54 protein-coding genes, 1 tRNA gene and 4 pseudogenes (2 of these 59 running past the window's edge) are annotated in these 56,700 nt (G+C 62.8%); 24 read left to right on the top strand and 35 right to left on the bottom strand.

The annotated features are described in order from the left end of the window. From B4400_RS18585 to B4400_RS18565, 5 genes and pseudogenes are all read right to left on the bottom strand, one after another. A protein-coding gene (locus tag B4400_RS18585; RefSeq protein ID WP_078310502.1) for an MCE family protein crosses the window boundary here: on the bottom strand, positions 1-777 show its 5' portion. 270 nt of this gene lie to the left of the window's left edge; the window shows 777 of its 1,047 coding nt (coding positions 1-777); it begins with the start codon at positions 775-777; the stop codon falls past the left edge of the window. Beyond that, positions 770-1,828: an MlaD family protein gene (locus B4400_RS18580; RefSeq protein ID WP_078310500.1), complete on the bottom strand. Its 1,059-nt coding sequence runs from the start codon at positions 1,826-1,828 to the stop codon at positions 770-772. Before B4400_RS18580 ends, B4400_RS18585 begins: the two co-directional genes overlap by 8 nt. Next, positions 1,825-2,364, bottom strand: a pseudogene (locus B4400_RS18575) (mammalian cell entry protein); the annotation flags it as partial. The pseudogene B4400_RS18575 and the gene B4400_RS18580, both read right to left, overlap by 4 nt. Continuing rightward, positions 2,357-2,779: pseudogene (locus B4400_RS18570) on the bottom strand (ABC transporter permease); the annotation flags it as partial. The pseudogenes B4400_RS18570 and B4400_RS18575, both read right to left, overlap by 8 nt. Before the next feature lies 1 nt (position 2,780). Next, positions 2,781-3,638: an MlaE family ABC transporter permease gene (locus tag B4400_RS18565; protein ID WP_070951523.1), complete on the bottom strand. Its 858-nt coding sequence runs from the start codon at positions 3,636-3,638 to the stop codon at positions 2,781-2,783. 431 nt (positions 3,639-4,069) lie between these two features. On the opposite strand from B4400_RS18565, the gene B4400_RS18560 reads away from it, so the two are divergent. After that, positions 4,070-6,448: a hypothetical protein gene (locus B4400_RS18560; RefSeq protein ID WP_078310493.1), complete on the top strand. Its 2,379-nt coding sequence runs from the start codon at positions 4,070-4,072 to the stop codon at positions 6,446-6,448. Here B4400_RS18560 and B4400_RS18555 read toward each other — a convergent pair. Genes B4400_RS18555 through B4400_RS18530 form a run of 6 tightly spaced genes read right to left on the bottom strand, consistent with a single transcriptional unit; the run spans position 6,445 to position 12,743 of the window. Further along, positions 6,445-7,590: a glycosyltransferase gene (locus B4400_RS18555; protein WP_078310490.1), complete on the bottom strand. Its 1,146-nt coding sequence runs from the start codon at positions 7,588-7,590 to the stop codon at positions 6,445-6,447. The two genes, B4400_RS18560 and B4400_RS18555, sit on opposite strands and share 4 nt — an antisense overlap. An 11-nt stretch (positions 7,591-7,601) precedes the next feature. After that, positions 7,602-8,213 carry a YdcF family protein gene (locus B4400_RS18550; RefSeq protein ID WP_078310486.1) on the bottom strand — a complete coding sequence of 204 codons (612 nt, stop codon included), beginning with the start codon at positions 8,211-8,213 and terminating at the stop codon, positions 7,602-7,604. Next, entirely contained in the window at positions 8,200-9,204 is a 1,005-nt protein-coding gene (locus tag B4400_RS18545; RefSeq protein ID WP_078310479.1) for a CgeB family protein, read from the bottom strand. Before B4400_RS18545 ends, B4400_RS18550 begins: the two co-directional genes overlap by 14 nt. Beyond that, positions 9,201-10,499, bottom strand: a complete 1,299-nt coding sequence (locus B4400_RS18540) for a lipopolysaccharide biosynthesis protein (protein ID WP_078310474.1) — start codon at positions 10,497-10,499, stop codon at positions 9,201-9,203. The genes B4400_RS18545 and B4400_RS18540 overlap by 4 nt, the downstream gene beginning before the upstream one ends. Continuing rightward, positions 10,492-11,676 (bottom strand): glycosyltransferase family 4 protein, encoded by a 1,185-nt coding sequence (locus B4400_RS18535; protein WP_078310468.1) that lies wholly within the window; start codon positions 11,674-11,676, stop codon positions 10,492-10,494. Before B4400_RS18535 ends, B4400_RS18540 begins: the two co-directional genes overlap by 8 nt. Continuing rightward, positions 11,673-12,743, bottom strand: coding sequence for a glycosyltransferase family 4 protein (locus B4400_RS18530; protein ID WP_078310612.1), 1,071 nt, complete (start codon positions 12,741-12,743; stop codon positions 11,673-11,675). Before B4400_RS18530 ends, B4400_RS18535 begins: the two co-directional genes overlap by 4 nt. An 803-nt stretch (positions 12,744-13,546) precedes the next feature. On the opposite strand from B4400_RS18530, the gene B4400_RS18525 reads away from it, so the two are divergent. From B4400_RS18525 to B4400_RS24440, 4 genes are all read left to right on the top strand, one after another. After that, entirely contained in the window at positions 13,547-15,013 is a 1,467-nt protein-coding gene (locus B4400_RS18525) for a sugar transferase (protein ID WP_078310465.1), read from the top strand. Positions 15,014-15,338: 325 nt separating this feature from the next. Then, positions 15,339-16,304, top strand: coding sequence for a glycerophosphodiester phosphodiesterase family protein (locus tag B4400_RS18520; protein WP_286151224.1), 966 nt, complete (start codon positions 15,339-15,341; stop codon positions 16,302-16,304). Between the two features lie 111 nt (positions 16,305-16,415). Next, positions 16,416-16,739, top strand: a complete 324-nt coding sequence (locus tag B4400_RS18515) for a hypothetical protein (RefSeq protein ID WP_139361476.1) — start codon at positions 16,416-16,418, stop codon at positions 16,737-16,739. A gap of 334 nt (positions 16,740-17,073) precedes the next feature. Next, the gene (locus B4400_RS24440) at positions 17,074-17,733 is read left to right on the top strand and encodes an ABC transporter substrate-binding protein (RefSeq protein WP_139361786.1); all 660 of its coding nucleotides are present in this window, start codon (positions 17,074-17,076) and stop codon (positions 17,731-17,733) included. A 273-nt stretch (positions 17,734-18,006) separates the two neighbouring features. Here B4400_RS24440 and B4400_RS18505 read toward each other — a convergent pair whose 3' ends face one another. Continuing rightward, a complete protein-coding gene (locus B4400_RS18505) occupies positions 18,007-18,963 on the bottom strand; it encodes a GGDEF domain-containing protein (RefSeq protein WP_078310608.1) in 957 nt (318 codons plus the stop codon). A gap of 253 nt (positions 18,964-19,216) precedes the next feature. Then, positions 19,217-19,289, bottom strand: a tRNA-Arg gene (locus B4400_RS18500). A gap of 310 nt (positions 19,290-19,599) precedes the next feature. On the opposite strand from B4400_RS18500, the pseudogene B4400_RS25080 reads away from it, so the two are divergent. Further along, positions 19,600-19,907 (top strand): annotated as a pseudogene (locus B4400_RS25080) (hypothetical protein). 99 nt (positions 19,908-20,006) lie between these two features. Here B4400_RS25080 and B4400_RS25075 read toward each other — a convergent pair. After that, positions 20,007-20,534: a hypothetical protein gene (locus B4400_RS25075; protein ID WP_078310454.1), complete on the bottom strand. Its 528-nt coding sequence runs from the start codon at positions 20,532-20,534 to the stop codon at positions 20,007-20,009. A gap of 286 nt (positions 20,535-20,820) precedes the next feature. Next, entirely contained in the window at positions 20,821-21,921 is a 1,101-nt protein-coding gene (locus tag B4400_RS18490) for an oxygenase MpaB family protein (protein ID WP_078310451.1), read from the bottom strand. Positions 21,922-22,008: 87 nt separating this feature from the next. On the opposite strand from B4400_RS18490, the gene B4400_RS18485 reads away from it, so the two are divergent. Beyond that, on the top strand, positions 22,009-22,611 hold the full coding sequence (locus B4400_RS18485) for a TetR/AcrR family transcriptional regulator (protein WP_078310447.1): 603 nt from the start codon (positions 22,009-22,011) through the stop codon (positions 22,609-22,611). Between the two features lie 97 nt (positions 22,612-22,708). Continuing rightward, a complete protein-coding gene (locus B4400_RS18480; RefSeq protein WP_078310443.1) occupies positions 22,709-23,605 on the top strand; it encodes a hypothetical protein in 897 nt (298 codons plus the stop codon). A gap of 52 nt (positions 23,606-23,657) precedes the next feature. Here the strand turns inward: B4400_RS18480 and B4400_RS18475 are convergent, their stop codons facing one another. Then, the gene (locus B4400_RS18475) at positions 23,658-24,587 is read right to left on the bottom strand and encodes an MPT63 family protein (protein WP_078310438.1); all 930 of its coding nucleotides are present in this window, start codon (positions 24,585-24,587) and stop codon (positions 23,658-23,660) included. A gap of 117 nt (positions 24,588-24,704) precedes the next feature. Between B4400_RS18475 and B4400_RS18470 the strand changes: the two genes are divergently transcribed. Continuing rightward, positions 24,705-25,694 carry an immunity 63 family protein gene (locus tag B4400_RS18470; protein WP_078310435.1) on the top strand — a complete coding sequence of 330 codons (990 nt, stop codon included), beginning with the start codon at positions 24,705-24,707 and terminating at the stop codon, positions 25,692-25,694. Between the two features lie 4 nt (positions 25,695-25,698). On the opposite strand, the gene cynS is transcribed toward B4400_RS18470, so the two are convergent. The 3 genes from cynS to B4400_RS18460 form a co-directional block, all read right to left on the bottom strand. Then, positions 25,699-26,139, bottom strand: coding sequence for a cyanase (gene cynS, locus B4400_RS18465; protein WP_078310432.1), 441 nt, complete (start codon positions 26,137-26,139; stop codon positions 25,699-25,701). Positions 26,140-26,175: 36 nt separating this feature from the next. Next, positions 26,176-26,304 carry a hypothetical protein gene (locus B4400_RS24960; RefSeq protein WP_286151221.1) on the bottom strand — a complete coding sequence of 43 codons (129 nt, stop codon included), beginning with the start codon at positions 26,302-26,304 and terminating at the stop codon, positions 26,176-26,178. A gap of 101 nt (positions 26,305-26,405) precedes the next feature. Continuing rightward, the gene (locus B4400_RS18460) at positions 26,406-26,900 is read right to left on the bottom strand and encodes a MarR family winged helix-turn-helix transcriptional regulator (protein WP_078310429.1); all 495 of its coding nucleotides are present in this window, start codon (positions 26,898-26,900) and stop codon (positions 26,406-26,408) included. Positions 26,901-26,954: 54 nt separating this feature from the next. On the opposite strand from B4400_RS18460, the gene B4400_RS18455 reads away from it, so the two are divergent. Beyond that, complete coding sequence (locus B4400_RS18455) at positions 26,955-27,365, top strand: DUF5313 domain-containing protein (protein WP_078310425.1); 411 nt, start codon at positions 26,955-26,957, stop codon at positions 27,363-27,365. 54 nt (positions 27,366-27,419) lie between these two features. Here the strand turns inward: B4400_RS18455 and B4400_RS18450 are convergent, their stop codons facing one another. The 3 genes from B4400_RS18450 to ku all read right to left on the bottom strand — a co-directional run bounded on the left by B4400_RS18450 (position 27,420) and on the right by ku (position 29,842). Next, complete coding sequence (locus B4400_RS18450; protein WP_078310421.1) at positions 27,420-27,611, bottom strand: hypothetical protein; 192 nt, start codon at positions 27,609-27,611, stop codon at positions 27,420-27,422. 89 nt (positions 27,612-27,700) lie between these two features. After that, positions 27,701-28,930 carry an Nramp family divalent metal transporter gene (locus B4400_RS18445; RefSeq protein ID WP_078310417.1) on the bottom strand — a complete coding sequence of 410 codons (1,230 nt, stop codon included), beginning with the start codon at positions 28,928-28,930 and terminating at the stop codon, positions 27,701-27,703. 102 nt (positions 28,931-29,032) lie between these two features. After that, a complete protein-coding gene (gene ku / locus B4400_RS18440) occupies positions 29,033-29,842 on the bottom strand; it encodes a non-homologous end joining protein Ku (RefSeq protein WP_078310414.1) in 810 nt (269 codons plus the stop codon). On the opposite strand from ku, the gene B4400_RS18435 reads away from it, so the two are divergent. Then, positions 29,832-32,147 carry an ATP-dependent DNA ligase gene (locus B4400_RS18435; RefSeq protein ID WP_078310410.1) on the top strand — a complete coding sequence of 772 codons (2,316 nt, stop codon included), beginning with the start codon at positions 29,832-29,834 and terminating at the stop codon, positions 32,145-32,147. The genes ku and B4400_RS18435 overlap by 11 nt on opposite strands. On the opposite strand, the gene B4400_RS18430 is transcribed toward B4400_RS18435, so the two are convergent. Both B4400_RS18430 and B4400_RS18425 read right to left on the bottom strand, forming a co-directional pair. Then, positions 32,115-32,423: a DUF4873 domain-containing protein gene (locus B4400_RS18430; RefSeq protein WP_078310407.1), complete on the bottom strand. Its 309-nt coding sequence runs from the start codon at positions 32,421-32,423 to the stop codon at positions 32,115-32,117. The genes B4400_RS18435 and B4400_RS18430 overlap by 33 nt on opposite strands. Next, positions 32,420-33,322, bottom strand: coding sequence for an AurF N-oxygenase family protein (locus B4400_RS18425; RefSeq protein ID WP_078310404.1), 903 nt, complete (start codon positions 33,320-33,322; stop codon positions 32,420-32,422). Before B4400_RS18425 ends, B4400_RS18430 begins: the two co-directional genes overlap by 4 nt. 109 nt (positions 33,323-33,431) lie before the next feature. On the opposite strand from B4400_RS18425, the gene B4400_RS18420 reads away from it, so the two are divergent. The 7 genes and pseudogenes from B4400_RS18420 (at position 33,432) to B4400_RS18395 (ending at position 39,186) form a co-directional block, all read left to right on the top strand. Beyond that, the gene (locus tag B4400_RS18420; protein WP_078310402.1) at positions 33,432-34,082 is read left to right on the top strand and encodes a TetR/AcrR family transcriptional regulator; all 651 of its coding nucleotides are present in this window, start codon (positions 33,432-33,434) and stop codon (positions 34,080-34,082) included. A 6-nt stretch (positions 34,083-34,088) separates the two neighbouring features. After that, positions 34,089-34,838, top strand: coding sequence for a precorrin-6A synthase (deacetylating) (gene cobF / locus B4400_RS18415; protein WP_078310399.1), 750 nt, complete (start codon positions 34,089-34,091; stop codon positions 34,836-34,838). A 15-nt stretch (positions 34,839-34,853) separates the two neighbouring features. Then, positions 34,854-35,096, top strand: a pseudogene (locus tag B4400_RS24955) (DNA-formamidopyrimidine glycosylase family protein); the annotation flags it as partial. A 135-nt stretch (positions 35,097-35,231) separates the two neighbouring features. After that, positions 35,232-35,717, top strand: coding sequence for a zinc finger domain-containing protein (locus tag B4400_RS24950; RefSeq protein WP_502688415.1), 486 nt, complete (start codon positions 35,232-35,234; stop codon positions 35,715-35,717). Between the two features lie 9 nt (positions 35,718-35,726). After that, positions 35,727-36,476, top strand: a complete 750-nt coding sequence (locus tag B4400_RS18405) for an SDR family oxidoreductase (protein WP_078310393.1) — start codon at positions 35,727-35,729, stop codon at positions 36,474-36,476. 54 nt (positions 36,477-36,530) lie between these two features. Further along, a complete protein-coding gene (gene ppk2 / locus B4400_RS18400; RefSeq protein ID WP_078310391.1) occupies positions 36,531-37,439 on the top strand; it encodes a polyphosphate kinase 2 in 909 nt (302 codons plus the stop codon). A 199-nt stretch (positions 37,440-37,638) separates the two neighbouring features. Continuing rightward, on the top strand, positions 37,639-39,186 hold the full coding sequence (locus B4400_RS18395; protein WP_286151571.1) for a histidine phosphatase family protein: 1,548 nt from the start codon (positions 37,639-37,641) through the stop codon (positions 39,184-39,186). 23 nt (positions 39,187-39,209) lie between these two features. Here B4400_RS18395 and B4400_RS18390 read toward each other — a convergent pair whose 3' ends face one another. After that, entirely contained in the window at positions 39,210-40,262 is a 1,053-nt protein-coding gene (locus B4400_RS18390) for an NAD(P)H-dependent amine dehydrogenase family protein (RefSeq protein ID WP_078310385.1), read from the bottom strand. Between the two features lie 86 nt (positions 40,263-40,348). Here B4400_RS18390 and B4400_RS18385 point away from each other — a divergent pair, with 86 nt between their 5' ends. Both B4400_RS18385 and B4400_RS18380 read left to right on the top strand, forming a co-directional pair. Continuing rightward, positions 40,349-41,197 carry a TIGR03621 family F420-dependent LLM class oxidoreductase gene (locus tag B4400_RS18385; protein WP_286151220.1) on the top strand — a complete coding sequence of 283 codons (849 nt, stop codon included), beginning with the start codon at positions 40,349-40,351 and terminating at the stop codon, positions 41,195-41,197. Positions 41,198-41,246: 49 nt separating this feature from the next. Beyond that, positions 41,247-41,681 carry a pyridoxamine 5'-phosphate oxidase family protein gene (locus B4400_RS18380; protein ID WP_078310604.1) on the top strand — a complete coding sequence of 145 codons (435 nt, stop codon included), beginning with the start codon at positions 41,247-41,249 and terminating at the stop codon, positions 41,679-41,681. Here B4400_RS18380 and ctaD read toward each other — a convergent pair. The 3 genes from ctaD to B4400_RS18365 all read right to left on the bottom strand — a co-directional run bounded on the left by ctaD (position 41,678) and on the right by B4400_RS18365 (position 44,793). Continuing rightward, entirely contained in the window at positions 41,678-43,357 is a 1,680-nt protein-coding gene (gene ctaD, locus B4400_RS18375; RefSeq protein WP_078310381.1) for an aa3-type cytochrome oxidase subunit I, read from the bottom strand. The two genes, B4400_RS18380 and ctaD, sit on opposite strands and share 4 nt — an antisense overlap. Positions 43,358-43,429: 72 nt before the next feature. Beyond that, on the bottom strand, positions 43,430-44,302 hold the full coding sequence (locus B4400_RS18370; RefSeq protein WP_078310376.1) for an NAD(P)-dependent oxidoreductase: 873 nt from the start codon (positions 44,300-44,302) through the stop codon (positions 43,430-43,432). After that, positions 44,299-44,793 carry a VOC family protein gene (locus tag B4400_RS18365; protein ID WP_078310603.1) on the bottom strand — a complete coding sequence of 165 codons (495 nt, stop codon included), beginning with the start codon at positions 44,791-44,793 and terminating at the stop codon, positions 44,299-44,301. Before B4400_RS18365 ends, B4400_RS18370 begins: the two co-directional genes overlap by 4 nt. Before the next feature lie 71 nt (positions 44,794-44,864). Here B4400_RS18365 and B4400_RS18360 point away from each other — a divergent pair, with 71 nt between their 5' ends. Continuing rightward, positions 44,865-45,446, top strand: coding sequence for a CGNR zinc finger domain-containing protein (locus B4400_RS18360; protein WP_078310371.1), 582 nt, complete (start codon positions 44,865-44,867; stop codon positions 45,444-45,446). A gap of 51 nt (positions 45,447-45,497) precedes the next feature. On the opposite strand, the gene B4400_RS18355 is transcribed toward B4400_RS18360, so the two are convergent. From B4400_RS18355 to B4400_RS18345, 3 genes are read right to left on the bottom strand one after another with little or no spacing between them, the layout of a single operon-like run. Continuing rightward, complete coding sequence (locus B4400_RS18355; RefSeq protein ID WP_078310367.1) at positions 45,498-46,634, bottom strand: GTP-binding protein; 1,137 nt, start codon at positions 46,632-46,634, stop codon at positions 45,498-45,500. A gap of 22 nt (positions 46,635-46,656) precedes the next feature. Continuing rightward, positions 46,657-47,544: a dihydrodipicolinate synthase family protein gene (locus tag B4400_RS18350; protein ID WP_078310364.1), complete on the bottom strand. Its 888-nt coding sequence runs from the start codon at positions 47,542-47,544 to the stop codon at positions 46,657-46,659. Further along, positions 47,541-48,332, bottom strand: a complete 792-nt coding sequence (locus B4400_RS18345) for an aldolase (protein WP_078310359.1) — start codon at positions 48,330-48,332, stop codon at positions 47,541-47,543. The genes B4400_RS18350 and B4400_RS18345 overlap by 4 nt, the downstream gene beginning before the upstream one ends. 129 nt (positions 48,333-48,461) lie before the next feature. Here B4400_RS18345 and B4400_RS18340 point away from each other — a divergent pair, with 129 nt between their 5' ends. Continuing rightward, a complete protein-coding gene (locus tag B4400_RS18340) occupies positions 48,462-48,971 on the top strand; it encodes a helix-turn-helix domain-containing protein (protein WP_078296990.1) in 510 nt (169 codons plus the stop codon). Here B4400_RS18340 and pgi read toward each other — a convergent pair. Genes pgi through B4400_RS18325 form a run of 3 tightly spaced genes read right to left on the bottom strand, consistent with a single transcriptional unit; the run spans position 48,968 to position 51,843 of the window. Continuing rightward, positions 48,968-50,605, bottom strand: coding sequence for a glucose-6-phosphate isomerase (gene pgi / locus B4400_RS18335; protein ID WP_078310356.1), 1,638 nt, complete (start codon positions 50,603-50,605; stop codon positions 48,968-48,970). The genes B4400_RS18340 and pgi overlap by 4 nt on opposite strands. A gap of 42 nt (positions 50,606-50,647) precedes the next feature. Further along, complete coding sequence (locus tag B4400_RS18330) at positions 50,648-51,523, bottom strand: hypothetical protein (protein ID WP_353615247.1); 876 nt, start codon at positions 51,521-51,523, stop codon at positions 50,648-50,650. Between the two features lie 29 nt (positions 51,524-51,552). Beyond that, positions 51,553-51,843 (bottom strand): chorismate mutase, encoded by a 291-nt coding sequence (locus tag B4400_RS18325; protein ID WP_078310353.1) that lies wholly within the window; start codon positions 51,841-51,843, stop codon positions 51,553-51,555. 340 nt (positions 51,844-52,183) lie between these two features. Here B4400_RS18325 and pcrA point away from each other — a divergent pair, with 340 nt between their 5' ends. Then, a complete protein-coding gene (gene pcrA, locus B4400_RS18320; RefSeq protein ID WP_078310350.1) occupies positions 52,184-54,559 on the top strand; it encodes a DNA helicase PcrA in 2,376 nt (791 codons plus the stop codon). 55 nt (positions 54,560-54,614) lie between these two features. Here pcrA and B4400_RS18315 read toward each other — a convergent pair whose 3' ends face one another. Then, positions 54,615-55,661, bottom strand: coding sequence for a M23 family metallopeptidase (locus B4400_RS18315; protein ID WP_078310600.1), 1,047 nt, complete (start codon positions 55,659-55,661; stop codon positions 54,615-54,617). Positions 55,662-56,070: 409 nt separating this feature from the next. Between B4400_RS18315 and sucC the strand changes: the two genes are divergently transcribed. Further along, a protein-coding gene (gene sucC, locus B4400_RS18310; RefSeq protein ID WP_078290511.1) for an ADP-forming succinate--CoA ligase subunit beta crosses the window boundary here: on the top strand, positions 56,071-56,700 show its 5' portion. Its footprint extends 534 nt past the window's final position; the window shows 630 of its 1,164 coding nt (coding positions 1-630); its start codon is at positions 56,071-56,073; its stop codon lies off the right edge, out of view.

Genomic DNA, 56,700 nt, shown 5'->3' with positions numbered 1-56,700 from the left:
GCTGAGCTGTTCGACCAAGTTGGTGAGCGACTGCATCATCGCGTGGAATGTGCCACGGCGGACCACGAATTCACCGATCAGGCTCTGGCCCTGGTTGATCAGGGTGCCGATGCCCTGCTGCTGATGGTGCAGCGTGTTGGTGACCTTCTCGGTGCTCTTGAGTAGCGTGCCGAGTTGGTCGCGTCGTTCGGCGATGATGCCCGACAGGGTCTGGATGTTCTGCATGGCCTGGGGGACCACCTCGGGCAGCCCGTCGAGCTGCTTACCGAGAATGCTCAACGACTGTGCCACCTTGTCGAAATCGACCTGGTCAAAGGTGTTTGTCACGTCCTTGAGAGTCGCCTGCAAGTCGTAGGGGACCTCCGTGTGGGCGAGGTCAATCGTCTTGTTGGGCAACGACCCCGGTCCTTCAGGGCGCAGGTCCAGGTACCGCGAACCGAGGATGGTGGTCACCCGTATCGAGGCCTTGGTGTCCTTGCCCAGCTTCACGTCATCACTGACCGAGAGCTTGGCCTCGACGTGATCGCCGACCAGTTTCATGCCGGTAACCGTTCCGAGTGGGATGCCCGCCACGGTGATCGGCTGCCCCGTGCGCAACGACGCGGCCTGCGCGAACTCAGCGGTGTAGGTGGTGTAACCGAAGCCGATGGACTTGACGAGCAGCATTCCGCCGACAAGAGCGCCGATCACAGCGATAGCGATGAACCCGAGCCACGTCTTGTTATAGCTCTCGACCGGCCGGTTCTTGATCTTCTGCCATCTTGTTTGCTCAGCCATCGGCCAGGTTCCTGCATCGCGGGGTGTGTTGGGTGACGTTGCCCGGGGTCGCCGCATTGACGATGATCGGCACCACGTCGTTGAGGCCCGGGAAGAAGCCGGTGATGTTCAGGTCGCAGATGTAGGCGTTGCCGTACGCGCCGTCACCGGTGATGCGGGCCAGGCCTTTGAGCAGCAGTGGCAGGTTACCGCCGAGGAAGGCCAGCTTCGGCTCGATCTGGACCATGTGCTTGGCGAAACCGGGCTGACGAGTGATGAGCTCGTCGAGCGACGGGTAGACCTCGTCGGTGATCTTCGATACCCGTCGCAGGGTCTGCGCCAGTGAGCCCACCGAGTTGACCAGCTCTGGACGGCGAGAGTCGAAGTCCGCCACCACTTTTCTGGTGTTGGTGATGGCCTTGTCGAGACTGTCGTTCTGCTGCGCCAGGTTGCCCGTCACTGTGCTCAAACTGGTGATCACGTTGCCCAGCACCTGGTCACGGCCCGCGAATGTATTTGTCAACGTGGAGGTTTGGTCAACCAGCGAGGTGATCGAGGCCTGATCGCCCTGCAGCGATTGGATGACACCCTTGGTGAGGTTGTCGGCCTGCTCGGGTGAGAGTGTGCTGAACAGCGGCTCGTATCCATTGAGCAGAGTGGTCACGTCGAAGGATGGATCGGTGCGTTCCAGCGGAATCGTGGAACCGGCGGCGAGCACATTCGTGTCACCCGTCTTACCCAGCGACAGACCCAGATACCGCTGACCGACGATGTTCTGATAGGTCACCGAGGCAAGGGTGTTGCCATACAGCTTCTGGTCGTTCTGCACGACGAAGTTGACCTTGGCCTGGTTGTTGTTGACCAGCTCGATCTTCTCGACACGCCCCACGCGCACACCGGCCATGCGGACGTCGTCACCGTCGCGCAACCCGTACACATCGGTGAAGACCGCGGAATACGCCGTGGTCCCGCCCGCCACATCGCGGCGCAACGTGGCGTACACCAGCCACGTCAACACCATCGCGATCGCCATGAAGACGACGAGCGCGATCAACGGACCACGGAACTTCATGCGGTTCCCTCCTTCGCGAGCGAGACCGTGGTACCCCGCACGACCGGGCCGAGCAACAGCTGCGTGGAAGAGCTAGCAGGCTTGTCGGTGATGACACTGAGTTGAGCGCGTTCGACCATGCTGCCCACCGGGCCCACAGTTCCGCCGAACGATGCCGGGGCGATCGGTGCGCCGCCGCCGTCACGTGCGCCGGGCGCAACCGGTGCGGCGGGAAGCGGTGGTGGCGGTGGTGGCGGCGGTTCCACGTTGTCCGGATCCGCGGTCCCGGGGACACGCGGCACCGGCACGGACTGCCATGGTGGCAGCGGCGGGTTCGGGTCAGTGAGGTTCGGACCACCGGGCGGCACCACATACGGCGGGCCGACCGCGATCAGATTTCCATTGGGGCCCACCACGGTTCCGCGCGGTGGCTGCAGGTCCGGAGGCACCTTGTAGTTCTGTGGCAGTAGTTCTTCGGGTAAGTCAGGACGTACCACGAGCTCGGGCGCGGTGAAGCAGCTCGGACCCTTGAGCTCGCCGTACCGCGGGCATGGCGCCGAGCTGTGCGGTGAAGCGGCAGCCGGCCTGGGTGGCGAAGGCGATCGCGGCCATGATCGGAGCGAGTTCGCGGGTGTTGACCAATGACGAGATGATGCCGGTGGCCGGTCCCAGGCCCAGCAGATCCAGGAAGTTGTAGCCCTCGATGGCCACCAGTCCGCCGGCGATGATGCCGAGGACGATCATGACGCCGGCGGTACCGCCACCGACCACCAGAGAGCCATTGCCCCAGGCGATATCGGACAGGTGCCGCAGGAACTCCTTCCGGTAATGCCGGAACACGATGGGGACGCCGGCGATCGCGCGGAAGAAGAACGCGACCATGTGGCCCAGCCGGGTGATCGGCTTCTGTGCCTTGTTGTAGATCCCGACGAAGGGTCGCGCAATCGGGGGTACATAAGTTGACGCGGTCATGTCACAGCCCCGTCCGCGGGAACATCATGATGTACAGCTGGCTGATGGCGAGGTTCACCGTCATGAGCAGCAGGATCGATTCCACGACCGCCGCGTTGACGGAGTTGGCGACGCCGATCGGGCCGCCCTTGGTGGACAGACCCTTCTGGCAGGCCACCACTGCCACGATGGCGCCGTAGATGACGGCCTTGATGAGAGCCAGGATCATGTCTCCGGGGGTAGCGAAGGCGGAGAAGGTGGTGACGAAGCTGCCCGGGGCGCCGTTCTGCCAATAGACATTGAAGAGGTACGCGCCGAGGAAGCCGACGAAGCAGACGACGCCGGTGAGCGCGATACCGATCATGATGGCGGCGGCGAACCGGGGGACGACGAGCCTCCGGATCACCGAAACGCCCATGACCTCCATGGCGTCGGTCTCCTCGCGCATGGTGCGTGAGCCGAGGTCGGCGGTGATGGCCGAGCCCACGGCGGCGGACATCAAGAGGGCGGCTACCAGCGAGGCGGCCTGCCGGATGATCGCGATGCCACTGGCCGCGCCGGCCAGTGAGGTCGCACCGACCTGTCCGGCCAGCAGCGCGAACTGGATCGAGAGTGTGACACCGATCGGCAGGGTCACCAGGATGACGGGGACGACGGCGGTGCCGGCTTGGAAGGCGCCCTGTCTCACGAACTCCTGCCATTGGAACTGGCCCGTGAATAGGTCGATGAAGAACCACTGAATAGTGCGGACGCCGAGCATGAACTGCTCGCCGACGGTCTTGAGTGATTCAAGAGGGTGACGCTTGACGTATCCGGTGGTCCAATCCTGGATGGCCGCGACGCCATCAGTGGTGGCGTGGCGCTCGTCCTGTGTGGTCATCGCAGGCGGCCCACACAGACGCAGCTCAGAGTGGTTGCGGCTACGGCGATCAATACAGCTCCCTGTGTGACCTGGGACACAAATCCCAGCAATCTACGAGTACGTCTCGGCCATCATGGGCTATCCGGTTCCTGGATGCACACGAATCGCGAAAATGGATTCACGCGTGAACGTAAATTGACGGTCGTCTACTGGGCTTGTAGTACCCCGGCGGCCAGGTGATTGGAGTGTTTGCTTCGAGTGCCTAGTTGCTCGACGTAAACGCTTGTTGACGGATCTGGCAAACTTTCGTCAACCACTTTGCGTGAGTACGGCCCCTGCTCGCGGTGAGCGCAGCGACCGAGGCGAGTCTGGGCACGCAGTGTTACCAGAAAAATCGCAGGTAGACACGATTTTCAAATCCCGGCTATGAGGTGGGTCACACGTTTACAGTGCTGCTCACGTTTCAGGTTTCCTCAAAGGAGAGGGTTGCGGTCTTGTCTAAGCGACATCGGAAGTCATCCACAAAGGTCGTTGTCCAACGCACCGTGACCGCGGCGGGGGCCGTCGCCGCGACTGCCAGCTTGGCTTTCGTCGCGCCTACCGCGCAGGCCGCTGCGGCGGCACCGGACTACAAGGGTGCGGTCACCGACTATAAGAACGCACTCAATAACTACTTATCCGGGACTAATGCGATGGGGTCGGCGGTCGGGGGAGCGTGGAATCCCCTCGCGCAGGGATCCGGCGGATTGCTCCCGACGTTCGGCACGACCCTCACGCACTCGAATCTGACCAAGATCGCCGATCTGCCCGATGTGCTGCGGAACCTCGCGAGCACCCCGCTCCCGACGGCTGTTCCCGGGGTCATTCCGGCCATCAAGATTCCCGGACAGGGTTTCGTCGATCTTCCGCTGCCGACGACCATTCCGGGTGCGAACCTGGTCAATGGTCTGGCCAACGCGCTGGACACCGTGTTCAACAACCCGATCATTGGGCCGATCGTCGACCAGCTGCCGCCCCTGAGTGACATCGTCGACGGGCTGATTGCCGAGCAGGACAAGTTCACGGCGGGTTACAACTGGCCGCTGTTGCAGGCCGGTGGCCTGACGACCATCACGAACACCTTTGTGCAGACGCCGAGCGGGCTCAACATCAAGATTCCGGCCTCGCTGGACCCCTTGGGGATCTTGCCTGATTCGGTTCGGATCCTGCCCGACGGCACCTTGCCCAACGTGACGGCCTGGGTCCCGATGGGCGCCGGCAACTACACGTTCCCATTGGGAATGGAGACGGGGTGGTGGGCGACAGCACCCACCCTGGTCGTCGACGGCGGGGCGGTGAACGTTCCGCAGACCGTGCTGTCGATCCCGATGTGGGCCAACGGCATTAAGGCACCGCTTGGGCTGGGGCAAGCCGGTCAGTTCAACGCGCACGTTCTCATCCCGACGCAGAACGGTATCTACTCGCCGATCGGTACGACGCTGTCGAACTTCTCCATTCCGATGCTCGGGCTCGGCATGGCGAATCTCAACGTGACGACCGGAAACTACATTGGCACCAACGGATTCAACATCAACAACGGGCAGAACGTCATGGTGTTGCAGACGCCGTTCTCTGGGGCGTTGCCGATACCGATCGTCTACTCGTTGGGTGGGTTCAACATGGGGACCGAGGGGATGGGCTTTACTCTGCCATCGCTCTTCGGTGTTGGTCTCATGCCGACATTCCAGCTGGGAACGGCGCCCGGAGCCAATACATCTCTCGGAATCATCCCGCCAAACCTGATTCCGACGGGCGGCATTGTGCCCACCCAACTCATCACTGTGTCTGGCTTGATCAGCACGGCGCTCGGAATCCCTGATCCGACGGTCGAACTCGCGAAGGCGCTCACTCCGTTGTACAAGGGGTTGGTCACGCCCGCCCTGACACCGATCTCGGACCTGCTCACCCAGCAGTACGGGAACCTGTTCAACGGGGCGGCCTCAAATACCTTGCAGGCCTCCAAGTTCTACAAGGACGTGATGACGCAACTCGGCAGCCTGATCGGCACCGCCCCGGCGCCGCTGTCGTCTCCGGCGCCGAACGCCCTTGCGGCCGCGGATACACCGGCAGCCAAGCACATTGAGGCTTCAGCGCCGGCGGCCAAGGAACTGGGCGCCCCGACGGCCCCCGAGGTCAGACAGGTCGACGCTCCGAAGTTGGATCTCGCCTCGAACCTCGTCGCCGCCAAGGAGAAGGTCGTAGAGAAGGCCACGCCTGCGACACATTTCGCGCCCGCGCCCACACCCAGCGCGTCGGAGTCCAGTGCCTCCGCGGTCGGTGAGCCCGCGGCTCAACCGGCTGCTGATCCGGCGAAGGACATCGCGAAGGACGCCCCCAAGGTAGAGGCGAAGGACGACCCCAAAGATAAGGAGAAGCCCACCAAGCCGGTGGTGAAGGAGAAGCTGCAGGACAAGATCGACAAGGCGAAGCAGTCGCTCGCGGAATCGGCGAAGGGCACTATCAAGCAGACCAGGGGTGCGATTACCTCCACGGTCACCAACACCGTTGAATCCGTGACATCCGCGCAGGCCGAATCCAAGACCGCCGAGGCGAACAAGGATTCAGTCAACTCGTCCGTGGCCAAGAACGACTCCGACGGCGGAAAGCACCACGACGACTCCTCGGGTGCTTCGAACAAGGTCAAGGTCGCGGCGCCCAGCGACTCGGGCGGCAAGCACCGCACATCCGACGGCGGCTCCCATGGATCGAACGCCGCTGGTGGCTCGGACGGTTCGGGCTCCCACAGCGGATCCGGTTCGAGCGGAGGAAAGCACGCAGCGGGCGACTAGGCGTGCACGGCCCCCAGCACGGTGTTGGCGATCCGGGAACGGAAAGCCTCGGGTGAGAACCCGCACGCGTGCGCCCGGATGGCGTCGGTGTTGTAGTCGGCCGGGTTGAAGTCCCGCATCAGCGCGGCCAGCTGTGCTACGACGGCGTCATCCAGGCCGGGCTGCACGTGCTCACCGGTGACACCCGGATCCACCGTGTCCAGGGCTCCTCCCGCGCCCAAGGCTAAGACCGGTGTCCCGCAGGCCATTGCCTCCACCGGGACGATGCCGAAGTCCTCCACGCCGGGCATGAGCAGGGCGCGGCATCGCCGGTACATGTCGAGGAGGACCTCGTCGGATGCGGCGCCGAGGAAGGTGGTTTCGGGTCCGGCGATGGCCTCAAGGTGATCGCGGAATCGTCCCTCTCCCAACACCACCAGGCGGCAGTTGGCTCGTTGAGCCGCGCGGATGGCCAGGTCTGCGCGCTTGTACGGGACGAGTCTTCCTGCGCACAGGTAGAAATCCTCCCGGGGTATTGAAGGATCAGGAGAGAATCGGTCGATGCGCACGGGCGGGCTGATCACGGTGGACGGCAGCCCCCACCACTCGCGAATCCGCTCGGCCACGGCGTGTGAGTTGGCGATGACGTGCGACAGGCGAGGTGCTGCGCGCAACTCTCCTTGGCGTGCGAGCTTTCCTAACGCGGACAGGGCGATTCGTCCTGCGCGGCTTGCTATCTCGTGATCGCGAAATGTGCGATCCCATGCCCAGCGGGCCGGGCTGTGCACGTACGCGACAACGGGGGCCTCGGTGGCGAATGCTGCCTGGGTGGCAAACGAGTGATGGCTGATCAGCACCGCATCGACATCGTTGCCGATCGGCAGTCTGCCCAGGGCGCGGGGCACCAGCGGAAGTAGTGGTGCGTGCGACCTGCGCCCGGTGAGGGCGTAGGCATCGTCCAGCCAGGTCCCAAAGATCGGCTCGTGCGCTGTGCCGTCCAACCGGCCCGCGGCCTCCATCACCTGTCGTCGGCACTGGGGTTCGGTGATGGGCGCGAACACCTTGGCCTGCGGCCAGGTCTTCATGAATTCGGCGACGACCAGTTCCGAGCCGCCGAACTCGGTGAAGCGTTCGTGCACGATCGCGATACGCGATGAGTTCATGTGATGGCTCCTCAACATCCGGGGGTCAAAAAGGCCTTCACGTAACTGCCCGACTGGCGGACGAACATCCACGACCAGAAGGCAACTCCGGAAGGTGCGGGACTGGCGACCATGGTGAGCTCGCCATCGAAGCACTTTCCGACGATGTAGCGGGCACGCGAAACATGCGGCGTGAAGGTGATGACGATGATGTGATGCCAGCCGAATTCCTGTGCCTTCTCGCGTATTTCCTGGGCTTCGCCCTCGGTAGTCCAGGGATCGGGGATGAAGCAGCTGACCGTGAAAGTGAAATGACCCTTGCAGTATTTATCCATGTTGCGGTCATTCGCCCCGGTCGACTGCGCGATGAGCAGGTACGGCGCGTATCCACGCTGTGCGAGATCCAGCCCGACATCGAAGCGCTCGTAGGGTGTGCCACCCAGTACCACGATGGCATCGGCCGGCCGTAGCGGATCAGTCTGCGGATTCATGTACACCCGCCAACCAGCTGTCACGAACCCTGCGATGAGCACCGTGACGGTGATGCAGGCCAAGAGGATCCGCCTGCGCCACCATGGTCTGTGAGCCGTGGTGGGTGCTGAGGGCTTATCTATCGGTGCTTCCGTCGCGTCACTGAAGCTCATCGATGATCTCCCTGGCACGGTCGACATATCGGTGTGGTTCCTGTGTCACGCGAAGATGGCCCGCTTCAGCGATCTTGGCGGCCTGCGCGGGGTGGCACGCACACCAGTGCAGAATCTCGCGAAGTTCGGCCTCGTCGGAGAAGAGCAGGCATTCGGTTCCCTCGTTGAGCAGTTCACTGTGTTCGTCGGTACGTTCCCCGACGAACAGCCCTCCGCACGCCGGTATTTCGAAGGTTCGGCAGGTGTGAGTGTCACGGTTGTCGGAATTCAGCAAGACCAGGTTCGCGGTCACCGATGCCACGGTGGTCGCGAAGTGATCGCCGTAAACGGCACCGCCAATCGTGGCGCCGGTGGTCTGTAGCGAGGGCATCCGTCGCCAGCCCGGACCGCGAACCAACAGATCCTTCCCGTGCTCGCTGCCGAGTCGGGCGATCAGGCCGGATCGGTCCGGGCGTCTGGCGCCGATGAATCCCACAAGGTATTGCTGCGCAACCCGTTTAGCACAGGGGCGATGCCATGCGGGGTCGTAGGCGCTGCGTACGAATTTCACCCGACGCGCAGCCCGGGTCTGCAACTCCGGCAGGTTGTGGCGTTTGGTGGTGACCACCAGATCCCACCCGCTTTCGTGTGTCAGGTAATCGGCCGTCGTGTTGTAGGGGTTCCCGACGTCATCCGGGCTGTAGTGCACGTGGACGGCTGCCGGAACCTGAAGCAGCCGGGCCTGGTCCAGATGTATGGACTTGAACCCGAATAGCACGTCGGGGACGAAATCTCGTGCGATACGGTCGATGTGGTCATGTACAGAGTTCTGCAGCCAGGGAGCACGCCGGCGCATTCCCTTCGAGTACACCCACGCTGGCGACAGCCTGGTGGGCAAGGTGACCCGCGTAGTGTCGACGACGACCACCTCATGGCCAGCCTGACGGAATCCGTCTGCCATCGACCTGGCATTGCTGCCCACCCAGTCATCCCCGATAAACAGGATCTTCATCGAGGAACACCTTCTTGTGTCATGTCGGCCGCGACGTCCACGTTCCGCTCCTGTCCTGCCAGATGCCTCACCCGGACCAGATACCAGATGGCGACACAGAATTCGGCGCCAATGACACCGCCGATCAATGCCCACACGGAGTGGCTCCACGAGGCAATGATCAGGCCTGCGACCGAGGCGGCCGTCCCCACTATCGACGCGATGAGAACTCCATGGGTGTCCTGACGCACCGGTAGTAGCGCGGTGCTGATGTATGAACTGATCGTGCTCGCTGGAAGAATGAGAAGCTCGGCGCGCAACAAGCCCACGGCCCCAAGGAATTCACTTCCGAAGACGAGGTGAACGATCGGTGCGGCCAACACCCAGAGCAGGGCTGAGGCCACCACGGCCACCGCGACAGCGCCGCGCAATCCCTGAAAACCACTGCGCCAGAAGTGCTCATGCCCACTGCGCTTTGCCATCCGAGGCAGCAGGACCAACCCGATCATGTCCAGAAGCGATTGCATCGCCCGGACAAGACGGTCGCTCGCCGAGAACAGGCCCAGCGACACGGCGTCAAGCACGGCGGAGTAGATCGCCGGCGCTCCTTGCCCATACCCAGTGGTGAGAAGTCGCGAGGTCACGATCGGCCAACTTGTGCGGAGGATACGGCCGGGTGTGTACGGACGGCATAGGGCGCCGAAGGTCCGAAGGCTGTCCCACCAGGTGCCCACGACCGTCAAGATTGAGGAGCCCAGCAGGCACAGGATCGCGGTGGACGCGTGCGGGGAGTGTGGTAGCAGCACGATGAGGAGCACGAGATAGGCGATGCGCCCCGAACCCTGGTAGATCGCCGACGCGACGAAGCGGCCCTGTCCGATGAGCAGCCAGTCGTCGGAGGTGGCCCAGAGCCCACCGGCGAAGAGGCCCAACAGAATCATCTGGACGTACGGAGGCACTCCGGTAATCGACCCGGCGCCGAATGCGGCTCCGAGTATGGACAGGGTCATGAGCCTCAAGACCAGATAGTCGGTACGGACCTGTTGGAGTTCGGCAGGAGTGTCGCGCAGTGCGGGCAGCCGTGCGGCGAGAAATGGTGTCATGCCCAAGTCGACGAGAATGGAGCCGAAGAAGTACGCGGCCATCCCCACTGCCAACAGGCCCATTCCCGCAGGACCCAGGATTCGGGCCAGCAGCGGCACCGTCGCGAATGTCACCACGTACTGCCCGTACTTGCCGAAGACTACCGCCCCGAAATCCCTGGCCAGCCTCCATATCCGGGGGAGCGTTGCGCTACTTCGAGGTCCCTCAGACATGGCGCTCTTCCGTCGATGCCGCGGTGTGGCGGTTGAGGACCTCCGACAAGAACGACGCGACGGTCTGCGCCGAATCGGCGATATCGAACCTTCTGGCCCGGGATCGTCCGGCATGCGCCAACCGGATTCGAAGTTCACGGTCTTCGATAAGACGATCGAGGGCATCAGTCAGTTGATCGGTATCGCCTGCGTTGACCAGTAGCCCGTGAACCTCGGGTTCGATCGTTTCCGCTGGGCCGCCGGGCTGGCTGGCGATCACTGCGCAGCCCGCGCGTAAACCCTCGACGACAACCTGCCCGAATGGCTCGGCGATGACCGAGCAGTGCACCAGGATGTCGGCGATGGACAGGATGTCGGTGGGGTCGTCGACGTGGCCGGTGAATGTCACGGGCAGCTGTAGTTCGCTTGCCAGGTGCTCTAATTCGGTGCGAAAGGGCTCCTCGCCGAAGAAGGTGCCGCCGACGAGATATGCGCGGTGGGGCCGGATCTTGGTGTTGGCGAGTGCCCGTAGGAAGACGTCTTGTCCCTTCCACTGTGTCAGCCTGCCGACGACGGCGATTACGGTCTCGGAGGGAGGCCGCTGCGGCACGTGTTCGGTGTCGGGGGTCCGCAGAAAGTCCAGTCCGGGATACGCCACGACACCCGGACGGCGCCGTGGCCGCAAGGACTCTTCAGTGGACCGGCTGTTGGCGATATACCCGTCGGCAACGATCATGCCGAGTGTGCGGATAAGGAAAGCCAGTGTGGCGCCGAAGTATTCGGCAGATATCCTGTCGTGCACGTGCCATATCAAGGGTATTCGTGCCCGTTTGGCGGCAACCGCAGACATGATGAGCGCCTTCGTGCTTCCCGCGACCAGTACGTCGGCACCGCTTTCGCGTACGGCGGCACCCAAATTCCACCCGAGACGAATCAGTGCCACGGCCCCGATGGCCCGGCGGAACCATCCGGAACTGCGGATTGTCACGCTTCGGCTATCGAAAGTGTTGGTCAACAACGAAGTTGGTATGCCCCGCGACCTCATCGTGCCCACCATGGGACCGTCTTCGGTGTAGATCATCGACGGTTCGATCGGGTATTCGGTGGGTGCGTCGCGTAGCGCCGACAGCAGTCGCAAGGTCGCCAGCTCTGCGCCGGATGGAGCCGCGGTGTGGGCGACGAACATCGCATGGATCATGCGCTCAGCTCCGAATACACGGCGTGGTGACGCTGCGCGGCAGTGGACCAGGAGAAGGTCTCGGCGTGCTGGCGGCACTGCTGCGGGCTGGGGAGAACGCCCTCGAGCGCCGAGATAAGACGTGCTGCAAGTGCTTCGGCATTGTCGGAGGGCACGATCAATGAGGGGTCCAGGCCGCGCACCGCATCGGGAAGCCCGCCGCAGTCGGTGACCACCGCGGGCCGGCCGGTGGCCAGGGATTCGAGTGCGATCAATCCGAAACCCTCAAGAGCCACGGATGGCACGACGGTGAAATCGGCGAGCGTGTAGAGCTGCGTCAGGGTCGGGTCGTCGACGCGCCCGGTGAACTGGATGCTGTCGTCCAGACGCGCGGCCGCGACTTGCGCCCTCAGGTCGCTCTCGGCAGTGCCCGTGCCGACGATCATCAGGCAGGCATCCGGATGCGTGGATACGACCGCCTGCCACGCCTCGATAAGACGATGTATTCCCATACGGCGTTCGAGCCGTCGCACGCACAGCACCGTTCGCCGGCCGGTGGGTGCATCCAATCGTGGCAGCAGACCGAATCTGTCGAGGTCGACACCGGGTGCGATGACCTCGATGCGATGGGCGGGTATCCGATAGTCCTCGATCAGAACGTCGCGAAATCGATCGGACAGCACAATCAACCGCTCGGCGCCGGCGTACCGGAGACGCTCGACAACGTACTTGGCGTGTGACCGGAGGGCCCCCGCCCCCGCTAACCTGCTCTCGGCCGCCCATGGCCCGTGAAAGTGCACAACCAGTTGGCTGCGGGTGCGCCATCCGGTGGCCGATGGCCCGTAGAGACAGAAGTGGCGATCCAGAATGTCGGGTCGCCGCAGCCCGGATCGATCGTTGAATGCGGTGAGAACCCGGGAGCGGGTGGGCCCGCCAGTGGGGCCCCAAGACCGTCCGCCGTCGGACGGCTCCCCGAATGCGGTGGCCGACAGTTCGATGTTGTCGCGGTGGCGCAGCGCCGTGAACAGGTCGGTGAAGTAGCGATTCAGCCCGCCGGGCAGCGATGAGAACCACTCGGATCCGGTCATGTGCACTTTGATGGGCGGCATCTCAGACCTCGCCTCCACTGTTGCATTCTTTGCTCTCGACGATCGGCGCGGCACCGGGACGACGTCGCGCGTCACACACCGCCGCCCGTGCCTTCGCCACCGTGCGCATTCTCGGTCGGGAGCTCGGCCCCCGTGTCTCATGTTTGTTCAACACTCGACCCGCACGGCACGCGTGCACGTGATCGGCGGTCGGCTCATTATCCATCGATACTCGTATTGCCTGAGTAGGCCAAATAGCATTCGCAAGTATCGCGGTGCTATTCAAATCTGGAATTCTCGGGCGCACCGATGTTTAGATGCGCCCAGCGCTCATCGCCAGATGACCAACCCATCTCTAGCCTGCAACACATGGTGCATGGTCCGCAACCTGAGAACAGAGGCGCGCCCATTCGTGGCTGGATGTGGGCGTATCTTGATTTTGCCCGCAACGATCGAGACAGTGGTGGGTGAGATAGCGCTGTACTTGATGGAAGCTGGTGAGTTCCACGTTGCTAGGACTGCCTTGACCTGGTTATGTTATGAAAATGTTACTTGCCGGTGAGCGTTGTGTGATTGGCGTAAAAATTAGCAAAGAGCCGCCGCTGGAGATGTTTGTTAGATGATTCTTATTTCCCGGCAATAAAACCTTCATTTGTAGCCTCCAGTGTGTGAAGTAGCGTGACTGTCATCACGTGGCGTGTTTTCGGTTGTTATGGAAACCTCAACACGTAATTAGGTCGGGCTCAATTGCCGAAATCGTCCATATGAATCAGCCGATATGAACGAACGGGTCAAGTGCACTTATGGTCTTAAAGAGCGTCGTCAATGACGGAATTCAACGGAGGGTAGAAACGCGCCCTGGGGGACTGTTCTACCTGCACCGACGGTGGGCGCCGGCCGCCGACTTGGTGGCCATCGCGCTCACCTCCCTGGTGTCGTACCAGCTGGCGCATCATCTTTTGTCCGGGAGACAGGACCTGGGCGGCTGGTACGTGGCCACGGATATCGGCATCGCAGTCATCTGGTTTGCTGCGCTATCGCTGCACACGGTGGGGCCCGGTAAGGCGCTGCGGGCGGTGCTGCAGCAATGGCAGACGGTCGTCAGTGTCACGTTCCAGCTGTTCACCATCGTGCTGCTCACCTACCTCATCTCGCGTATCGAGCTGCTTGACATGCGGCATCTCATTATCGAAATACCGCTGGGGCTGCTCGGCATCTTCATGGCCCGATATGTGCTGCGACGTCTATGGGGTGCGGAGGGTAAGACCTCGGTGCTGTTGGCGGGTGACGACGACGCTGTCCGGGAGATGGTCGCTGTGTTCAGCCGTCACCGGGGCAGTGGTTTCGAGGTTGTCGGCGCGTGCACCCCGGGAGCTGACCGATTGCTCGGTGAATCGGCAATCGAGGTGGGCGATCACCGCGTGCCGGTCGTCGGCGACGACCGGCATGTGGTCGAGGCGGCGCAGCGGACATCTGCTCAGATCGTCGCCGTCGCGATGACGGATAGCCTGGGGCGTAAGGAGCTTTCCCGTCTGGCATCCGAACTTGGAGATCTGGGAATTGAGCTTGCGGTCTCACCGGGGGACGTGGACGAGGCCGCCGTGACGACAGCTGATCGGGGCCTTGAGCGGGTCCACATGTTGGAGATGCTGGCTCCGGGCTACCGCCGTGCGCGTTCGATGTCCAAGGAAGCATTCGACATGGCGTTCGCCGCTGCCGCCATCATGGCCACCGCGCCGGTGATGATCGCGATTGCCGTGGCCATCAAGCTCACCAGCACCGGACCAGTGTTCTACGTGTCCGAGCGAATTGGGTTGGACGGTATGCCATTTCGGATGATCAAGTTCCGCAGCATGTACACGGGTGCCGACCGTGATACCGCGGCGATGATCGACTCGGCGGGCAGCACACCCGTCTTCTTCAAAGCGAAGGAAGACCCGCGTGTCACCCCGGTGGGGGCGTTCATCCGGAAGTACAGCCTCGATGAGCTTCCCCAGTTCTTCAACGTGCTGTTCGGTGACATGAGCGTTGTCGGCCCGCGGCCTCAGGTGCAGCGAGAGGTCGACGCCTACGACGAGACCATGCGGCGGCGACTGCTCGTCAAGCCGGGTGTCACTGGGCAATGGCAGGTCAGCGGCCGTAACGACCTTTCGGTCGACGAGTCCATCCGCCATGACATCTCGTATGTCGACAACTGGTCCATGGGCCTCGACATCCGCATCATTTCTCGGACCGTCGGCGCGGTGGTGCGCAGCGAGGGCGCCTACTGACGTTCGGCGGGCCGCGGTGTGGCCGTTGATGGCCAGGCATTAGGCCACCTGTTGCAGATTGCACGTACGGTGCCGTAGCGGGCAGCAGATAGTCGCCCACCGGCCAATCAGCCGGATTTCTTTGCGGACCGGATGGTTTCAGCATTCAATCGGTCGATCCAAATTAGCGCGGCGTCAGTGGGTTAAGTACTGGCGAGCAGTAAGACACTTATGCGAAAAACACGGTGTTGACAGTATGACACCTAGTGTCTTAGTCTTTCTGTTAAGTGCATTCCCTACGTGTTGTTGGATGAACTGCGTTGCTTTCTGATGAGGTGAGTTGTAAGTGCTCGGTGCTTGGTCGTCAATTTCTGGCTTTGTGGTAGCGGCATTGGCAATGACGGGATGCGGGCACTACCCCGATCATGAAAATGGGCACGCGACATTTGCGGAGACTGTAGGGCCATCAACCGGCGATGAATTGGCCGCGGACGCAGGTTTGAAGCCAATGCTGATCGCACATCGCGGCGGCTCTGGCGATTATCCAGAAAACACGCTTCTGGCAATTACTAGCGCCGAAAAGTCAGGCGTAGGCGGAATGTGGATAACAGTGCAGGTTAGTAGTGATGGAATACCCGTACTGTATCGTCCCCTCGATCTGTCGGCATTGACAAATGGGAGTGGGCGGATAAATTCGAAAACGCTAAAGCAATTGAAAGAACTGAATGCTGGATGGAACTTCATCAAAGCCGATAGCAATCCTTATCGGCGGCAGGTTGTTCAGATACCGACTCTAGAAGAGGCAATTGCCGCGATCCCGCCGAGTATGCCGCTGTTTCTCGACCTGAAGCAGACGCCAGCCCAGCCTTTAGTAGATGCCGTATCCGCGGTGCTAGTCAAGGCAGCGGCCGTGGAGCGAACAATTGTTTACTCGACAGACTCGGAAGTCACTGCGTTAGCGGCTCGGAGTGGCCTAGAAGTGGCCGAAAGTCGCGATGTAACTCGTCAGCGGCTCTTGAACATGGCACTTAATCATCGATGCGAGCCAGCTCCAAGCACTGGGAGATGGGCGGGATTTGAGCTTCATCGAGATGTCGTTGTGACCGAGAAATTCACGCTGGGGACGGGCGTTTCTCACGCCGACGCCGAGCTCTGGGATCCCGGATCTATTGAGTGCTTCAGGTCGCAACAGTCTGGTATGAAAACAATTGGATTTGCAGTGAACACCGAAAATGATTTTCGCCTGGCCCGCAAAATGGGCCTGGATGCCGTGCTAGTTGATTCGCCCCGGGCAGCCCGACGATGGCAATAGATCCTATGTGCAGGGACAGTGTTCCACACGAAGATGTGCGGAAGAAATTTTCGCATAATGCCTGACGTACATGTCGACCCATTAAATGCTGAGCTGGTTGAACTGCGTTTCATGGCCGGCCGACCCAGTTTTCGCAGCATCAGTCGGGCCATCGGGTGCAGTCATACAACGGTCGCCAAGGTCTTCGCGCCGGGAGCCTTGCCGTCATGGGAGATTCTCAATCTGGTTGTGCGCCAGCTCAACGGCGATGTGGAGACCTTCCGTAAGCTGTGGTGTGATGCTGCCCGTAAACAGGAAAATTCGGTCAGCGAGGCCCGAAAGACTGCTTCGGCGTCAACGTGGAGAATCGCCTCCGGGCTCATCCTCGCGGCCGTCGCCGTGGGTGCGGGAACGCTATTGATCGTCATCTACCCGTCGATACGCCATCGGCGCTGAATCGCGACTCGCCGTCTTCCATCTATGCCCTGAAGCAGATTCTCCGGAACTCAATAAACAACCCGTGAGGGGTCCGGCGATCTGCGTAACCCTCACGGCTCCCACGAAGCCTGGATCCGATCTGCATCCGCTGCGCGTCTATCGTCTGTCGGAACCGACTTCCATTAATGCCCAGATTCATGTGGCACTGAATGGGCGCGGTTGGCAATTTATGGATAGTCATGGCGCTAATCTGTAAAGCTGGATGCAGAATGTGCGCCATAGCAAGAATAATAAGCTGCATGGTCGATCGCAGCGCTATGTCAGGAAGCGGCCTGAAGGCGTACGGTCATCTATGATTAATGCAGTACTAGGTTGGAGCGCTGCCGCACTTCACTGGTCTGAGGCGATGAAATTACTCCTCGGGGTTTCATTAGTCGTACTCTTCTTCGTAGCTCCGCTGCTACCAACGGATAGCGCTTGGGATAATCTCGATCAAGCGCACCTGTCGTTGCAAAACTCTGTAGATCAATCGGCGAGTTTAGTGAGTACCGTTGATATCGGTGATGCCAAAGTCAAAGGTAATGTGCTAAGTGATTTGGCTCCGAATTCCGCGCTGGGGCGGGCGCAGACCAACCCTACGATTTCGCCCTCAAGCGCTGATAGCGCGCATTTGCCGGCCGTGGTTCCCGGAATGGCGGTCGTACTGTACTTATCTCACGAACGTGAACCCGAGGGTTTGACGTTCAGGTTACGCATGCCTCGGGGCACCCATATGCGTATCGCTGGAGACACGTGGCTGATTGAAAGAGATGTGGTGCCGGGCGGTACTCCAAGGAGTATTGCGACCGTGTCGGCTCAGCTGACGAATGCCGAAGGTGCCGCGGTGCCTATTGCGGCAGAAGCCTATTCTTATTTTCGTTTCCGTAAGTTGAATTTACGACCGCGGGTTAAACACTTCGATGTGCAAAGTTTAGGTATATCGATACGTCTCACGTACAGAGCTGAGGAGTAAATTGAGCACGTATTATCGGCTGTGTATCTCGGATTACGGCCTGGATGGAAATACATCCGTATATGTGGCTAACTGGGACGAAGGACAAGGTCTTGCGGCCGCGTTCGCGGCAGATCATCACTGTTCGATGGTGTCGCGGAAGAAGGAGCCTGACTATGCGGATTGGTGGATGTACAGGGGCTCGTTGCTGGTAGGGATCGTGTCTTTAGAACGGCGCTATCAAATCAGCGATGATCACATTGATGGCTAGTGACCGCGTGGGACGTGTCCTTATCAGGCCGTGGATCCGCGCGGTGCCCGGTCGCGCTTCGCTTCGTAGAGCCTGAAATCTGCCTCCCGGGTGAGGGATTCGAAGCTGAAGTCCTCTGCGTCAGTGGACAACCAGGCGATGCCTATGCTCATCGAGGTCTCGGGAGTGCCAGAGCGTATCGGTGCATTGCGGATTCGCGCGTTGATCGCGGCGATGTCGTCGGTATTGTCCACGAACGCAACGACCATGAACTCGTCACCGCCGATGCGGGCGGCGATATCGCCGCCCCGGGTGTTTGCGAACAGTGTGTCCGCGATGGCCTGCAATGTTCTGTCGCCGGCTTCGTGGCCGTAGGTGTCGTTGAGCTCTTTGAACCTGTCCACATCGGCCACCATCACGACAACCGTCGCTGGATCCGTCCGCTTGCGCAGCTCGAACTCAAACCTGGATTGCACGCCCCGGCGGTTGAGCAGGCCGGTCAGCGGGTCTCGGTTGGCGGCCCTGACAGCGGCCCGGATCGAGCGTCTACCCCCTTCGATTACCGCCTGGATGAGGATCGGCAGCAGGACCACGGTGGTGAATGCCGGGGCGTTGTAGAGGAACTGATCCAGGAAGGTCGCCGCGCCGGTGTGGATGTTCCAGAACGTGATCGAGCCGAGCACGGCTGACGCGAAGACACAGTGGACGCCAAGCACCCGCCAACCCAGCAGAAACGCGGCGAAGACGCCGACCGTGCTCATATACAGAATCGGCGCGAGTCGCATCATCGGCCCGGCGTACATCCAGGCGGATACCGCGAATGAGAGGTCCGCCCACACGACAAAGGAGATTGCCCAGCGTCTGCTTGGCCACGGGCGGACCATCCAGCACACGCCCACCAGGAACGAGACCGCGATGAGCGATTGGTGGATGATGCGCCCGGTCCCCTGTGGGCCCAGCGGGTGCGTATTGACGATGGTCCCCAAGGGGAGGATGCACATACACAGCAACCCGATGGTGACCTTCAAATGCCTCAGGTTTCGTGGGCCGAGAGCACCTGTGACGAACCGGTATTCCTGCTCGGGGGTTCGACCGCGTCGCGGCCTACGTCTTCGGTTGCTGGGCACGGGCTCATTGTGTGGCAAGAGTCGCGCTGAGTGTTCCGGATGTGGAACTGAGTATTGCCGGCACAGCAATAGTGCGGCCTCGGCGGCAGCTGACTGCGTGCGATCGGTCCGCCAGTTGGCAGTTGTGTGCCCTCGGCAGGATTCGAACCTGCGACACCGGCTTTAGGAGAGCCGTGCTCTATCCCCTGAGCTACGAGGGCGGGGGTCCTATGTGAATAGGCGTCTAAAACTCTAGCGGGTTGGCGGGGTGCTTCGGACGCTGGCTGTTGGCGAGGCGGGGGTGTTGTCCGGTGGTATGGATGTGACCCGATGGGTTCAGCAGGGCAGATGTGGCGGTAAGGGCTCGACGGCTGATCGTCAGCCTGATCATTGTTGGAGCGGTGTTGCGATCGAAGTGGCGGCCTCGTGCCAACGGTTGGAGTAGCGGAGAGGCTGGTCCTGAGCCAGCGCATCCCACCGCGGTGGTTCCTCGGCATCGAGTGATCCACCGAAAGGAGATATCATGAAGCTATTAGGAAGAAACGAGCAGAACCAGCTGCGACTGACTCAAAAGTCTTCTATTCCACGCCTTTTGGCGAGACGAACGACGGTCAAAGAGCGTCTTCATGCTTGAGCGTGCCGGCGTACGGTATTTCCCCGTTTTCCGTAGCGCAGAGTCAATGAACGAGTTCTACAAACGGATGAACCGGGCCGCGTACATGATCATTGAAGGAACCCTGCAGAGCGTGATAGATACCACGCGCTCGATCGAACAAATGAACGATGTGCGAATCGTAATTGAACCCTTGGGCGAACATCCCGTTGAGGTCGACCTCTAACCTCCCGCGCTAGACGCACTCACGCCGCCACTCGGAAGAGATTTCAAGGCCAAGCCAGGCTTCGGCAAGGCGCTTCACCGTTGAATCACGGTGAGCTATCTAGAAAGTCGAGCTGTCCTCTGGGCCGAGCACGAACCCGTGGGGAGCCCTTGAGGTTGACTCGCCAGGTCCTGGGACGATCTCGACAACACAGGCGGTGGTCGCCTCGTCAACCGCGCAAGTGCCGGTCCATACCCCGCGGGTGAACACGACCTTGCTACCCGCCGGCAACAGTTTCGGCTGCCCGGAACTGGGCGGAGAGTCGCCGAATTTACCGGCTTCCATGTAGCTCGCAGTCACGCTGTTATGGCTACTCCCTGGAATCCGCCCGGTGCACGTCGCGATGTCCCACATACCTCGAACATTGATCACCACACTGCAGTTTTGGCCCGCTGGGGTGCTGAACTGCACGCTGCTCACGGCACCGTTATAGCCGCTGGTTGGGATCGCAACCGTATAGTCGGACGTATTCACCGCGGTATACCGATCCAGATCCGGTAATTGCGGTTCAGCGACAGCCGACGGCGCCAGTAACAAGCCGCTGGTCGCCAGCGCGCCGATACATCCAAAAGCCCGAGCGGACGCCATTCCACCACGTTAACAGCGCGCACCAGCCATTAGAGCAACTCCGTCTTGGTGGCGCACTGCCGCTCGCCCAGCTGATCGCAGCGCATCAGTCACCCGACAGCGAATACTGGGCCCATGCGCTGAGCAGCCTCAGCAGCAGGCTAGCGTCCAGACATCGTGGGCGCGTTCCGGTACGACAAACGGGACCATGGCTGATCAGCTTCGTCGGGGGGTTTTCAACAGGTCCCCGAGGGTGGGGTGCTGTGAAAACCAATCGCGGGTGCCGGGCCGCCGTAGCCGCCGCCACTCACCCGAACGGGCAGGTGCCGGTGGGCTGTTCTGGAACGGCGAAGCTGTCCAGCCGGTAGCTGTGGTAGAAGTCGGCCAGGCGCTCGTTACGTCGCGTCAGGGAACGCGAGACCTTGTCGTATCTGCGCTGTGCGTTGCGCGAACCGTCGAGCTGGGAGCGGGCGTCGTCAAGGCGAATCGTGTTGTACAGCATGGGTTCTATCAGTAGCCGCTCAGGCGTAACGCGCCACACCAGCTGCAGCAGGCGCGTGTACACAGCGAACTCGACATTGTGACGGGGCTTGAGCCGGAATCCGATCATCTCGCGTATCTGTGGATGCATTGCTTTGGCCGAACACACCTGAATGACGCGGCCTGCCATCGGGCGAATCGCCAGCCAGACGGGCAGCAGGGCCGGGCGTATCGCGGCGGGGAGCAGCAGCGTCGGAAGCGGTAGTCGCATCAACCCGGCGAACTGCTCGCGCAGAAAGCCGTTGGACTGCAACCTGTTTTCCACCATGTCGTCGTAGTAGTCGACGAAGGCGGCGTATGTGTCCGGGAACTTCCCCTTGGCGCTGGGCAGTTCGAGATCCTTGAGCAGGTACCGCTGGTATTGATACCCGGCCTCCTTCTCCGCGGGGGTCATCGCGTAACCCGTGCAGTAGGGGAAGGCCTCCATCGTGGCGTTCATCGCGCTGGCTGCGATCCATATCCACAGCTCGGGATCCAATGCGCTGTAACGAATCCCCTCGTACTCGCCCACTCCGGTGCCCCGCACATCGCGGTGTCGCTCCTTGAGCCATTGCGCCGTGGCGGCCCGCTGCTGCTGATTGCCTGCCAGGAGCGATATCGCGCTCAACGCGCTCCGGATGCCCCTATCGGTGAAGTTCTGGCGGAACCGTCCCGTGCGATCGACGGATGCTGCCACCGGCATCAGGGCCACCTCATCGAACAGCACCCCGCCGAAGACGCCGACCAGGGGACTGCCCAGGTGCTTGCGAAATGCGTCCATAACGCGTGGACGCACCCCGTCCCCGCGTAGGAAGGCCAGGCCGTCCTCGTGGCCATCGCCACCGGATTCGCCGTCATGTGTGGTGTCGCGCGGCAGTACATGCGTCATTGCATCCTCCGTCGGTGTTAGTAACTGAGTTGAACACTAACATTGCAACATCGGGTTGGGAAGGACTTCTGCGTGAGAGACTGAGTTGTGTCTGCAGATCCGGATCCGACCGGCGAGCGCATCCTCGAGGCCGCGCTGCAGACCATGCTCAGCTTCGGCATCCGCCGCGCCACGGTCGACGAGATCGCAAGGCGCGCCGGTGTATCGCATATGACGGTGTATCGCCGCTGGTCCAACAAGACCGAGCTGGTGCTCGCTGTCCTCATGCGCGAGGCGCAGACGATGTTTTCCGCCATAGACCGCGAAATCGCTGCCTTGGACAGTCCCGAGGACAAGCTCGTGGCGGGCTTCACCGGCATCTTTTGGTATGTGCACACCCATCCGCTGATGCAGCGGGCGGTGGAGACCGATCCTGAGTCAGTGCTGCCGGTCATCACCAGCGGGGCGGGGCCAGCCCTGGATATGGCGACCACGTACCTGGCTGGCCATGTGACCCGTAGTGCCGGTGACCTCGTTGACGACTCCTACGGTGTCGCAGAAGTTTTTGTGCGCCTGACGCATTCCCTCATACTGGCGCCCAGTCCCCGGCGGGAGATCGCCACCAGGGAAGACGCCGAACGGTACGCCCGTCAATACATATTGCCTATCGCGCGGGCGTTGGTGCCGGAGCCGAGCAAGGCGGTCCGCTAGCGACTGGCGATATCCGCCGCGAGTGGGCGGCGCGGCCAAGTAATCTTTGTGCATTGACCATGGCGGGGACGTAACAACGAGACATTGGGGGTAGTGGATGGACGCGGATATCGGAGCGGGCTCACCGGCGGCCGAGGATTCGTCCGACGCCGCGGACACCGCGCCGCTGCCGGTCCTGAACGCGCTTCCCGGGATGTCCGAACCTGGCCCGTTCGCTCCGGAATACGAGTTTGATCAACCTCCGTTCATTGAGCAACCGGCATTCACGGAACCGCGCCCACCTTTTGTGGAACCGGGCAATCAGTACGTGCAGTGGCCGAGCCATGAGACCTTCAGCACCGCGCCGCCTCCCACCTCAGGACCTGTCAAGCCGACAACTCCGGTCGACTTCTCGTCCTGGGAAGACAAGCCTGAAAGAAGCAAGCGGCCGTTGGTAATTGGCGGCGCGGCACTGGCGGCCGTGGTTGTTGTTATCGGTGGTGTGGTCGCGGTGTTCGCGGGCAGCGGTGGCGATGACGCGCCCGCAGAACCGAGCGCCGCCCCAACGACAACGGTCTCCAGTAGGGATTCTGATGCGGAGACGCGCCTGCTCTCCATGATCCCGACCGGCTACGGGGTGGCGGCCTGCAAGGCCGTCGAACCCGCGAATGAGGCTGTGGCACAATTTAAATGCGGACGCAGTGACGATCCGGACGGGCCAGTTGAGGCGAGCTACTCACTGGTCAAGGACAAGTCCGCGCTCGCGGCAGGGTTGAGTCGTCTGACGAAACGGAACGCGGTGGTGGTATGCCCCGGCCGGATCCAGTCGCCGGGACCATGGCGTCGCAATGCCACGCCGGATCAGGTGAGCGGCACGGTGTTCTGCGGCAGCAATCAGGGACATCCGGTGGTGGGCTGGACCGATGAGGAACGGCTTTTGCTCAGCGAGACGCGTTCGGGTGCGACCGGTCCGACTCTCGACCAGTTGTACGCCTGGTGGTCTTCGCACTCATAACAAAAACCGCCGGCCGCGCGAGGCGGCCGGCGGTCAATGCCGAAACGATTATCTAGCCCTCGGCGGAAACGGGAGTGCCCTGACTGCCGGCCGCGCGCTGGCCGTGCGGGGTGCTCTCCGAGGCCGGAACGGCGGGAATCGCGGCCACCGGCGGGGTGACGGTCTGCGGAGCGCCTTCGGCACCAGGTGCCGCGGGAGCCGGTGAGGCAGGTGCGGGCGATGCGGGAGCAGGGGAAGCAGGCACCGCGGTGCTGTTCAGCGGCGTGCCCTCGGCAGCGGGTACCGGGGTGGCAGGTGTCGGACCCGGGGTCGCGGTCACCGGTGCCACCGTCGGGGTCGGAGTCGTGGCGGGCTGCTGCCCGTCCACCGGGGTCCCCTGGCTGCCGGCGGGCAGCGGGGTGCCCTGGCTGCCGGCGGGAACAGCGGCAGGCGCCGGGGAAGTGGTGGGCGCGGCGCTGGTGGCCGGTGCGGGGTTGGTGCCGTGTGACTGGCTCGAACCACCCGAACGCGGTGCCGCGGCCACGGGAGCGGCCTTCCAGGTGAGCAGATCCTCGTCACCGGAGGTGTACGTCACCGTCTCGGGGGCGGAACCGGTCACGTCGAAGTAGATCTTGCCGCTGGTCTTCTCGCCCTGCGACAGAGTCCCCGGGTTCACGCCCTGCTCGGTGGGCACGCCGTACAGCACGCGGTAGGTCTCGCCGTCCTTGGCCTTCGCGTTGAAGTTGGCGACGATCGGGATGACGCTGCCCTGGATCGCCTCGTCGGTGGCAGTGGCTTCCCACAGCGTGCCCTTGGCCTGGTAGGGCAGCTCGTCGGCGCTAACCTTGAGGTCGCTGATGGTCCAGGCCTGGACGACGTCGCCATTGGTGAGGCGACCCTGCTGGCCGAGAGTGGTATCGGCTCCGGCGGTTGGCATCAGGGCCAGGCCGGCCGCCGCTGCGGCGGCCGCCACGGCGGCGGTGATGGGCACATTGATCTTCACGATGGGTCTCCTTGACGTCCGGAATGCTCCCCCCAGCGGGGACGGTCTGTCGTAAAAATAACAGGTCTGGGTGCACCATCGTCGCCCGAAGTACACGATTGCCATACGGTTAAGAACATGACGGTTGATTCCACCGGTCACCAGGGGGCCGCGCCGGAGCCAGACGATTGGCCACCCGACGCACGTACGTTCACCATCCGCGCGGCGGCGGACGATGCCGCTCCGAGCCTGGCTGCTGAACTGCCGATTACCGCAACAGAACTGGGCATGGTGGATGGAGATGCCAACCACCCCGTGCAGTTCTGCAGCGTGCTACTGGAACCGCCGGTCAAACACCGGTTCGATACCTCGGATGCCGCCCGGTACGAGCGTGAGTACTGCGACCGGGACGACGATGGCGAGTTCTTCATGGTGCATGTCGCGCTGCTGGGGCCGCGCCGCCCCGGGGTTTCCCTGGCACCCGGCGCCCGCGACGTCCTCGTCGATGTCGCCTATGTGGTCGATTTGTCGCTGGAAGAAGACGGAGTGCTCAACCCTGCCAAGGTGGATTGGGCGGGTGGGGCGATCGTCGATGTCGACGGAGAGGTGCCGGCCGAGCAGGTAACTCAGGGGACAGCGGACGAGCCGGCCAACGCCGAGTCCGCATCGCCGGCCGGTCCGGCGGTGGCCGTGCCGGGGAGCCCGGGGAGTTCGGAGTGGATCCGCGAGCAGCTCGACGTTCGTATCGCGGTGCTGAGCCGTCTGGCTGGGGAAGTCGCGATCTCCGAAGTACCGGTGCCCACCGAGCTGGCCAAGGGTGAACGGCACTCCAATACCGCTCCGCAGTATGTGCTCGACGGAGCGCAATTCTGGTACCACACGCGTGACCCGAAAACGGGTTTCGTGTGGAAGACCACGACCAACCCGAACGAGCTGATCTATTGGTGCATCGACGATGTGGCTCGCGGGTTGGCGTGGCGGTGGACGCAGCAGGCGGCCACCTACAAGACGATGCCGCCCGCCACGGCGCAGCGCACGTTGTGGGCGCCCTACTGGCAGCTGCTCATGAACGCCCTCGACACCAAATGGGGTGCCATCACGGGCCGTAACATTCGCGGCCTGCTGTGAGCGATCACCAGCGGTAGTCGAGAAACTTCCCGTCGAAGGTCAGCACCACGCGGTCGCCATCCGGGTGGGGGCGGCGGGCGATATCGACTTTGAAGTTGATGGCGCTCATGATGCCGTCGCCGAATTCCTCGTGGATGGCTTCCTTGATCGCCGGGCCGTAGACGCTCAGCGCCTCGTACAGCCGGTAGATCGTCGGGTCAGAGGGCGCGCCGCCATCCAGCGTGCCGCGATACGGCTGGCTGCGCAGCGCGGTGGTGACCTGCGGCTCCAGGTCGAGAAGCCCGGCCAGCTTCGCGGCCTTTGCTTCCGGCACCGGATGCTGGCCCTGTAGCGCGGCAATAGTCCAAATCAGCGGTGAGTCAATCGCTTCCGCGATCTGCTGCCATGTCAGGTTCTTCTCGATGCGGCGGGCGGCGATCAGTTCGGCGGCTTCGTCCTTGGTCATGACGTCAGACAAACAGACGCCTACCGCATGCGCAAACTAGCCCTGCCACATGCCTTTCTGGCTATCGCGTTGGTAGTAGTTCATCGAGTTCTCCCCGCTCGCCGTCCAGAGCATGGCGACGGTGACGAGCGTTATCGCGATGAGCATGGTTGTGTCGGTCCACATGATGACCTCCTGGTATATCGATCGGTCTACCTCTGATTGCAGCACGCGAACCGGTCGGTGTACAGGGATGTGTGGCAGACGCCACACGGCGCTCTTCCGGACTACTCGGTGTCCAGGGCGCCGGCGGCCAGTGCGGCGCTATTGATCCTGGTCAGCACCGCATGTAGGTGCTCAAGTTCGGCGAGGTCGACCCCGAGGCGTTCCACCACGGCCGCGGGGACCTTGAGCGCCTCATCGCGCAGCGCGGCGCCCTGTGCGGTGAGGGTGACGTGGGTGGTGCGTTCGTCGGCAACGCTGCGCGGACGGGTGATGAGCCCTAATGTCTCGAGCCGCTTGAGCATGGGGGAGATGGTCGCCGAATCTGTTTGCAAGAGGGCGGCTATCTGCTTGACGGACAAGGCCTCCCGAGTGTCCTCGCCCCCGCTCTTGGCGTGATCCCAGAGCGCCAACATCACCAGATACTGGGGGTGTGTGATCCCGAGCGGTGCGAGTAGCGGCCGGTAGACGGCGAGTACCGCGCGATTGGTGACGGCCAGCGCGAAGCACACCTGTCGTTCCAGGGCTAGCGGATCTACATCGGGTGAGACTGCGGTCATTCTCACTATCCTAATCATTAGTTAGTGCACTAATTATTAGTCTACAATCTAGTTATGGCCGCCGACCGTCCGAATCTTCTTCAGTACATCGCCTACTGCTACGGGCGTCGTCTGCCTGACTCGATGAAGGACTGGGTCGCCCATGATCTGGCGGGCAAGGGCGCGGTGCGGCGGCACATTCTGCGGTGCGCGATTCCGCCGCTGTTCATTCTCGCGCCGTTCTGGCTGCTGCCCGCCTCGCTCTATGTCCACATGGAGATGACGGTGCCGATCTATGTCTGGGTGCTGATCATGGCGCACGCCCTCAACAAGGTGTGGCGCCGTCACCGGCTTGTGCAGCATGATCTGGATCCGGGCCTGGTCGATGTGCTCAAGCGCCAGAAGGACGCGTGGATTCACGAGGACTATGCACGGCGATTCGGGCCGCGTTCGGGTGACGGCTACTCCAGCAGCGGGCCGATCTAGCGGTCCGCGCTACGAAATATCTGGCTGTTCGGTGGGTTGGTCAGCGGCGCTGACTCAGTCCCAGTCGCCGTGCTTCCAGTGGCCCTTGCCCCAACCGTTGCCATGTCCGCCGCGCCAACCGCGATCCCAGCCACGGTCCCAGTTGCCGTCCGCGCATACCGTCACTCGCGGGTAGGTGTCCACCGAGCCGCAAATGTCTGGATCGGCCTTTGCCGGGGTTGCAGAGGCGATACCGCCAACGAACAAACCACTAGCAACGACTCCAATTGCCAGCCCAAATCGACTGGCTGAAGGCAGGATTCGTTTCATGACCCACAGCCTACTCCCAGGCAAAACTAGTTTGCAAGGGTAAGGAAAACTAGCACCGCGTTCAGCAGCGTGATGAGTGCGGCGATGATCCAGCCGAGCGTTGTCGTCACGCGATGGTTGACATCGGTGCCCATCAGCCCTCGATCGCTGGTCAGCCGGATGAGGGGTATGAGGGCGAAGGGGATGCCGAACGACAGCACCACCTGCGATACGACAAGTGCCCGGGTGGGGTCGATGCCGACTGCGAGGATCGCCAGCGCGGGTAGCAGGGTGATGAGCCGCCGCGCCACGATGGGGATGGAGCGGCGCAAGAGTCCTTGCATGATCATCGCGCCGGCATAGGCACCGACGGAGGACGAGGCGAGCCCGGATGCCAGCAGGCCGATTGCGAACAACAGAGCCACGGTGGGGCCGAGGCTGTCGCGTACAGCGGCATGGGCCCCTTCGATGGTGTCGACGCCGTCGCGACCCTGCAGATTTGTCGCCGCCACCAGCAGCATGGCCATGTTGACGGCGCCGGCGAACAGCATTGCCAGGCTCACGTCCCAGCGGGTAACGCGCAGCAGCCTGCGTCGCGGCTCGCCCTCTTCCGGATTCCCGTGCCGGTCCCGCGCCAGACCGGAGTGCAGATACACCGCGTGCGGCATGACCGTGGCGCCCAGCATCGCCGTCGCGAGCATCAGGCTCTCGGCGCCCTGGAAGCGTGGAATCAGTCCCGCGGCCGTCGCGGCCAGTGGCGGCGGTTCCACCACGACACTGGCGAGGAATCCGATCGCGATGATGGCCAGCAGCGCGGAGATGACGTATTCGAAAGAGCGCTGTCCGCGCCGGTCCTGTACGGCAAGCAGCACCATCGAGACGATTCCGGTGATGACACCTCCGATGAGCAGCGGCAGGTCGAACAGCAGATACAGCGCGATGGCTCCGCCCACAACCTCGGCCAAATCCGTTGCCATGGCAACCAATTCGGCCTGCAGCCAGAACGCGATCCGGGTGGGCCGTGACATGCGATCGCCGACGGCCTCCGGTAGTGACCGCCCGGTGACGAGGCCGAGCTTTGCCGAGAGGTACTGCACCAGCCCGGCCATCACGTTGGCGGTGACGATTACCCACACCAGCAGGAAGCCGTACCTGGCGCCGGCGCTGACGTTCGAAGCGACGTTTCCGGGGTCGACATAGGCGATGGCTGCGACGAAGGCGGGCCCGAGTAGCGAGAACCCGCGCACCGGTCGCGCTTGCTTTTGCCGCTCGAGCACCCACGCCTCCTGATTTCAAGTACACCGAATAGAAAAGTTAGAGTACCCGAAACTTTGGGATGCGGCGAGGCCCCTTCGCGCGAGGCCTGCGGTGTGCGGTGGCTAGTTGGTGCTGGCCTTCTCCGCCTGACGTTTCTTCACGCTCGCCTCGAGCTTGGCCAGCAGGTCCGAGACGTCGGTAGCGTCGAGTTCGGTGGGCGCCTCTTCCTTGGTGAACGCCTCGCCACCTTCGAGCTTCGCCTCGACCATCTCCAGTAGCTGCGACTGGTACGTGTCGTTATACCGGCTCGGATCAAAATCGTCGGCCATCGACTCCACCACCTGACCCGCCATCGACAGTTCGGCCGGTTTGATCTTCACTTCCTGGTCCAGCACGGGGAAGTCGGGTGCACGAATCTCGTCGGGCCATAGCAGCGTGTGGATGATCATCACCTGACGCGTGCCGAAGTCCTTGACCCGCAAGGCCGCGAGCCGTGTCTTGTTACGCAGCGCGAAATGCACGATCGCTACCCGATCGGTCTTCGCGAGTGTCTGTGCCAGCAGCACATACGATTTCGAAGACTTGCTATCCGGCTCCAGGTAGTAACTCTTGTCATACATCAGCGGGTCGAGTTCGGCGGCGGGAATGAACTCCAGCACCTCGATCTCGCGGCTGGACTCGGCGGGCAGGCTCGCGAGATCCTCGTCGGTGATGACGACGGTGCGGCCGTCCTCGGCCTCGTAGGCCTTGTTGATGTCCCGGAACTCGACGATCTCACCGCATTCTTCGCAGGTGCGTTTGTAGCGGATCCGGCCGTTGTCCTTGTTGTGGACCTGATGGAACTTGAGGTCGTGATCCTCGGTCGCGCTGTATACCTTGACAGGGACGTTCACCAGCCCGAAGGCGAGGGAGCCCTTCCAGATGGAACGCATATCCCAAGTATGGCCCACGCAGCCAGCTTCGGGACCTTCTGTGCGCCTTACCAACGCGGAAAAGGTGCTGTACCCGGATACCGGGACTACCAAAGCCGACATTTTCGGCTACTACACCGCCATTGCGCCCTTCATGCTGCCGCATATCGGGGGGCGTCCGGTCACCCGTAAGCGCTGGCCTAATGGAGTTGGCCAGCCATCGTTCTTCGAGAAGGACCTGGCGTCGTCGGCTCCGGATTGGCTTCCGCGGCGCCGCATCGAGCACAAATCCCGCTACGTCACCTACCCGTTGATCGACACCTCGGTGGCGCTGGCCTGGATAGCCCAGCAGGCGGCGCTGGAAGTACATGTGCCGCAATGGCGATTCGTTGGCGAAAATCCTGGTCCGGCAACGCGATTGGTGTTCGATTTGGATCCGGGCGAGGGGGTGGGCATGCTGCAGCTGGCGCAGGTCGCGCGAGCGGTGCGCGATGTACTCGAGGATATCGGTCTGACCACCTTCCCTGTGACCAGTGGCAGCAAGGGCCTTCACCTGTATGTGCCGCTGGCGCAACCGGTCAGCTCATCCGGTGCGGTGACCGTCGCCCGAAAGGTCGCGGTCCAGCTGGAGCAGTCGATGCCGGATCTGGTGACGGCAACGATGACCCGGGAGCTGCGTGCGGGCAAGGTATTCGTTGACTGGAGTCAGAACAGCGGTTCCAAAACGACGGTTGCCCCGTACTCATTGCGTGGCCGCGCCGCGCCGACCGTTGCCGCGCCGCGTACCTGGGAGGAACTCGACGATCCGGAGCTGCGTCAACTGCGTTTCGACGAAGTGCTGGCGCGCGCAGAACGCGAGGGTGATCTGCTGGCCGGTCTTGACGATGTCGAGATCGTCGAGGACAGGCTGTCCACGTACCGCAGCATGCGCGATCCTGCGCGCACTCCCGAACCGGTGCCGGCCGTTGAACCGCAGGCAGGCCACGGCAGTTCGTTTGTCATCCAGGAGCATCACGCCACCGCACTGCACTACGACTTCCGGCTGGAGCGTGACGGCGTGCTGGTCTCGTGGGCAGTTCCCAAGAATCTGCCCATGGAACCCTCGGTCAACCATCTTGCGGTGCACACCGAGGATCACCCACTGGAGTACGGGACCTTCGAAGGCACCATTCCGAAGGGGGAGTACGGCGCGGGGGAGGTGACCATCTGGGACTCGGGCACCTACGACACCGAGAAGTTCATCGATCCACGCGACGACTCCGCGTCCGACGGCGGGGCCAAAGGAGAGGTCATTGTCACCCTGCATGGCAAGCGAATTTCGGGGCGGTATGCGCTGATCCGAACCGGTGGCAAGCAGTGGCTGGCCCACCGCATGAAGGATCAGCGATCACCCGCCACCATGCCGGCCGGCCTTGCGCCGATGTTGCCCGCCACGGGATCTGTGGCGGGCCTGGCAGCCGATGAGTGGGCCTTCGAAGGAAAGTGGGACGGCTACCGCCTCATTCTCGAATGCGACCATGGCCGGATGAGGGCCTTGGCGCGCAGCGGGCGCGATGTCACCGCGGAGTTCCCGGCCTTGCGGCGGCTCGCCCACGAATTGGCCGATCACCGTGTGATTCTGGACGGTGAGGTGGTCGTACTGGATTCGAAGGGGCTGCCGAGCTTCTCGCTGCTGCAAAATCGGACGGCCGGTACGGAGACGGAGTTCTGGGCTTTCGATCTGCTCTATCTAGATGGAAAATCCTTGCTGCACACTAAGTATCGCGACCGGCGCCGACTGCTCGACGTACTCGGTTCCGGCACCGAGACGATGACCGTGCCGGAACAGCTGAACGGCGATGGTGCTACAGCGCTGGCGCATTCGCATGACCAGGGGTGGGAGGGCGTCGTCGCCAAGAGGCTCGATTCCAGTTACGCCCCGGGCCGCACTCAGTCCTGGATCAAGGCGAAGAACTGGAGCAGCCAAGAGGTCGTCATCGGTGGGTGGCGGAAGGGGCAGGGCGGGCGCAGCAGCGGGATCGGGGCGCTGCTGATGGGAATCCCGGACGATGGCGGCCTTCGTTATGCGGGACGGGTCGGTACCGGGTTCACGGAGAAGGAATTGGCGTCACTCAAGGAGCGGTTAGAACCGTTGCACCGCGATGAATCCCCGTTTAGTGCACCGCTTTCCGCGGTCGAGTCCAAGGATGTGCAGTTTGTCGAGCCGGCGCTGGTTGGCGAAGTCCGCTACGGCGATCGGACACCCGGCGGCATCCTCAAGCATTCCAGCTGGCGTGGTCTGCGCACCGATAAGTCAGTTGGCGACGTCGAGCTCGATCTCGGGTAGCGGGTACGGCGGTGCGCCCACACCTGCCACCGAAAAGTGGCCCCATGGGGTCTGCTCGGTGATCCGCCCCGGTGCGCTGGTCTCGCCCACGGCGATAGTGACCTGGGTGCCGCCCTTGAGCTCCCCGCCCTCCGGCTTGGCGTAGATCGTTCCCTGCCAGTGGAACTTGCCGTCCAGCGGGTTGAAGAACCCGATCAGGCGTACCCGGGACTCGACGGTGAACTCGCCTGCGGTGATGACGGCGGGGCCGTCGTACAGGTCGTCGTCATCCATCATGCGACGAACTTTGCTTTGCGCCACATCCAGCGTGACGTTCCACCCATCAGGCCGATACCGGTCAGGAAGTTGTACAGCGGTGCGAAACCGAGCTGTTGCGTCTCGCGGAAGTTCTCGTTGCGGTACGCGATCCGCTGGGTTTGATATCCGGGCAGCCCGACGTTGCGGTACATCTTCGGATTCGTGAACAGGTACATGAAGATGGGCCCGCCGAAGCCGTTGACGTGCCGGACGATGAAGCGCGCGTACCACGGCAGTTTGTCAACGCGCTGACGCAGGCCGTCACGTGCGAACTGGATGTGCCGAGCTTCCTCGGTGACGTGAATTCGCATGAGCCGAGCGACCATTGGTTGCAGCTCGGGATCATCCATCATCTCGCGCTGGATCGCGTCGAAGATCTCCTCGCCGATCAGGGCGGCGACCCAGAGCATCGGGCCCTTGAGGACCAGGGGCAGGGCGTTGGCCAGCCACCGCTGGTAGAGCGGCAGCCGGTAAGGCTCGACCCCGGCTTGCGATATCGCCTTACCGAACATCGTCATGTGCCGGGTCTCGTCGCCGATCTCGGTGAGCGAATAGAAGGTCTCGCTGCTGTTCGGTCTGGCGTGCATGAGAGCGCGCAGCAGGCTCTGATTGAGGATGTTCTCGAACCAGATGCCGACCGACAGGACGTTGGCCATCTCGTGCTTGGACAGCTCAATCTGTTCGGCGCGTGACATGTTGTTCCAGATGTCGGTGCCATACAGCGAGATTGCCTTCGGGGGAAGGAAGTACTTGTCGGGATCTAACGGTGCGTCCCAGTCCAGGTCGACCATCGGCTGGTACGACCTGCGCACGGAACCTTTGAGCAGCCGGTCTGAGTACTCCTCGCGAGTGGGGCCGTTATTGAGGGTTGCGGTCACCGTTGGCCGTCCTTTCCGTTAGGATGTCAAACGTAAACGTTGCAGGTTGAGGCGTCAAGTGAGACGCGAAGTGCCACGTAATTTGTGTGGCGAACGAAAGTAGGCACCGATGAAAGTGAGCCGGTCGAGCCATCGTGGCCGCACCCGCGATCACGGCGAGATTCGCCGTCGAATCCTCGATGCCGCCGAGGAATGCTTGCTGGAACATGGCTACGAGGCGCGCCTGCATGCGCTGATCGCCAAGAAGGCCGGCCTGTCGCGGCCCACCGTCTACAAGCACGTGGGTGACCAGGCCGCGATCATCGAGGCGCTGTTCCATCGCGAATTTCTGCGTTTCGGAGAGATTCTGGAACCGGTCTTCGCGACGGCCAAGACGCCGCGCACCGGATTCATCGATGCCATCGTGCGCATCGTCCAGCACGGTCGCCACCATCCGTTGCTGCAGAAGGGCCTCAAGGAGAACCCCGAGCAGGTGCTGCCGTACCTGACGGTCAAGGCCCGTCCGTTCATCGACCAGACGACCGTGTTGCTGGCCCCGTACTTCCGCAAGTTGCTCACCGAGGAGCAGCTGGCCAGCATCAACGTCCGGGCCGCCGCCGAGTGGAGCTTCCGGATCGCCGCCTCGTTGTTGGTGACTCCCGGTGTTGTCGAGACTCAGAGCGACGAGCAGTTGGGCGATTTCATTGGCAACCTGCTCACCGTATCGGCGATCACCGAGGAGATCTCGGCGGTGTTGACTCCCAATTCGGCTGCTTCTTAAGTCGCTATGCGACGGATTCGCGTCATCGGGATTGGCGCCGGTCATCCCGAATACCTGACCGTGCAGGCCATCGCGGCGCTTAACGAGGTCGACGTCTTCTTCGTCGCCGACAAAGGTGACACCAAGGGCGATCTGGTCGAACTGCGCCGCCATATCTGCGAGCGCTACATCACCGACCCGGACTATCGCTTCGTTGAATTGTCCGACCCGGTCCGCGGCAAGGGTGAGTATCGGGGCGCGGTGTCGCAGTGGCATGCCGAACGGGCTGCCTTGTGGGGCAAAGCAATTGCTTCCGAGCTGCCCGAGAACGGAGTTGGCGCCTTTCTTGCCTGGGGGGATCCTTCCCTCTACGACAGCACGCTGCGGATTCTGGATGCGATCCTGGTCCACGATCCCCACGCATTCGAGTACGACGTGCTGCCGGGTATTACGGCGATTTCCGCGCTCACCGCGCGGCACCGGATTGTGCTGAACGGTATCGGGGAACCGGTGCTCATCACGACCGGGCGCCGGTTGCTGGATGAGTGGCCCCGCACAGGAACCGTGGTGGTGATGCTCGACGGTGATTGCGCGTTCCGGCAGCTGGAGCCGTCGACACAGATCTGGTGGGGTGCTTACCTGGGCACCGAACACGAGCTGTTGGTGTCGGGGGCGGTCGGCGAGGTAGGTGCCCGAATCGCCGAGGTTCGTGCCTCGGCCCGGGCCGAACATGGATGGATCATGGACACTTACCTCCTGCGGAGTGTCGGCGAGTAGAGGCAGACTGAGCACATGCCCGAACTACCGGAAGTCGAGGCACTCGCCGATTACTTGCGTCGTCACGCGGCCGGGACCACCATCGCCCGCATCGACGTCTCGGCGTTCTCGGTGCTCAAGACCTTTGATCCGCCGATCACCGCCCTGTACGGCCGGACGGTCACGGGTGCGACGCGCTGGGGTAAGTACCTTGGCCTGCAGGCTGGGGACCTGTATCTGATTGCCCACCTGTCGCGCGCCGGGTGGCTGCGCTGGTCGGACAAGCTGGCGGCAGCGCCACTCAAGCCAGGCAAGGGGCCCATCGCACTGCGGGTGCATCTTGGAACACCTGGCGATGCACCGGGATTCGATCTCACCGAGGCCGGCACCCAAAAGCGTTTGGCCGTGTGGGTCGTGGCCGACCCGGCCTCTGTGCCGCAGATCGCCTCCTTGGGGCCCGATGCGCTCTCTCTGACCGCCGCCGGATTGGCCGATATCTTGTCCGGCACCACCGCACGTCTGAAGAACGTGATCACCGACCAGCGAGTGATCGCCGGGATTGGCAACGCATACAGCGACGAGATCCTGCATGTGGCCAAGCTGTCTCCCTTCGCCAGCGGAAAGGCACTCACCGACGGCCAGCTGGCGGCGTTGTACGAGGCGATGCAGTCGGTCCTCACCGACGCGGTGGAGCGCAGCGTGGGGCAGCAAGCGGCGACTCTCAAGGGGGAGAAGCGATCCGGATTGCGGGTGCACGCGCGAACCGGTATGCCCTGCCCGGTGTGCGGCGACGTGGTGCGGGAGGTGTCGTTCGCCGACAAGTCGTTCCAGTACTGCCCGACATGCCAGACCGGCGGCAAGGTGCTGGCCGACCGTCGGCTCTCGCGGCTCCTCAAATAAAGTGACAACGTGACGCGACAGAAGATCCTTATCACCGGGGCGAGCTCCGGCCTGGGCGCCGAGATGGCCCGTCAGTTCGCCGCGAAGGGACGTGACCTGGCGCTGTGCGCCCGGCGCACCGAGGCGCTGGAAGAACTCAAGGCTGAGCTGTTGGCCGCCAACCCGGGTATCTCGGTCGCCGTGCGGTCCCTGGACGTCACCGACCATGACTCGGTGCCGGTGGTCTTCGGTGAGCTGCGCGAGGAGCTCGGCGGCCTGGACCGCGTAGTCGTGAACGCCGGTATCGCCAAGGGCTGGCATCTGGGCGGCGGCAAGTCGTGGGCCAACATCCAAACCATCGAAACCAATCTCATTGGTGCGCTGGTGCAGATCGAAGCGGCGCTGGCGCTGTTCAAAGAGCAGGGCCACGGGCACCTGGTGCTCATCTCGTCGGTAACCGCGGCCAAGGGGCTGCCCGGCACCAAGGCGGCTTACGCGGCCAGCAAGGCTGGACTGTCCTCGCTGGGCGAGTCGCTGCGTGCCGAATACGCCACCGGCCCTATCAAAGTCAGTACCATCGAGCCCGGCTACATCCAGACCGACTTGAGCGCCAAGTCGCCGACCACCCCGATGATGGTGGACACCAAGACTGGTGTGACGGCGATGGTGGACGCCATCGAGAGGGAGCCCGGACGTGCTGCGGTGCCGCGCTGGCCGTGGGCCCCGGTGACCTTGATCATGCGCTTGATTCCACCGCGGTTGGCGGGACGCCTGGCCTGAACCGGCTAGGGGTTTCCCACGTGGGACTTTGTGCCCACGTGGGATGCTGAATCCATGGCCGACCAAGAAAAACCGAACGCCTCAGTCACAGTGGATTACGCCGCTGAACTCGATGAGCTCGCGAGCCTGCGCGGCGGCATCAGTCGCACCAAAGAGGGCAAGGATGCCTGGAAACAGGGCTATCCCTACGACGAGAAACTCACCCGCAAGGAATACGAGAAGGCCAAGCGCAAATTGCAGATCGAGTTGCTCAAGCTGCAGCTGTGGGTCAAGGAGAACGGCGAGAAGATCTGCATCGTCTTCGAAGGCCGCGACGCCGCCGGTAAGGGCGGGTCGATCAAGAGGTTCACCGAGCACCTCAATCCCCGCGGTGCCCGCGTGGTGGCGCTCGAGAAGCCGACACCGGTGGAACAGAGTCAGTGGTATTTCCAGCGATACACCGCGCACCTGCCCAGCGGCGGGGAGATCGTGCTGATGGATCGCTCCTGGTACAACCGGGCAGGTGTCGAGCGCGTGATGGGCTACTGCACTCCTGCGCAGTGCGCTGAATTCCTGCGCGAGGCGCCGGAATACGAACGCATGCTGGTGAATTCGGGTACACACCTGATCAAGTTGTGGTTCTCGGTGAGCCGCAAGGAACAGTTGGCGCGCTTCGCGGCCCGGCGTACCGATCCCGTTCGGCACTGGAAGCTCTCGCCGACCGACCTCGCCTCCCTTGACAAGTGGGACGCGTACACCGAGGCCAAGGAGGCCATGTTCTTCTACACCGATACCGACAGTGCGCCCTGGACGGTAGTTAAGAGCAACGACAAGAAACGTGCCCGCCTGGAGGCGATGCGATACGTGCTCTCGCAATTCGACTATGACAACAAAGACGTGGAGATCGTGGGTGCCCCGGATCCGCTGATCGTCGGACCCGCCTCGGCGATCTTCGAAGAGGGAGAGAAGGCCGGTTCGCGTTAGCCGGGTGAAGCATTGAAGCACTGAATGTTCAGCCCTGCAAGGGTTTTCGCTTAATATCTCGTTCTAGATTTGGTCACATCCATATGGTCCGCTCAGCGGGATGAAACATTGCCTAACTCGGATCAGGCATCGCTAATGTGAGCGCACTCACATGACCTATGGATGGGGATTCTCAATGCGTCAATCGAAAACGCGGGCAATGTCGCGTGTCCTGACGACGGTGATCGCTGCCGTCGTCTTCTCGATAGTTACCGCGGTTGTTGCCTGGGCGGCCGATCCGATGACCATTACCTTTGTGCGACACGGTGAATCCGAGGGCAACGCATCGGGGAAGATTGACACCTCGGTCCCCGGGCCGCATCTGACGCCGACGGGGCAGCAGCAGGCGAAGGATGTCGCCGACACGCTCGGTGGAGGCTTCGATGGCATCTATGCGTCGGACATGATCCGAACCCAGGAGACCGCTAAGCCCATGGAGGACAAGCTGGGTGAAAAGGCCACGGTGCTGGGCGGCCTGCGTGAGATCGGCGCAGGCATCTTCGAGGGGCAATCGGAGAAGGACGGCATCGGCCGCATCGGATACATCGCCGCGCCCTTGTTGTGGACATTGGGCGCTCGTTTCGTGCCGGTGCCCGGCGGCGAGGATGGCAACGCATTTGACGCACGTGTCGATGACTCGGTGAAGACGATCTACGAGAACGGCGACCGCAATGCGGTGGTGTACTCCCACGGGGCCACCATCATGTTCTGGGTCATGATGAACGTCGACAATCCGGATCCCACCCTGCTGCTCTCCGATCCGCTGAGCAACACCTCGGTGGTGAAGGTGGCGGGCACACCCGAGGGTGGCTGGACACTCAAAGAGTGGAATGGCAAGCCCGTCAACCAGACTCCTTCGTTGCCGACCAAGCTGTTCGTAGACTTCCGCAACTTCTTCGTGCAGCCGCAGACAACGGCATATCGCATCCAGCAGGCGATCGCGACCGGCGATATCTCCAAGGTGGCCGATGAGGTCGCCAAGGGAGTGGTGGATGTCATCAAGTCCACGGTGCACTTCCCGGTGGCGGTAGCGCGTGACGTCCTCAACGAGGTACGCGGTGCATTACCGAAGGCGCTGGATCAATCCGTCAAGCCGGATGCCGCCGTGGCGGACAACCAGTCGACTGCCGCGCGTGAATCCAAGGTCAATACCGTGCCCCGTGACTCCAAGCTCGCCGACGTGAAGGTGATCGAGGCGAAGAAGACCGCCACGGTGGTCGAGGCCGCGACGGAGAAGCCGGCCGGATCCGCCAAGCCGGTCACCAAGGCCGATGAATCGGGCGCACCGGAGGTAGAATCGCCGGAAGTCACGACGCCAGAAGCGAATGCATCGGAGACGAAGGAGCCTGCCGTCAAGGCTCCGGAGGTCACAACACCGGCCAAGATCATGACGCTGCCGAGTAAGCCGGTGAAGGCAAACGGCGCAACAGATCTGACCGGCGGCAACAAGTCCGAGCCGGGTAAGTCCCCCAACGGTGTGCAGAGGGTGAAGGACCACCTCGCGGCCACGCTTCAGAAGGCCTCTGATGCGGTCCAGAAGATCACCGGTACGCCGTCCAAGTCCGAACCTGCCGCGAGCACCGGCAACAAGAGCGAACCGGCAAGCGCGGAGTCGAAGGCCGCCACACCTGCCACCTCCAGCACACCGAAGAGCGGCGGGGTCGGGGGATCGGGAACCACCGGCTCATCTCATAAGGACGCCGCCTAACGAGCGCATCCCGGCTCCGTCGGTCACCGATGGAGCCGGGGATGTGCTCTGCCCGCGATGAGCGGAAGGTCAAGGTACGACTTGAGCCCCGGCTGAGCCTCACACACGTAGGGCACGGAGTTGACACAGTGCGCCGCCGTCGCGACCACGCCCTCGTTGGCGAGGAGCCCGGCCTCGACGCTGTGGGGATGAAAGCCGGTGATCGTGCACGATGACGAGGGAGTGCCGCGCACCTCGACCTCGTAGCGCGGACCACTGGGGCCGAAGGCCCAGGCGGGTTCCAAGTGCTCTTCGCCCATCAGCCAGTTTACGGCGATTCGCGCGACGGTGTCGTCCCCGATGAATGCCTCCCACGAGAATTGCTGACCGGCAACGCATCCGGGTCGGATGACGCCTATCGGAGAATCGATGTTCGCGGTGGCGACGGCGACCTTGAGATTGGGCCGGATCTCCACCTCTGCGAAGCCCATACCGTCGAGGATCATTCGTAGGGACTGTTTGAACCCGCCGCCCAACAGTTTGGGCATCGGTCCGCTGATTGCCTCTTCGGGTGTGCCGCCAAACTTCATGATGTGTCGGATGACATCCGGCGCGCCATAGGTGCGGATGTCCGAATACTCCTCGGCGCGCACATAGGTGACAGCGGAGGTCATGGACGAGAAGATCAATGGATACAGATCAGTGATACCGCCGGGATCAATTCCTGTGCCGTGCAGTGTCACTCCGGCCTGGCGGGCAGTGGCATCCAGATCACGGCCGGAACTGTCGGGATAGAACCAACCGACGGGGGTGACCACATTCTTGCCTGAGGCGAGCAATGCCGCGACCTCCGACGGGTTAGGGAGCAGCGGGCTATAGATCACACAATCGGCGTCCAGAGCGAGGATGTCGTCCAGACTGTTGGTCGTGGTGATGCCCAAGGCTGCCTGGCCGATGAGCTCGCCGACATCGACGCCGGTCTTCTGTGGTGAGTGCACCCAGCACCCCACCAGCTGTAGTTCCGGGTGTGCGATCACCGCAGCGATCGCGGCCCTGCCCACTTCACCGGTCGCCCACTGGACCACTCGATAGACCATGTCATTGCCTCCTCGCAACCGGTAACCTCAGACCTGCATAACACCAAACAAGTGCTTGGTCCAGATCTTGAGAGGTGGGAATCTCGGTGATTAGACACGGATTTCGGTTTGGGACGAATCTGATCTCTCATGGGGACATTGGTCAGATTCGCGACCAGGTGCGGCAGGCCGAGGATTGTGGTGTTGACGTCATTGTGGTTCCCGACCACCTCGGTGTCGGTGCACCCTTCCCGGTAATGCTTGCCGCCGCCAGCGTTTCGACGACGGTCCGGGTCGGAAGTTTCGTACTGACCACAGGTTTCTACTCTTCACGTCTACTTGCGCGCGATATCGCGACGGCTGACCGGCTCACCGACGGTCGTGTCGAGATCGGATTGGGGGCCGGATATGTCCAGCAGGAATACGAGGCAGCGGGAGTGCCGTTCCTGAGTCCGGCCGCACGTGTGCAGCAGCTCGCCGATGCCGTCGGTGCGCTGCGCGGGCTGCTTTCCAGCCCGCATCATTGGCCACGGCCGGTTCAGTCTCCCGTACCGATCATGATCGCGGGCAAGGGCGACAAGATTCTGAAACTCGCGGCACAGCAAGCCGATATCATCGCCATCTCCGATGCGAAGACGCGCGCCGACCTCGCCGAACGCGCAGCATATGTCCTTGCTGCGGCCGGTCATCGTGCCGACTCGCCGGAGCTGAATCTGGGGATCTTCGATGTCGCGATCGACCGCTCACCGGACTTGGGGCTCATGCGCGTATACCGGCCACATGATTCCGATGATGAGTTACTCGCGTCGCCCACGCTGTTACACGGGTCCAAGGGGGAGCTCATCGAGCAGATCCTCGCACTTCGCGAAGAACTCGGCATCTCCTATCTGACGTATATGGGAGTAGATCCACGTGGGCTCAAAGATTTTCATTCGCTGATCGCGGCCCTCACATAGGGACCTTCGCATCTAGTGCCGGATGCGGCGATCGGCGATCATCGGCGTCATGACGCCCGATTCGCGACCCGTGACCCTGCTCGAGAAGTACGAAAGCTGGACCCTGCTGTCGAGCGCCAAGCTGGGCAGATTGGTGGTAGTGATCGATGGCAGACCCGAGATCTTCCCGATCAACTTCGTGACCCAGCGCGGCACCGTGCTGTTCCGGACGGCCGAGGGCACCAAACTTTTCGGTGCGGTCGTGAGCGACGAGGTGCTGTTCGAGGCGGACGATCACAACGATATCGGTGGCTGGAGCGTCGTCGTGCGCGGTGCGGCACAGGTGCTGAACTCGTCGGCCGATATCGACGAGGCCGACCGGGGCGGACTGTACCCGTGGATACCCACCGTGAAGCTGCATTACGTACGGATCATCCCGGCACAGATCACCGGCCGCCGTTTCGTGTTCGGGTGTGAGCCGGACGGCGGCCACGTTCCGGGCTAATGCCCGACGTGCGCCTCGGTGCGCATGCGCTCGACCATGTGCGGGTAGTGCAGCTCGAATGCCGGGCGTTCCGAACGGATTCGGGGCAGCTCGGAGAAGTTGTGCCGCGGCGGCGGGCAGCTGGTGGCCCACTCCAGGGAGTTGCCGTAGCCCCACGGATCATCGACCGTGACGACCTCGCCGTAGCGGTAGCTCTTGAACACGTTCCACACGAATGGCAGCATCGATGAACCGAGAACGAAGGCGCCGACCGTTGACACGATGTTCAAGCCCGTGAAGCCATCGGTGGGCAGGTAGTCGGCGTACCGGCGCGGCATGCCCTCATTGCCCAACCAGTGCTGCACCAGGAACGTGGCGTGAAAGCCGATGAAGGTAAGCCAGAAGTGGAACTTGCCCAGACGCTCGTCGAGCAGACGGCCCGTCATCTTCGGGAACCAGAAGTACACGCCCGCGAAGCTCGCGAACACGATGGTGCCGAACAAGGTGTAGTGGAAGTGCGCCACCACGAAGTATGAGTCGGTGACGTGGAAATCTATGGGGGGAGCTGCGAGAAGGACACCGGTCAGGCCACCGAAGAGGAAAGTGACCAGGAATCCGATCGAGAACAGCATCGGGGTCTCGAAAGTCAACTGCCCCTTCCACATCGTGCCGATCCAGTTGAAGAACTTGATACCGGTCGGAACCGCGATCAGGAAGGTCATGAAGGAGAAGAACGGCAGCAGTACGGCGCCGGTGGCGTACATGTGGTGCGCCCATACCGCAATCGACAGCGCGCCGATCCCCAGGGTCGCAAAGACCAGCGTGGTGTATCCGAAGATCGGCTTGCGGCTGAACACCGGAAAGATCTCCGAGACCACGCCAAAGAAGGGTAAGGCCAGCACATACACCTCGGGGTGCCCAAAGAACCAGAACAGGTGCTGCCACAGCAGAACACCGCCATTGGCGGGATCGAAGATGTGTGCACCCAGGTGCCGGTCGGCCGCCAGCCCAATGGCCGCCGCGGCCAAGAGCGGGAACACGAGCAGCACCAGCACGCTGACCACCAGGATGTTCCAAGTGAAGATCGGCATCCGGAACATCACCATGCCAGGCGCGCGCATGCACACGACGGTGGTGATCATGTTGACCGCACCCAGGATCGTGCCGAGGCCTCCCACCGCGATACCCAGGATCCACAGATCGGCCCCGGCTCCGGGGGAGTGAATGGCATCGGAGAGTGGGGTGTAGGCGGTCCAGCCGAAGTCCGCGGCGCCACCCGGAGTGATGAAGCCGGCCATCGCGATGAGGGCACCAAACAGGAAGAGCCAGAACGAGAGTGCGTTCAGACGCGGGAAGGCGACGTCGGGCGCGCCGATCTGAAGCGGCAGCACCACGTTGGCGAAGCCGAACACGATGGGCGTCGCATAGAACAGCAGCATGGCGGTGCCGTGCATGGTGAACAACTGGTTGTACTGCTCGTTGGACAGGAACGCCAGCCCCGGCATGGTGAGTTCGGCGCGGATCAGCAGCGCCATCAGGCCGCCCACCATGAAGAAGGCGAAACATGTGACGAGGTACATGATTCCGATCAGCTTGTGATCGGTTGTGGAAACAAGTCGGTAGATAAGAGAGCCTTTAGGCCCTAGCCGCGGGGGAAAGGGGCGGCTTGCCGCCAGTTCGAGAGATGATGTAGCCACAGGAAACCTCCATACGGGACAGTGCGATTCGCCTGTGTACGTGAGGCATTTCCTGCGGACATCATGCCATAGTCACCCCGCGTCGCGCGCCCGCTGTAGATCGGCGATCGAGGACCAGTCGAGGTCGGCCTGCCCGTTGGCCAGCGCCTCGTCGAGAACCGTTCGCAGTACCTCGCCGAACGGCAGTCGCAGGCCGGTGTCCGCCGCAACATCGAGTGCCAGCCCAACATCCTTGCGGCCCAGGGTAGTTGTGAACCCGGCGGGTTGGTAGGTGGAGGTGGCGATGAGCTTGCCGTAGCTGCTGTACGCCGGGCCCTGGAACAGGGTGCTGGTCAGTAAGTCGACCAGCAGTTCGGAGTCCACGCCGGATCGTTCGGCCATACTCACGGCCTCACTCAACGACTGGATGGCCGATGCGATGAGGAAGTTCCCGATGATCTTGACGACGTTGGCCTGTCGCGGCGCATCGCCCAGTCGCCAGGTGCGCGCCCCGATGATGTCGAAGAACGGCTGTGCTCTGTCGATCTGGTGGGTGTCGCCCGCGGCCAGCACCTGCAGTTGCCCTGCCTGCGCCACCGGGACCCTGCCGAACACCGGTGCGGCAACGTATCCCACACCGTGCTCGGCGTGCAGGGCCGTGGCACGGTCGGCCAGCTGGGTACTTACGGTCGCGAGATTGACATGCAAAGCTCCCGATGCGGCCGCGAGAACCTCCGGGGTCAAAAAGGTTTCGTTCACGGCGCGGTCGTCGGCCAGTACGGAGAACACCACGCCGGACTCGAACGCCTGCGTGGCCGACTGAAGCGGGTGAGCGCCGGTGGCGGCGAGTTCTGCCACGGGGTCAGGAGACCGATTCCAGACGGACACCTCGTGGCCCGCTTGAACAAGATTATGCGCCACTGCCTTTCCCATGGCGCCGAGTCCGATGACGGCAATTGTGCTCATTGGTGTGCTCCTGTTTCGGTGGGCCAGTTGGTGAATATCTCGGTGTAGTCATGGCTCATCAGTTCGATGACGGTGCCCCATGGATCCGTGAGATAGGACATGGTCCACGGTCTGCCCGCAACGACCGGTCGCGGTGCCGTGATGATGCGTCCACCACTGGCGGCGGCGACGGACGTCAGTTCCTGCACATCGGGAACCGTGAGGCACAGGTGCCAGGTTCCGCGCCGGGTGTAGTCGACAGGCCGGTCCGGCGCCGGGTCGGTCACGGGACTGATGAATTCGAAGAGTTCGACACCCACGCCGTTGTCCGTCTGCAGACCGGCCATTCGGGCCCGGCCGAATCGGGCGTCCAGTCCCGGCGGCAGCTCTCCGGCCGGTCCGGGTTCGAGTGTGCGCGGACCCATGATGCATTCAAATCCGAATACCTCGCGATACCAATCTATTGCCGCTGCGATATCGGGAACGGTAATCCCGACGTGATTGACGGACATCTTTCCTCCCATGAACCGGTTCAGACGGTTCCACCGTAGATCACCGTTGACGATCTGTCGAACCGGTTAAGATGGTTCGCATGACTCAGGGTGCGTCGCGGGATGTGGGGGCGATCTTCCGGCTGGACAACGCGGTGCTGGCGTTCCGTTTCACTGCGACGGTGTTCGATCGCGCGGGGGCGGCCACCGAGCGGCTCACCGATCCGGGGCGGCTGGGGTTGTGGCTGCGGGCCAATGGGCTGGACTTCTCGGATGCGACGGTGACCGAAGCCAACCTGGCCAATGCCAAGGAGCTGCGCGAGAGCATTCACCGTGCGGGTGCCGCGATCGCGGATGGCGGCACGATCGCGTCGGCAACGGTACGGGTGTTGAACAAGTTCTCCCGAAATGGACATGCCCACAGATTGTTCGGGAATGGCGAGGCAATCTGGCAAGGCGCGAGCATCGCGGATGCACTGTCGGTCATCGCTGCCGATGCGATCGAGACACTGGGCGGGCCCGATCGCGATCGTGTGAAGGCGTGCTCGGATGAGCAGTGCCATGGACTCTACGTCGATACCAGTCGCGCCAATAACAGGCGCTGGTGCAACATGAACACCTGCGGGAACAGGGCCAAAAAGGCGGCGATGAGCCGCTTGCGCGAAGAGCGTTAAACCCGATGAGCCGCTTGCGCGAAGAGCGTTAAACCCGATGACAGGCGGGCGTTAGTGGGCGTGCATGACACCCCACGCCGGTAGGGGATCGAGGTAGTCACGCCAGGCCTGCGGTCCGGCCGCTAGCTCCTCGTCGGTGAGCACTGCGGACTCCAGAAGATGCTGCACGCGCGGGCGGTCCAGCCGTACCCCGATGAAGACAATCTCCTGGCCCGGCGCGACCTCGGTGCCGTGCCAGAACTGGGCGGGTTCGATCGTCAGGTTCGGCCCCGCCTGCGACCAGATCGCGGCGATATCGGGACGGCTGGCGATCCAGCAGAATCCCTTGCTGCGCAATAGTCCTTGCAGTGATTCCAGCGCGGTGTTGAGGCGCTGCGGGTGAAACGGGCGGTCCGAGCGGAAGGTCATGCTGCTGATGCCGTATTCCTCGGTTTCGGGTGTGTGCCCGTCGGCGATCTCCTCGTCCCAGCCAGGTGTTTGGGCGGCCAGGTCCGGGTCGAACAATCCCGTCTGCAGCACGAGATCGAGGTCGACGGCGCCACCGGTGGATCGCACGATCGTCGCCGTTGGATTGAGGCGGCGCAGCAGCGTCTCCACCATTCCGAGGGTCCGTTCGTTCACCAGATCCACCTTGTTGAGGATCAGGACGTCCGCGAACTCCACCTGATCGGTGAGCAGATCGGCGATGGACCGGCCGTCGCCGTCGGCCGCAGCCATATCGCGGTCGGCCAGCGCCTCACCGCGCGCCAGTTCGGGCAAGAAGGTGGACGCGTCGACGACCGTCACCATGGTATCGAGCTGGGCTACTTGCCCCAGGCTGGTTCCGTCCTCGAACTCCCAGGTAAACGAGGCAGCAACTGGCATGGGCTCGGAGATACCCGTTGACTCGATGACGAGCTGGTCAAATCGGTTCTGCCGGGCCAGGTCTCCGACGGCTTCGATCAGATCCTCGCGCAAGGTGCAGCAGATACAGCCGTTGGTGAGCTCGACGAGCCGTTCCTCGGTGCGGTCCAGGTGTCCTGTGCCCGCAACGAGGGCGGCGTCGATGTTCACCTCGCTCATATCGTTGACGATCACCGCGACGCGGCGGCCCTCGGTATTGGCCAGGATGTGGTTGAGGAGGGTGGTTTTTCCCGCTCCGAGGAATCCGGAGAGCACGGTTACGGGTAAGAGCTGGGCTGTGGTCACATGATAATGATAACCATTATCATTAATAAGTCGACGCCAGGATGCCCTTCAATGTCTCGCGGCCCTGAGAATCCAGCGGGAGCAACGGGCGCCTCGGGTCGCCGACGGCACGCCCCTGTAATTCCAGTCCGGCCTTGACGGTGGTCGGTAACCCGCCCGCGACGATGAACTGCAGGAGCGGCTTGAGTCCCTTGTAGATCGACGCGGCGTCGTCGTGGCGTCCGGCGCGCACGGCCTCGTAGAGATCCAGGCACGGCTGTGGCGCCAAACATGGTGCGGCGGTGCACCATCCGGATGCGCCGGCGTTGAGTGCGTCGAGCACCAGGGGATTGCTGCCGTTGTAGAAGGGCAGCTGTCCGTCGCTGAGGCGTTGGATGCCGAGCATCCGGTTGAGGTCGCCTGTCGATTCCTTGACCATGGTGAAGTTGTCGATATCGCGGAACATCGACACCAGGAGTTCGGGTTTCATGTCTACGCCGCTGGTGGCGGGGTTGTTGTAGGCCATCACGGGAATGTCGATGGCCGCGGCCACGGAAGCGAAGTGCTGCGCGATCTCGCGGTCGCTGAGCTTCCAGTACGACACCGGCAGTACCATCACCGCGTCGGCTCCGGCCTGCTGGGCGTGACGTGCCCGTCGAATGGTGTTGGCGGTGGTGAGATCCGAGGCCCCGACGATGACGGGCACCCTCTTGTTCACGGCGGCAACGGTGGTGTCGACGACGGCGTCGAATTCGCGTTCCTCAAGATAGGCGGACTCGCCCGTGCTGCCCAGCGGCGCGATGGCGTGAACGCCATCCGCGACGAGCCGGGACACCAGTTCGGCGAGCCGATCGGTGTCCACGGTGTCGTCGGGAAGGAAGGGGGTCACGGGGTAGGCGATGATTCCACGGAACTGGGGTGTGGAGGTCATGTGGTTTTCCTCAGGGTCTCAGGGTGATTGGCGAGCGCGGTGCGCGCGTAGTACGCGAAGTTGGCGATGCTGCGCCTGGGGGTGAGCGTCCAGTCGTGAGCCTCGCGGGCCAGCCGGTCGGGCAGGGGGGCGATGGTTCCCGCCGCCATGGCGGCCAACTGCAGCTTGGCGCCGCGCTCGATCAATACCGCCAGCGAGCAGGATTCCTCGACGGAGGCGCCGGCGACGACATGGCCGTGGTGGGCGAGCAGTATCGCCTTCTTGTCTCCCAGTGCGGCCGAGATGATCTCGCCCTCTTCGTTTCCGACAGGCACCCCTGGCCAGTCGGGCAGAAAAGCGCAGTCGTCATACAGGGGGGCGATATCCATCTGCGACACCACGAGCGGCGTCTCCAGCATGGACAGCGCCGCGACATGGAACGGGTGAGTATGCACGATGCACTGCACGTCGGGGCGGGCCCGGTAGATCCAGCTGTGGAAGCGGTTGGCGGGGTTGGCCATTCCGGATCCCTCGAGAACGTTGAGGTCCTCGTCAACCAGTAGCAGGTTCTCCTCGGTAATTTCGTCGAATCCAAGTCCGAGTCGTTGGGTGTAGAAGGTGCCGGGTTCCTCGGCGCGCGCGGTGATCTGTCCGGCGAGGCCGGAATCATGTCCGCGGTCGAACAGTGCGCGGCAGGTGAGTGCGACCTTCTGTCGTGTGGTCCATTCCGAGTCGGAGAAGTGCGTCTCCATGCTGCGCTCGGCGCGATTCATCAGAGCTGACTTGGTGTCCTGAAGTGTGGTGGCCATTTTCCGTGCTCCTTTCTGATCTCGGGCTGTGCGATCACCACTGTAGGACACTCGGTGTCATATAGTCAACATTGTTGTATGTATGCCGGGATAAGTGGCCGATGGGAACCTTCGTGTCACACTGGCCTCATGACATCGCTGGTGCGCGCGCTGCGCCGGGAACGTGGCCTGACCTTGGAAGAACTGGGCAGCCGCACCGGTCTGACCAAGAGCTATCTATCGAAAGTCGAGCGCGAGCACAGCACGCCGTCGGTGTCCGTGGCGATACGTATCGCGCAGGCCCTCGAAGTCGACGTCAGCCGACTATTCACCAACGACGCCCATGAGTCCCGGGTGGTGGTGGATCGCGGTGCGGATGAATGGGATGACAGTAAGTTTCACGCGCTGAGCACCGAGATGCTCGGCAAGATCATGACGCCGTTCCTGGCTAGCCCGTCCACGGAATTCGCCGAGCATAGGTCCTCCCACGAAGGGCAGGAGTTCGTGTTCGTGCATCGCGGGTCGATCGAGCTGCAGTGTGAGGATGTCAGTTATGTCCTCGACGAAGGGGACAGCGCGTACCTTGACGCCACCCGCACCCACCGGATCCGCCGTACGTCGAAGACGCCGGCGCTGGTGGTCATCATCGCCGCGACCTAACGCGCTCGGCCGCGTGCCTGCCGGTAGTAGCGCACCAGGGTGTCCGTGGAGCTGTCGGTCTGCTGTGCCGGTGATGCGTCGTCGGTGATGACAGGCAGCAGGGCGACGGCCTGCTTCTTGCCCAGTTCCACTCCCCACTGGTCAAAGGAGTCGATACCCCAGACCGTACCCGCGGTGAACACCTCATGTTCGTAGAGCGCGATCAGTTGACCGACCGTCGAGGGTGTCAGCTTGGTGGCGAGAATGGTTGTGCTGGGCCGGTTTCCCGGCATCACCTTGTGGGGGACGACACTTGGTGCGGTGCCCTCGGCGGCGATCTCCTCGGCGGTCTTGCCGAAGGCCAGCACCTGCGTCTGCGCGAAGAAGTTACTCATCAGCAGGTCGTGCATGCTGCCGGTGCCGTCGGCGGTGGGCAGATCATCGGTGGGCTCGCTGAAGCCGATGAAGTCCGCCGGAATCAACCGGGTGCCCTGGTGCAGCAGCTGGTAGAAGGCGTGCTGACCGTTGGTTCCGGGCTCACCCCAGTAGATGTCGCCGGTATCGACGGTCACGGGTGCGCCATCGGCCTTCACCGACTTGCCATTGGACTCCATGGTCAGCTGCTGCAGATACGCCGCGAACCTTGCCAGGTCGTTCGAGTAGGGAAGCACCCCACGTGACTGTGCGCCAAAGAAATTCGAGTACCACAAACCGATGAGGCCCAGGAGCGCCGGCGCGTTCTCTTCCAGGGGCGCGGTGCGGAAGTGCTCGTCGACAGTGTGGAACCCGGCCAGGAATTCGCCGAATGCCTCACGCCCGATCACCGCCATCACCGAGAGGCCGATTGCCGAGTCCACCGAGTAGCGACCGCCGACCCAATCCCAGAAGCCGAACATGTTGTCGGTGTTGATTCCGAACTCCGAGACCAGCTTCGCGTTGGTGGAGACGGCGACGAAGTGCTTGGAGACGGCGTCCTCGCCGAGTGCGTCCACGAGCCAGCGCCGTGCCGCGGTCGCGTTGGTGAGTGTCTCCAGCGTCGAGAACGTTTTCGAGGCGACGATGAAAAGCGTTGTCGCCGGGTCCAGGTCGGCGAGTGTGGCCACCAGGTCCGCGGGGTCCACATTGGAGACAAATCTCGCCGAGATCCCGGCGTCGGCGTAGTGACGCAGTGCCTGGTACACCATCACCGGTCCGAGGTCGGAACCGCCGATCCCGATGTTGACGACGGCGGTGATGCGCTGCCCGGTCGCCCCGGTCCACTCTCCGCTGCGTAGCCGGTCGGTGAAGTCGCCCATGGCATCGAGCACTTGGTGTACATCGGCGACCACGTCCTGTCCGTCGACCACCAGCTGCGTGTCGCGGGGCAGGCGCAGCGCGGTGTGCAACACCGCGCGGTCCTCGGAGGTGTTGATATGCGCCCCGGCGAACATGGCGTCACGGCGCCCCTCGAGATTGGCTGCCTTGGCCAAATCGACCAGCAGCGACAGGGTTTCGCGGGTCAGACGGTGCTTGCTGTAATCGATGTACAGGTCACCGACCGCGACTGTCAGGTCGCTTCCCCGAGTCGGGTCGTCGGCGAAGAATTCTCGAAGATGTGTGGAGGCGATCTGCTTGTGATGAGTTTCCAGTGCCTGCCACGCCGCTGCGAGTGTCATGCGACCGAGCCTAGTAGCGGCGCTCGGAGGCTGCAGGGCTGCCTATTGGTTGGCGCAGGTAACCCATCGGCTGCTGATCCGGGCGAACCCGGCGATACCCGTCTTGGTCTCGGTCTTCCCGCCGGCCGATGCGGTGATTGTCACCCGCGACGAGGCGGTATCGCCATTGACGACCGACTTTTCCACCTTGTCCACGTTGATCTTCAGATCATCGGGTTGACCCTCAAGGTCCTCGTCGGTGATCGTCACGCAGGACAGCGCGTTGAGCACGTCGAGGTTCTTGGCGCCGAGTGCGGTATAAAACGCCTTGAGCACGTCCGTCAGCTCGCGCTCCTCCTCCTTGGTCGCCTCACGCGGCACCGACGAGGTGGTGGGGCCCGGCACCGAGATGCTGGTGGTGGCCGACCCCGTGCTCGGCGTCGTGGTCGAGGTGGAGCGTCCGGCACTGGTGGCCGTGCTGGAAGAGCTGTTGGTCGTCGTGGTGCTGCTGCTCGTCCTGGTCCGTGACCTTGTTGTGGTCGTCGTGGTGCTGCTCGTCGGCGCCTCCGGGTTCACAAGAGGCACGCCGAGCTTTACGGTCGGGCGCGCTTGGGGTGTGTCTTCGATCGTCCGGTTGTTCTCGACCCAGAGCCCGGCGGCCACCGCCGTCACCGCGGCCAGACAGACCGCCAGCACCCCGATGACGATCTTGGTGGCGTGCCTGGCGACGAACCTGCGCGTGGGCGTCGGTTCGGCGGCGACGGCGGCCTCCAGGTCGTAGTCCACCGACTCGTCCTCGGCGTCCTCCGGGTTGCCGTCCTTCGGTGCGGATTTGTCCGCTGCGACTTCGCCCTTGGCGGGGACGTTCTTACCCTCGGCCTTCGAGGTGTCGGCACCCGTGGCGTCGGGCTTGTCCTCGGCCTTGTCTTGGTCGCTCAACGGATCCCTCCCTGTCGGTTCCAGCGGGATTAGTGTCCCAATCTGCCGCGGCCCAGGCGCAGCAGCAACATGGCCAGAGTGTGGCCTTCCTGGCCCAGTTCGCTGAAGCGTTCGAGAACCTTCATCTCGCGGCTGTGCACAAGGCGCGGACCACCCGAGGCCATCCGGGCCTTACCGATTTCACGGGAGACCTCGGTGCGGCGCTTGATCACCGCGAGGATCTCCGCGTCGAGCCGGTCGATCTCCTTGCGCAGCTCATCGATATCGGCCGCGGGCTCAGTGGCCTGGTCGATATCTTTTTGGCTGGCGTTCTCGGTCATTTGAGTAGTCATTCTGTCTCACACTTTCTCTTGGAGCGGTTCGATCCGCAATGCCGCCCCGGAATCCGGCCTCACAAGAGAGGAGCCCCGTAGTCCGGTAGCGGACTGCGGGGCTCGTGAATCGGCTAGACCACGGGCACCGGAGTCCGGTACCCGTAAAAAAATCGCTGCTGGTGGTCAAGCACATCAAAGAGTGTAGCCGACATGCGATGAACGCTTGCGGGACGTGCGTCAGGCCGAGATTGTCCCTCGTCAGCGGTAAGTTAGATCGGTCATGGCTATACCTGATTCTCTTCGCCCAAGCGGCTCATCGGCCCTTCCTGAGCCCGCGCTCTTCGACATGCCCAGCACTTCGAGTTCCCACAGCGATGCGTTGCTCGAGGGGCTGAACCCGCAGCAGCGTGCCGCCGTCGCGCACGAGGGGTCCCCACTGCTCATCGTCGCCGGCGCCGGGTCCGGCAAGACCGCGGTGTTGACCCGTCGCATCGCTTACCTGCTGGCCGAGCGGGACGTGAGCCCGGGACAGATCCTGGCCATCACCTTCACCAACAAGGCCGCCGCCGAGATGCGCGAGCGCGTCGCGAACCTCGTGGGCCGACGTGCCAACTCGATGTGGGTGTCGACGTTCCACTCCAGCTGCGTGCGCATTCTGCGGAACCAGGCCTCTCTGCTGCCCGGATTGAATTCCAACTTCTCGATCTACGACTCCGATGACTCGCGGCGGCTGCTGCAGATGATCGGCCGCGATATGGGCCTGGACATCAAGCGCTACTCGCCACGGCTGCTGGCGACCGCCGTCTCCAACCTGAAGAACGAGCTCATCTCGCCGGAGCAGGCCGTGGCCAACCTCAGCGTCGATGATGACGCCGGTGAGCTACGCCGAATCGTCGCCGATGTGTATGGCGAGTACCAGCGGCGTCTGCGTACGGCGAACGCTCTGGACTTCGACGATCTCATCGGTGAGACGGTCGCCGTGCTGCAGCAGTTTCCGCAGATCGCGCAGTTCTACCGGCGCAAGTTCCGGCACATCCTGGTTGACGAGTACCAGGACACCAACCATGCCCAATACATCTTGGTCCGTGAACTGGTAGGTGCTCACGTGGACCGTACGGTCGATCCGGACAGCCCGGAACCCGCGGAGCTGTGCGTGGTGGGTGATGCCGACCAGTCCATCTACGCCTTCCGTGGCGCCACGATCCGCAACATCGAGGAATTCGAGCGCGACTATCCGAACGCGAAAACCATTCTGCTGGAACAGAACTATCGGTCCACGCAGAACATCCTGTCGGCGGCCAATGCCGTCATCGCGAAGAACTCGAACCGTAGAGAAAAGCGGCTGTGGACCGATTCCGGCGAGGGCGAGCTGATCGTCGGCTACGTCGCGGACAACGAACATGATGAGGCGTCCTTCATCGCCCGGGAGATCGACGCGCTCTTCGATCGCAGCGACGCCAACTATGGCGACATCGCGGTGTTCTACCGCACCAACAACAACTCTAGGTCACTCGAAGAGATCTTCATCCGAACCGGCATCCCGTACAAAGTCGTTGGGGGAGTGCGGTTCTACGAGCGCAAGGAAATCCGCGACATCGTCGCCTACCTGAGGGTGCTGACCAACCCAGGTGACGCGGTGAGCCTGCGGCGGATCCTCAACACTCCGCGCCGGGGCATCGGGGACCGGGCCGAGGCGTGTGTCGCCGTACACGCGGAGACCGCCGGCATCGGTTTCGGGGAGGCGCTCGCAGATGCCGCCGCGGGCAAGGTCGCGATGCTGAACTCTCGCTCCGAGAAGGCAATTGCCGCCTTCATGGACATGCTCGACGAGATCCGCGCCACGTTACGCACCGATCCGGGGGCGTTACCGGATATCGGCGATGTGGTCGACGCCGTGCTCAACCACACCGGGTATCGATACGAACTGGAGAACAGCAGCGATCCCCAGGAGCTGGCGCGTCTCGATAACCTCAATGAATTAGTCAGCGTCGCACATGAATTCAGTGCGGATGCGGCAAATGTCCAAGCGGCGGGGGATGATCTGCCGGTTGACGACGAGAATATCGGTGCGCCTCCGGGAAGCCTAGAGGCGTTCCTGGAGCGGGTGTCGCTGGTTGCCGATGCCGACGAGCTGCCCGAATCGACCGCCGGTGTGGTCACGATGATGACTCTGCACACTGCCAAGGGGCTGGAATTCCCGGTGGTCTTCGTCACCGGCTGGGAGGACGGCATGTTCCCGCACATGCGCGCCCTCGGGGATCCGGTGGAGCTGGCCGAGGAACGCCGACTTGCCTACGTCGGGATCACGCGGGCCCGTCAGCGTCTGTACCTGAGCCGCGCCAAGGTGCGCTCGTCGTGGGGGCAGCCCATGATGAATCCGGAATCGCGCTTCCTGCAAGAGATTCCGCAAGATCTGATCGAATGGCGGCGCACGGATCCGCTGCCGGGACGGATCGCGACTGGTGCCGGAAGCTACGGCGGCGGTGGCTATGGGTCCAGTGGATCGCGCGGGGGCGGCGGCTCGTTGGGTGCTCCGTCCAAGAAGCGCACCAAGCCGCTGCTGGTGCTCGAACCCGGTGATCGGGTGAGCCACGACAAGTACGGGCTGGGCAAGGTCATGGAGGTGACTGGTGTTGGCGAGAGCGCCACATCGCTCATCGACTTCGGCAGCGACGGACGCGTGAAGCTGATGCACAACTTCGCGCCCGTGCAGAAGCTCTAGAACAAAAACGCCGAGTGTGAGCGGCGCTGCTCACACTCGGCGTTGAAGGCTATGACTAGTCGCCGAAGCGGCTGAAGGTGATGCCCTTGTTGGCCAACCAGCCCTGCGGGTCGATGCGCTGCGATCCACCCAGCAGCACCTCGAAGTGCAGGTGCGGCCCGGTCGAGTTACCGCGGTTGCCGATGGTGGCGATGCGGTCACCTGCCATCACGCGCTGGCCCACCGATACTTCCCAGGTGTTGATGTGGCCGTACAGCGTCACGGTGCCGTCCGAGTGGCGGATCTTGACCCAGGCGCCGTAGCCGGCGGTCGGGCCCGTCGCGATGACGACGCCATCTGCCGCGGCCACGATCGGAGTGCCGATGCTGTTGGCGATGTCGATGCCGCCGTGCAGGGCACCCCAGCGGTAACCGAAGCCGGAGGTGAAGGTGCCGTTCGCGGGCATCACGAAGCGCGGAGCCAACAGACGCTTCTCGCGGTCCGCACGCTCGGAAGCGAAGGCGGTGGCCTTCGCCAGCTGCTCATCGGTGATCGAGGTGTCGGTGGCCAGTGGCGCGGAGATCAACTGCGGCCCGTGGGCGGCCATCACCGCTGCGGAGCTGCCCAACGCGAGGCTGTGACGATCTGCGGCCGCTGCGGCATCGTGCTCGCTCAGCGCGCTATACCCGGCAGCTGCAGCTGCACCGGCGGCCATGGCTGCCAGGGCGATGCGCGTCTTGCCTACCTGACCGATCTCGCGGCGGCGGTGTGCGCCTCCGCTGCTGATCTTGGGCAGCTTGTCGGTGGGGGTGTCGCGAGGGTCTCTGGTGCGTGCGGCAGAGGCGGCGAACCAGTCCGCGGTGGCCTCGATGGAGGCGCGGATCCGGTCGGCTTCGTCGGTGTCCTCTTCCCAGTCCTGCTCGATCTGGGCGAGAGCGGCCTGGTGCTCCGTCTCGGAGTCCTCTTCCGGGGCGTCCTCGTAGACGTCGTAATCCTCAAGCTCGGGACGTTCCAGCGCATCACTCAGGCCGAACTCGTCGATCGGCACGATGTTGGTGATCTCGTTCTCACTCGGTGCCGCGCTTCGATCACCACGCGTGCGTGTCGTTCGATGCTGTGTCAAAACCTCGCCAGTCTTCCGTTCGGCGTCACGACCTGGCGTGACCAAAACGTGATCTAACCCAAGAGAAGGTAACGGTTGGGCAAGGGGAGTCGCAACTCAATGCGCCGAAACGCATATAAATGTGACTTGTGTCACGAAGGCGCTGATAGGGCTCCCAAGCCGCGGCGTCGTTGCCGAATCTCGCCGGGGCTACCTCACCACAGATCACGGCCGTATGGCGACCCCCTGTGACCGAACTGAAACCGGTTACAGACGCGTTCGAGTCCTGCCAGCGGGTAGCCAAATGATGAATTCTATGAGTGACCAGGTGGTGAATTCGGCCACTTACTCAGAAGTAGTGAGGGGCGCCGCTGTGGCCTTGGCTACAGTCCCTAGTGCAATAGTGCCGATCGAAGATGAGGGCTAGTAGATGGATCTTTTCGAGTACCAGGCCAAGGAGCTGTTCGCTAAGCACAACGTGCCGACGACGCCGGGCCGGGTTACCACCACCGCCGAGGATGCCAAGGCGATCGCCGAAGAAATCGGTAAGCCGGTGATGATCAAGGCGCAGGTCAAGGTTGGTGGACGTGGCAAGGCTGGTGGTGTGAAGTACGCCGCCACTCCCGATGACGCTTTTACACACGCACAGAACATCTTGGGCCTGGACATCAAGGGCCATGTCGTCAAGAAGATCCTCGTCGCCGAGGCCAGCGATATCGCCGAGGAGTACTACATCTCCTTCCTGCTGGATCGCGCTAACCGCACCTACCTGGCCATGTGTTCGGTCGAAGGTGGCGTGGAGATCGAGGTCACGGCCGAGGAGAACCCCGACGCGCTGGCCAAGGTGCCGGTCGACGCGGTCAAGGGCGTCGATCTGGCTCTGGCCCGTGAGATCGCCGAGAAGGGCAAGCTGCCCGCCGCAGTCCTGGATGCCGCCGCGGTAACCATCCAGAAGCTGTGGGAGGTGTTCGTCGGTGAGGACGCCACCCTGGTTGAGGTCAACCCGCTGGTGCGTACCCCCGATGATCAGATCCTGGCCCTGGACGGCAAGGTCACCCTG

Origin of the sequence: Mycobacterium sp. D16Q13, from assembly GCF_002013375.1 — a bacterium.
Lineage (GTDB): Bacteria > Actinomycetota > Actinomycetes > Mycobacteriales > Mycobacteriaceae > Mycobacterium.
The sequence above is the reverse complement of the archived record's forward strand: the minus strand, read 5'-3'. Positions and strand labels throughout refer to the sequence as shown.

Bases quoted from the DNA above. Each gene is read 5' to 3' on its own strand.
- B4400_RS18490 (WP_078310451.1), bottom strand. From the start codon at position 21,921: ATGACGCATGTACTGCCGCGCGACACCACACATGACGGCGAATCCGGT.
- B4400_RS18455 (WP_078310425.1), top strand. From the start codon at position 26,955: ATGGCCGCCGACCGTCCGAATCTTCTTCAGTACATCGCCTACTGCTAC.
- pcrA (WP_078310350.1), top strand. From the start codon at position 52,184: ATGCCCAGCACTTCGAGTTCCCACAGCGATGCGTTGCTCGAGGGGCTG.
- B4400_RS18530 (WP_078310612.1), bottom strand. From the start codon at position 12,743: ATGACCGGATCCGAGTGGTTCTCATCGCTGCCCGGCGGGCTGAATCGC.
- B4400_RS18325 (WP_078310353.1), bottom strand. From the start codon at position 51,843: ATGACCGAGAACGCCAGCCAAAAAGATATCGACCAGGCCACTGAGCCC.
- B4400_RS18395 (WP_286151571.1), top strand. From the start codon at position 37,639: ATGTCGCGTGTCCTGACGACGGTGATCGCTGCCGTCGTCTTCTCGATA.
- B4400_RS18340 (WP_078296990.1), top strand. From the start codon at position 48,462: ATGACATCGCTGGTGCGCGCGCTGCGCCGGGAACGTGGCCTGACCTTG.
- B4400_RS18505 (WP_078310608.1), bottom strand. From the start codon at position 18,963: ATGTGCATCCTCCCCTTGGGGACCATCGTCAATACGCACCCGCTGGGC.
- B4400_RS18480 (WP_078310443.1), top strand. From the start codon at position 22,709: ATGGACGCGGATATCGGAGCGGGCTCACCGGCGGCCGAGGATTCGTCC.
- B4400_RS25075 (WP_078310454.1), bottom strand. From the start codon at position 20,534: ATGGCGTCCGCTCGGGCTTTTGGATGTATCGGCGCGCTGGCGACCAGC.
- B4400_RS18460 (WP_078310429.1), bottom strand. From the start codon at position 26,900: ATGACCGCAGTCTCACCCGATGTAGATCCGCTAGCCCTGGAACGACAG.
- B4400_RS18525 (WP_078310465.1), top strand. From the start codon at position 13,547: ATGGTCTTAAAGAGCGTCGTCAATGACGGAATTCAACGGAGGGTAGAA.
- B4400_RS18435 (WP_078310410.1), top strand. From the start codon at position 29,832: ATGGAACGCATATCCCAAGTATGGCCCACGCAGCCAGCTTCGGGACCT.
- B4400_RS18365 (WP_078310603.1), bottom strand. From the start codon at position 44,793: ATGTCCGTCAATCACGTCGGGATTACCGTTCCCGATATCGCAGCGGCA.
- B4400_RS18380 (WP_078310604.1), top strand. From the start codon at position 41,247: ATGACGCCCGATTCGCGACCCGTGACCCTGCTCGAGAAGTACGAAAGC.
- B4400_RS24440 (WP_139361786.1), top strand. From the start codon at position 17,074: ATGATTAATGCAGTACTAGGTTGGAGCGCTGCCGCACTTCACTGGTCT.
- B4400_RS18345 (WP_078310359.1), bottom strand. From the start codon at position 48,332: ATGGCCACCACACTTCAGGACACCAAGTCAGCTCTGATGAATCGCGCC.
- ppk2 (WP_078310391.1), top strand. From the start codon at position 36,531: ATGGCCGACCAAGAAAAACCGAACGCCTCAGTCACAGTGGATTACGCC.
- B4400_RS18370 (WP_078310376.1), bottom strand. From the start codon at position 44,302: ATGAGCACAATTGCCGTCATCGGACTCGGCGCCATGGGAAAGGCAGTG.
- B4400_RS18430 (WP_078310407.1), bottom strand. From the start codon at position 32,423: ATGATGGATGACGACGACCTGTACGACGGCCCCGCCGTCATCACCGCA.
- B4400_RS18545 (WP_078310479.1), bottom strand. From the start codon at position 9,204: ATGAAGATCCTGTTTATCGGGGATGACTGGGTGGGCAGCAATGCCAGG.
- B4400_RS18580 (WP_078310500.1), bottom strand. From the start codon at position 1,828: ATGAAGTTCCGTGGTCCGTTGATCGCGCTCGTCGTCTTCATGGCGATC.
- B4400_RS18540 (WP_078310474.1), bottom strand. From the start codon at position 10,499: ATGTCTGAGGGACCTCGAAGTAGCGCAACGCTCCCCCGGATATGGAGG.
- B4400_RS18360 (WP_078310371.1), top strand. From the start codon at position 44,865: ATGGTTCGCATGACTCAGGGTGCGTCGCGGGATGTGGGGGCGATCTTC.
- B4400_RS18420 (WP_078310402.1), top strand. From the start codon at position 33,432: ATGAAAGTGAGCCGGTCGAGCCATCGTGGCCGCACCCGCGATCACGGC.
- B4400_RS18550 (WP_078310486.1), bottom strand. From the start codon at position 8,213: ATGAGCTTCAGTGACGCGACGGAAGCACCGATAGATAAGCCCTCAGCA.
- pgi (WP_078310356.1), bottom strand. From the start codon at position 50,605: ATGACACTCGCAGCGGCGTGGCAGGCACTGGAAACTCATCACAAGCAG.
- B4400_RS18350 (WP_078310364.1), bottom strand. From the start codon at position 47,544: ATGACCTCCACACCCCAGTTCCGTGGAATCATCGCCTACCCCGTGACC.
- B4400_RS18555 (WP_078310490.1), bottom strand. From the start codon at position 7,590: ATGAACTCATCGCGTATCGCGATCGTGCACGAACGCTTCACCGAGTTC.
- B4400_RS18565 (WP_070951523.1), bottom strand. From the start codon at position 3,638: ATGACCACACAGGACGAGCGCCACGCCACCACTGATGGCGTCGCGGCC.
- B4400_RS18470 (WP_078310435.1), top strand. From the start codon at position 24,705: ATGACGGTTGATTCCACCGGTCACCAGGGGGCCGCGCCGGAGCCAGAC.
- B4400_RS18535 (WP_078310468.1), bottom strand. From the start codon at position 11,676: ATGATCCATGCGATGTTCGTCGCCCACACCGCGGCTCCATCCGGCGCA.
- B4400_RS24960 (WP_286151221.1), bottom strand. From the start codon at position 26,304: ATGTGGACCGACACAACCATGCTCATCGCGATAACGCTCGTCACCGTC.
- ku (WP_078310414.1), bottom strand. From the start codon at position 29,842: ATGCGTTCCATCTGGAAGGGCTCCCTCGCCTTCGGGCTGGTGAACGTC.
- B4400_RS18390 (WP_078310385.1), bottom strand. From the start codon at position 40,262: ATGGTCTATCGAGTGGTCCAGTGGGCGACCGGTGAAGTGGGCAGGGCC.
- B4400_RS18515 (WP_139361476.1), top strand. From the start codon at position 16,416: ATGGCCGGCCGACCCAGTTTTCGCAGCATCAGTCGGGCCATCGGGTGC.
- cobF (WP_078310399.1), top strand. From the start codon at position 34,089: ATGCGACGGATTCGCGTCATCGGGATTGGCGCCGGTCATCCCGAATAC.
- cynS (WP_078310432.1), bottom strand. From the start codon at position 26,139: ATGACCAAGGACGAAGCCGCCGAACTGATCGCCGCCCGCCGCATCGAG.